General features: G+C 68.8%; 52 protein-coding genes and 1 pseudogene (1 of these 53 running past the window's edge). 14 read left to right on the forward strand and 39 right to left on the reverse strand.

The window, feature by feature from the left end:
• Positions 1-150 precede the first annotated feature (150 nt).
• A complete protein-coding gene (locus FVE25_RS50145) occupies positions 151-735 on the reverse strand; it encodes a class IV adenylate cyclase (RefSeq protein WP_246268724.1) in 585 nt (194 codons plus the stop codon).
• 208 nt (positions 736-943) lie between these two features.
• Here FVE25_RS50145 and FVE25_RS50150 point away from each other — a divergent pair, with 208 nt between their 5' ends.
• From FVE25_RS50150 to FVE25_RS50180, 7 genes are all read left to right on the forward strand, one after another.
• Positions 944-1,279 (forward strand): ArsR/SmtB family transcription factor, encoded by a 336-nt coding sequence (locus FVE25_RS50150; RefSeq protein WP_157254493.1) that lies wholly within the window; start codon positions 944-946, stop codon positions 1,277-1,279.
• 10 nt (positions 1,280-1,289) lie between these two features.
• Complete coding sequence (locus FVE25_RS50155; RefSeq protein ID WP_157254494.1) at positions 1,290-2,498, forward strand: GNAT family N-acetyltransferase; 1,209 nt, start codon at positions 1,290-1,292, stop codon at positions 2,496-2,498.
• A 90-nt stretch (positions 2,499-2,588) separates the two neighbouring features.
• Entirely contained in the window at positions 2,589-3,239 is a 651-nt protein-coding gene (locus tag FVE25_RS55995) for an arsenate reductase/protein-tyrosine-phosphatase family protein (protein WP_157254495.1), read from the forward strand.
• A gap of 46 nt (positions 3,240-3,285) precedes the next feature.
• Positions 3,286-3,627, forward strand: a complete 342-nt coding sequence (locus FVE25_RS50165) for an ArsR/SmtB family transcription factor (protein ID WP_157254496.1) — start codon at positions 3,286-3,288, stop codon at positions 3,625-3,627.
• A 10-nt stretch (positions 3,628-3,637) separates the two neighbouring features.
• Positions 3,638-4,717 (forward strand): ACR3 family arsenite efflux transporter, encoded by a 1,080-nt coding sequence (arsB, locus tag FVE25_RS50170; protein WP_157254497.1) that lies wholly within the window; start codon positions 3,638-3,640, stop codon positions 4,715-4,717.
• Entirely contained in the window at positions 4,710-5,102 is a 393-nt protein-coding gene (locus FVE25_RS50175) for an arsenate reductase ArsC (RefSeq protein ID WP_157254498.1), read from the forward strand. The genes arsB and FVE25_RS50175 overlap by 8 nt, the downstream gene beginning before the upstream one ends.
• 3 nt (positions 5,103-5,105) lie before the next feature.
• Positions 5,106-6,488 (forward strand): alkaline phosphatase PhoX, encoded by a 1,383-nt coding sequence (locus tag FVE25_RS50180; RefSeq protein ID WP_157254499.1) that lies wholly within the window; start codon positions 5,106-5,108, stop codon positions 6,486-6,488.
• 1 nt (position 6,489) lies between these two features.
• Here the strand turns inward: FVE25_RS50180 and FVE25_RS56000 are convergent, their stop codons facing one another.
• The 13 genes and pseudogenes from FVE25_RS56000 to FVE25_RS50240 all read right to left on the reverse strand — a co-directional run bounded on the left by FVE25_RS56000 (position 6,490) and on the right by FVE25_RS50240 (position 15,831).
• Positions 6,490-6,690 carry an ArsR family transcriptional regulator gene (locus FVE25_RS56000; RefSeq protein ID WP_246268726.1) on the reverse strand — a complete coding sequence of 67 codons (201 nt, stop codon included), beginning with the start codon at positions 6,688-6,690 and terminating at the stop codon, positions 6,490-6,492.
• Between the two features lie 152 nt (positions 6,691-6,842).
• Entirely contained in the window at positions 6,843-7,130 is a 288-nt protein-coding gene (locus FVE25_RS50190; RefSeq protein WP_246268728.1) for an ArsR/SmtB family transcription factor, read from the reverse strand.
• Complete coding sequence (locus tag FVE25_RS50195; RefSeq protein ID WP_181019969.1) at positions 7,079-7,933, reverse strand: response regulator transcription factor; 855 nt, start codon at positions 7,931-7,933, stop codon at positions 7,079-7,081. Before FVE25_RS50195 ends, FVE25_RS50190 begins: the two co-directional genes overlap by 52 nt.
• Before the next feature lie 45 nt (positions 7,934-7,978).
• Positions 7,979-8,379 (reverse strand): annotated as a pseudogene (locus FVE25_RS50200) (phosphate ABC transporter ATP-binding protein); the annotation flags it as partial.
• A gap of 379 nt (positions 8,380-8,758) precedes the next feature.
• On the reverse strand, positions 8,759-9,967 hold the full coding sequence (locus FVE25_RS50205; RefSeq protein ID WP_246268730.1) for a M28 family metallopeptidase: 1,209 nt from the start codon (positions 9,965-9,967) through the stop codon (positions 8,759-8,761).
• A complete protein-coding gene (locus FVE25_RS50210) occupies positions 9,964-10,200 on the reverse strand; it encodes a hypothetical protein (RefSeq protein ID WP_157254502.1) in 237 nt (78 codons plus the stop codon). The genes FVE25_RS50205 and FVE25_RS50210 overlap by 4 nt, the downstream gene beginning before the upstream one ends.
• Positions 10,201-10,290: 90 nt before the next feature.
• Positions 10,291-11,166, reverse strand: coding sequence for an FAD-dependent oxidoreductase (locus FVE25_RS50215; protein WP_157254503.1), 876 nt, complete (start codon positions 11,164-11,166; stop codon positions 10,291-10,293).
• Entirely contained in the window at positions 11,163-11,525 is a 363-nt protein-coding gene (locus FVE25_RS50220) for an ArsR/SmtB family transcription factor (protein ID WP_157254504.1), read from the reverse strand. Before FVE25_RS50220 ends, FVE25_RS50215 begins: the two co-directional genes overlap by 4 nt.
• A 30-nt stretch (positions 11,526-11,555) precedes the next feature.
• Positions 11,556-12,779 (reverse strand): MFS transporter, encoded by a 1,224-nt coding sequence (locus FVE25_RS50225; RefSeq protein WP_157254505.1) that lies wholly within the window; start codon positions 12,777-12,779, stop codon positions 11,556-11,558.
• 268 nt (positions 12,780-13,047) lie between these two features.
• The gene (locus tag FVE25_RS50230; protein ID WP_181019970.1) at positions 13,048-14,442 is read right to left on the reverse strand and encodes an FAD-dependent oxidoreductase; all 1,395 of its coding nucleotides are present in this window, start codon (positions 14,440-14,442) and stop codon (positions 13,048-13,050) included.
• 28 nt (positions 14,443-14,470) lie between these two features.
• Positions 14,471-14,608 (reverse strand): hypothetical protein, encoded by a 138-nt coding sequence (locus tag FVE25_RS54170; protein ID WP_181019431.1) that lies wholly within the window; start codon positions 14,606-14,608, stop codon positions 14,471-14,473.
• A gap of 65 nt (positions 14,609-14,673) precedes the next feature.
• Positions 14,674-14,982, reverse strand: a complete 309-nt coding sequence (locus FVE25_RS50235; RefSeq protein WP_157254506.1) for a hypothetical protein — start codon at positions 14,980-14,982, stop codon at positions 14,674-14,676.
• Between the two features lie 360 nt (positions 14,983-15,342).
• Entirely contained in the window at positions 15,343-15,831 is a 489-nt protein-coding gene (locus tag FVE25_RS50240) for a hypothetical protein (RefSeq protein ID WP_157254507.1), read from the reverse strand.
• 96 nt (positions 15,832-15,927) lie between these two features.
• Between FVE25_RS50240 and FVE25_RS50245 the strand changes: the two genes are divergently transcribed.
• From FVE25_RS50245 to FVE25_RS50255, 3 genes are all read left to right on the forward strand, one after another.
• Positions 15,928-20,097: an AAA family ATPase gene (locus tag FVE25_RS50245; protein ID WP_157254508.1), complete on the forward strand. Its 4,170-nt coding sequence runs from the start codon at positions 15,928-15,930 to the stop codon at positions 20,095-20,097.
• Between the two features lie 25 nt (positions 20,098-20,122).
• On the forward strand, positions 20,123-20,728 hold the full coding sequence (locus FVE25_RS50250) for a helix-turn-helix transcriptional regulator (protein WP_157254509.1): 606 nt from the start codon (positions 20,123-20,125) through the stop codon (positions 20,726-20,728).
• A 109-nt stretch (positions 20,729-20,837) separates the two neighbouring features.
• Entirely contained in the window at positions 20,838-21,152 is a 315-nt protein-coding gene (locus FVE25_RS50255) for a response regulator transcription factor (RefSeq protein WP_157254510.1), read from the forward strand.
• Positions 21,153-21,519: 367 nt separating this feature from the next.
• Here the strand turns inward: FVE25_RS50255 and FVE25_RS50260 are convergent, their stop codons facing one another.
• The 19 genes from FVE25_RS50260 to FVE25_RS50350 form a co-directional block, all read right to left on the reverse strand.
• On the reverse strand, positions 21,520-23,124 hold the full coding sequence (locus FVE25_RS50260) for a helix-turn-helix domain-containing protein (RefSeq protein WP_157254511.1): 1,605 nt from the start codon (positions 23,122-23,124) through the stop codon (positions 21,520-21,522).
• Positions 23,125-23,514: 390 nt separating this feature from the next.
• Complete coding sequence (locus FVE25_RS50265) at positions 23,515-24,702, reverse strand: MFS transporter (RefSeq protein ID WP_157254512.1); 1,188 nt, start codon at positions 24,700-24,702, stop codon at positions 23,515-23,517.
• Positions 24,703-25,101: a MerR family transcriptional regulator gene (locus FVE25_RS50270; RefSeq protein ID WP_343046193.1), complete on the reverse strand. Its 399-nt coding sequence runs from the start codon at positions 25,099-25,101 to the stop codon at positions 24,703-24,705. It abuts the gene before it with no gap.
• A 35-nt stretch (positions 25,102-25,136) separates the two neighbouring features.
• Positions 25,137-25,958 carry an SAM-dependent methyltransferase gene (locus FVE25_RS50275; RefSeq protein WP_181019971.1) on the reverse strand — a complete coding sequence of 274 codons (822 nt, stop codon included), beginning with the start codon at positions 25,956-25,958 and terminating at the stop codon, positions 25,137-25,139.
• Between the two features lie 25 nt (positions 25,959-25,983).
• Entirely contained in the window at positions 25,984-26,388 is a 405-nt protein-coding gene (locus FVE25_RS50280) for a PPOX class F420-dependent oxidoreductase (RefSeq protein WP_157254514.1), read from the reverse strand.
• A 15-nt stretch (positions 26,389-26,403) separates the two neighbouring features.
• Entirely contained in the window at positions 26,404-27,861 is a 1,458-nt protein-coding gene (locus FVE25_RS50285; RefSeq protein WP_157254515.1) for an AMP-binding protein, read from the reverse strand.
• A complete protein-coding gene (locus tag FVE25_RS50290; RefSeq protein WP_219826006.1) occupies positions 27,858-29,066 on the reverse strand; it encodes an MFS transporter in 1,209 nt (402 codons plus the stop codon). Before FVE25_RS50290 ends, FVE25_RS50285 begins: the two co-directional genes overlap by 4 nt.
• Before the next feature lie 79 nt (positions 29,067-29,145).
• The gene (locus FVE25_RS50295; RefSeq protein WP_157254516.1) at positions 29,146-30,180 is read right to left on the reverse strand and encodes an FAD-dependent oxidoreductase; all 1,035 of its coding nucleotides are present in this window, start codon (positions 30,178-30,180) and stop codon (positions 29,146-29,148) included.
• A 9-nt stretch (positions 30,181-30,189) separates the two neighbouring features.
• Positions 30,190-31,293: a 3-dehydroquinate synthase II family protein gene (locus FVE25_RS50300; RefSeq protein WP_157254517.1), complete on the reverse strand. Its 1,104-nt coding sequence runs from the start codon at positions 31,291-31,293 to the stop codon at positions 30,190-30,192.
• Between the two features lies 1 nt (position 31,294).
• Positions 31,295-32,113 (reverse strand): class I fructose-bisphosphate aldolase, encoded by an 819-nt coding sequence (locus FVE25_RS50305; RefSeq protein ID WP_157254518.1) that lies wholly within the window; start codon positions 32,111-32,113, stop codon positions 31,295-31,297.
• Positions 32,113-33,360 carry an aspartate kinase gene (locus FVE25_RS50310; RefSeq protein WP_157254519.1) on the reverse strand — a complete coding sequence of 416 codons (1,248 nt, stop codon included), beginning with the start codon at positions 33,358-33,360 and terminating at the stop codon, positions 32,113-32,115. Before FVE25_RS50310 ends, FVE25_RS50305 begins: the two co-directional genes overlap by 1 nt.
• Entirely contained in the window at positions 33,357-34,136 is a 780-nt protein-coding gene (locus FVE25_RS50315; RefSeq protein WP_157254634.1) for an arylamine N-acetyltransferase family protein, read from the reverse strand. The genes FVE25_RS50310 and FVE25_RS50315 overlap by 4 nt, the downstream gene beginning before the upstream one ends.
• 5 nt (positions 34,137-34,141) lie before the next feature.
• A complete protein-coding gene (locus tag FVE25_RS50320) occupies positions 34,142-35,308 on the reverse strand; it encodes an FAD-dependent oxidoreductase (RefSeq protein ID WP_157254520.1) in 1,167 nt (388 codons plus the stop codon).
• The gene (locus tag FVE25_RS50325; RefSeq protein WP_157254521.1) at positions 35,305-35,850 is read right to left on the reverse strand and encodes a flavin reductase family protein; all 546 of its coding nucleotides are present in this window, start codon (positions 35,848-35,850) and stop codon (positions 35,305-35,307) included. Before FVE25_RS50325 ends, FVE25_RS50320 begins: the two co-directional genes overlap by 4 nt.
• The gene (locus tag FVE25_RS50330) at positions 35,847-37,148 is read right to left on the reverse strand and encodes a phenylacetate--CoA ligase family protein (protein ID WP_157254522.1); all 1,302 of its coding nucleotides are present in this window, start codon (positions 37,146-37,148) and stop codon (positions 35,847-35,849) included. Before FVE25_RS50330 ends, FVE25_RS50325 begins: the two co-directional genes overlap by 4 nt.
• Complete coding sequence (locus FVE25_RS50335; protein WP_157254635.1) at positions 37,145-37,903, reverse strand: amidohydrolase family protein; 759 nt, start codon at positions 37,901-37,903, stop codon at positions 37,145-37,147. Before FVE25_RS50335 ends, FVE25_RS50330 begins: the two co-directional genes overlap by 4 nt.
• 155 nt (positions 37,904-38,058) lie before the next feature.
• Positions 38,059-38,271, reverse strand: coding sequence for a hypothetical protein (locus tag FVE25_RS50340; protein ID WP_157254523.1), 213 nt, complete (start codon positions 38,269-38,271; stop codon positions 38,059-38,061).
• A gap of 112 nt (positions 38,272-38,383) precedes the next feature.
• Complete coding sequence (locus FVE25_RS50345; RefSeq protein ID WP_246268734.1) at positions 38,384-38,677, reverse strand: site-specific integrase; 294 nt, start codon at positions 38,675-38,677, stop codon at positions 38,384-38,386.
• Complete coding sequence (locus FVE25_RS50350) at positions 38,614-39,039, reverse strand: hypothetical protein (protein ID WP_181019972.1); 426 nt, start codon at positions 39,037-39,039, stop codon at positions 38,614-38,616. Before FVE25_RS50350 ends, FVE25_RS50345 begins: the two co-directional genes overlap by 64 nt.
• 1,038 nt (positions 39,040-40,077) lie before the next feature.
• Between FVE25_RS50350 and FVE25_RS50355 the strand changes: the two genes are divergently transcribed.
• Together FVE25_RS50355 and FVE25_RS50360 are read left to right on the forward strand one after the other, a co-directional pair.
• Entirely contained in the window at positions 40,078-40,890 is an 813-nt protein-coding gene (locus tag FVE25_RS50355) for a hypothetical protein (RefSeq protein ID WP_157254524.1), read from the forward strand.
• Positions 40,891-40,971: 81 nt separating this feature from the next.
• Positions 40,972-41,154, forward strand: coding sequence for a hypothetical protein (locus FVE25_RS50360; RefSeq protein ID WP_157254525.1), 183 nt, complete (start codon positions 40,972-40,974; stop codon positions 41,152-41,154).
• 689 nt (positions 41,155-41,843) lie between these two features.
• Here the strand turns inward: FVE25_RS50360 and FVE25_RS50370 are convergent.
• The 4 genes from FVE25_RS50370 to FVE25_RS50380 all read right to left on the reverse strand — a co-directional run bounded on the left by FVE25_RS50370 (position 41,844) and on the right by FVE25_RS50380 (position 47,925).
• Entirely contained in the window at positions 41,844-45,503 is a 3,660-nt protein-coding gene (locus FVE25_RS50370) for a CHAT domain-containing protein (RefSeq protein WP_157254526.1), read from the reverse strand.
• Position 45,504: 1 nt separating this feature from the next.
• A complete protein-coding gene (locus FVE25_RS50375) occupies positions 45,505-46,407 on the reverse strand; it encodes a hypothetical protein (protein ID WP_157254527.1) in 903 nt (300 codons plus the stop codon).
• Between the two features lie 661 nt (positions 46,408-47,068).
• Positions 47,069-47,203, reverse strand: coding sequence for a hypothetical protein (locus FVE25_RS56710; RefSeq protein WP_281367989.1), 135 nt, complete (start codon positions 47,201-47,203; stop codon positions 47,069-47,071).
• A 128-nt stretch (positions 47,204-47,331) separates the two neighbouring features.
• Positions 47,332-47,925 (reverse strand): LGFP repeat-containing protein, encoded by a 594-nt coding sequence (locus FVE25_RS50380; RefSeq protein WP_157254528.1) that lies wholly within the window; start codon positions 47,923-47,925, stop codon positions 47,332-47,334.
• Between the two features lie 480 nt (positions 47,926-48,405).
• Here FVE25_RS50380 and FVE25_RS50385 point away from each other — a divergent pair, with 480 nt between their 5' ends.
• Positions 48,406-49,545, forward strand: coding sequence for a serine hydrolase domain-containing protein (locus FVE25_RS50385; protein WP_157254529.1), 1,140 nt, complete (start codon positions 48,406-48,408; stop codon positions 49,543-49,545).
• A 75-nt stretch (positions 49,546-49,620) separates the two neighbouring features.
• Positions 49,621-52,767, forward strand: a complete 3,147-nt coding sequence (locus FVE25_RS50390) for an AfsR/SARP family transcriptional regulator (RefSeq protein ID WP_157254530.1) — start codon at positions 49,621-49,623, stop codon at positions 52,765-52,767.
• 92 nt (positions 52,768-52,859) lie between these two features.
• On the opposite strand, the gene FVE25_RS50395 is transcribed toward FVE25_RS50390, so the two are convergent.
• Together FVE25_RS50395 and FVE25_RS50400 are read right to left on the reverse strand one after the other, a co-directional pair.
• On the reverse strand, positions 52,860-54,212 hold the full coding sequence (locus tag FVE25_RS50395) for a bifunctional folylpolyglutamate synthase/dihydrofolate synthase (protein WP_219826007.1): 1,353 nt from the start codon (positions 54,210-54,212) through the stop codon (positions 52,860-52,862).
• A 428-nt stretch (positions 54,213-54,640) separates the two neighbouring features.
• A protein-coding gene (locus FVE25_RS50400) for a glycoside hydrolase family 18 protein (RefSeq protein ID WP_157254531.1) crosses the window boundary here: on the reverse strand, positions 54,641-57,347 show its 3' portion. Its footprint extends 197 nt past the window's final position; 2,707 of the gene's 2,904 nt are visible here — the last part of the coding sequence; the start codon falls outside the window, past its right edge; its stop codon occupies positions 54,641-54,643.

Consider the following 57,347-nt stretch of genomic DNA (forward strand, 5'->3'; position numbering starts at 1 on the left):
GCACCCACATCGCTCCCGCGCGCACCCCACCCGGCGCCTTACGCCTTCTGCACGCACGCGTCCTCGCCGAAGATGCCAAAGCCGCAGACAAGATCAAACCCGCGTGTTAATAATCTGCAGACCCTTAAGCGCGGGAACTCGCAAACGGGTCTATGTGCTCGCCGGCGCCGCCCGAACCAGGGAGTCGTAGGTGTCGCTGACTTGGCGCAGTTGCACCCCTAGGGAGCGGGCAAGCTGGTCGAGTTCGCGCTGCGCCGCCGTACCGGAAGCGCCGTCGGCCACGAGCCGCTCGAACTCCACGAACAAGCCCGCGTGCTCGACCTCGTCCACGCACAATGCCACCCCGTCCAAGATGGCGGTCCGGCGCCGCTTCACGATCCGCACGGTGGGATAGAAGCCCATCATGATGATGGCCTGGTGCATCTGAGTGCGGTCGGCCACCTCTGTCTCGTGCTCCAGGCAGGCCATCGCGTTGTCGATCGGCGTCTTCACCGTGAACAGGTGCCGTTCATCCTCGGTGCGCAGACGAGCAAACGTCACGCCGATCTTGCTCTGCCCGTACGTCCAGCCATCCTGTGCAAACGCTTGATCGTCCTGCTTGACAGGTGGCGACAAGACTGCCCCTCGGGCGGCGAGCGCGTGCTCAAGGTCGGCCAGGCTGTCCACCTGGTACTTGACCTCGACCTCTTGCACCCCGCCAGCCACGCTGAACTCCCCTGCCGCGTCCCCAGTCACCCAGCGGATGGTAGCGGCTCCCCCAACGCCCTACCGGCCATACCGCGGAACGTCGAGCGCCTCCATCCGAGAACTGGCCACACCAGGCAACCAGCGAACGGGGTTGGGCCGCCAGGGCGGTCTCGCAGCTTGTCCCCCGCCCTGAGTGGGCTCCGTTTCGGTGCCTAGGCTGGCGCGATCTTCATGAATCGACTATCGTCGATTGACGATGAATGAGAACGCCGAGCCACTGGCGCGAGCCGAAGCCGAGGAGTACGCGAGCTGGTTCAAGGCCCTCGCGGACGCGACTCGCATCCAGATCGTGTCCCTGCTGGCCAGACACCGAAAGCCGATGACGGTGGGCGAGATCGTCGAGAGGTCCGGGGTGGGCCAGTCCACGGTCTCCCACCATCTGAAGATCCTCGCCGACGTCCGCTTCGTCCTCGTCGAGCGCCAGGGCACCTCCAGCCTGTACCGGATCAACGACAACTGCGTGAGCTGCTTCCCCACCGCGGCCGACGTGGTGATGGGCAATCCGGTACCCAACCCGCCCGTCTGTGATTGAGGAGCCCGCGATGGCACATGACGAGATCGTTGACCGCTACTCCGGCCTGGCCCGCGCCGCCATGTCCGGCGAGAAGGCCATCGACTGCGGCGCCGATGAGTTCGATAGGGGCCGCTTCGGGACCGCAGCCTACGACGACATCTCCGGCCTGCCTGACGGCGCACTGCGCGCGAGCCTGGGCTGCGGCAACCCGGTCGCCGTCGCCGAGCTGCGCGCCGGCGAGACGGTCTTGGACCTGGGCTCGGGCGGCGGCATCGACGTGCTGCTGTCGGCGCGCAGAGTCGGCCCGTACGGCAAGGCGTATGGACTGGACGCCAGTCCGGACATGATCCGGCTGGCCCGCCAGAACGCCGCCGGCACACCCAACGCCGAATTCCTGCTCGGCACCATCGAAGCCATCCCCCTGCCCGACCATGCCCTGGACGTCGTCATCTCCAACTGCGTGATCAACCTGTCCGACGACAAGGGCGCGGTCTTGGCCGAGGTCTTCCGGGTGTTGCGGCCAGGCGGGCGGATGGGGATCAGCGACATCGTGACCGATGAGGACGTTGACGCCGCAAGGCGTGCCGCGGCCGAGCAGCGTATCGGCTGTGCGGCCGGCGCTCTCAGCGTCACCGGCTATCGCGACGTACTCGCCCGTTCCGGATTCGTCGGCCTGACCATCACCCTCACCGCCGATCACGGGGACGGCGTGCACTCGGCCATCGTCCAGGCGATCAAACCTGCCGTCACTCCCGGCCTGGAGATCCGCCCGATGCGGGAGAGCGACGCCGTCCAGGTGCTGGCCATCTACCAGGCCGGGCTGGACACCGGTCAGGCGAGCTTCGAGACCCTGGCCCCCAGCTGGGAGGGGTTCACCGCGAGCAGGCTGCAGCGCCTGCGTTATGTCGCCGCCGACACCGAGACCGGCGAGGTGGTCGGCTGGATCGCCGCCTCCCCGGTTTCCACGAGGCCCGTGTATGCGGGTGTCGTCGAGCACAGCGTCTACGTGCACCCGGGCTGCCAGGCCCACGGCATCGGCCGCGCTCTTCTGACCGCGTTCATCGCCGCAGCCGAGGACGCCGGTGTGTGGACCATCCAGTCGGGCATCTTTCCCGAGAACGCGGCCAGCCTCTCACTCCACCAGGCCCTCGGCTTCCGCGTAGTGGGCACCCGGGAGCGCATCGCTCGCCATCACGGCACGTGGCGGGACGTGCTGCTGGTCGAGCGGCGAAGCTGAGACGGCACCGGGAGTTCACCTGCCGTTCGCTCACCCATACATCGATGGATGTCAATATCGAGGTCCGTCGATACCTCATGGAGCGAACCGATGCCCGACACCTACAGGCGCGACGACCTCACCATCGACCAGCACCTCGCGCTGACCACGGCCGCGCGCAGGCTGGGTGACGAGTTCACCGGCACCTTCGGCACCGAGACGATCGAGCGGTTCCTGCACACCAGCTACGACCAGTTCGCCGACAAGGCGGCCATCGTCACCTTCCTGCCGCTGCTCGCGGAGCGGTTCGCCCGCCAGCGCCTGCACGCCCTGGCCCGCGTCGAAGGCCATGGCGACGACCGCCCGATCGTGCTGTTCCTGTGCGTGCACAACGCCGGGCGCTCGCAGATGGCCCTCGGGTTCTTCCGGGAACTGGCCGGTGAGCACGCGGTCGCCTGGTCGGGCGGCTCCGAATTCGCCACCGAGATCAACCCGGCCGCGGTCGCGAGCATGGCCGAGCGCGGCATCGACATCTCCAAGGAGTTCCCGAAGCCGTGGACGGAGGAGATCGTCCGCGCCGCCGACGTGGTGGTGACCATGGGTTGCGGCGACGCCTGCCCCGTCTACCCCGGCAAGCGCTACCTGGACTGGGAGCTCGACGACCCGGCCGGGCTCGCGGCCGAGGACGTGCGCCCGATCCGCGATGAGATCGAGCGCCGGGTCCGCACCCTGCTGACGAAGCTGGAGGTCCCTCTCTCATAGACATATGTCAATATAGATAGAGACCGATGTCTATGGAGGAGGATTTATGGAGCTGCTGCAGCTCCTGGAGTGCAGCCCGCCGCTGGCGCGCGAGCCGCTGGACGCTGAGCAGGCAGCGGGTGTCGCCCGCGTCTTCAAGGCGCTCGGCGATCCGGTACGGCTGCGCATCCTGTCGATCGTCGCCAGCAGGGAAGGCGGCGAGGTGTGCGTGTGCGACATCACCGATGCCTTCGAGCTGTCCCAGCCGACCATCAGCCATCACCTCAAAGTGCTCAAGGACGTCGGCCTGCTCACCTCCGAGCGGCGCGCCTCCTGGGTGTACTACCGCCTCGTCCCCGACACGCTCAACGAGCTGTCGGCGCTGCTCAACACACCCGCCACGGTCTGAGGGAAGCTCGATGTCCTCTACGCACGTCTCGACCAAGAATCCGGCCGTGATCGCCGGGCTGTCCACGCTGGATAGGTTTCTGCCGGTGTGGATCGGCGCCGCGATGGTCGCCGGATTGCTGCTCGGCCGCTGGGTACCCGGGCTGAATACTGCGCTGGAAGCGGTGAAGATCGGGGAGATCTCGCTGCCGATCGCGCTTGGCCTGCTGTTGATGATGTATCCCGTGCTGGCCAAGGTCCGCTACGACCGCCTCGACACCGTCACCGGCGACCGCCGCCTGCTCCTCTCCTCACTGGTCCTGAACTGGGTCGTCGGACCCGCCCTGATGTTCGCCCTGGCCTGGGCGCTGCTGCCGGACCTGCCCGAGTACCGCACCGGCCTGATCATCGTCGGCCTGGCCCGCTGCATCGCCATGGTCCTCATCTGGAACGACCTGGCCTGCGGAAACCGTGAAGCCGCCGCCGTCCTGGTCGCCCTCAACTCGATCTTCCAGGTGATCGCCTTCGGCCTGCTCGGCTGGTTCTACCTGGAACTGCTGCCCGGATGGCTCGGGCTGTCGCAGTCGACCCTGGACGTCTCGGCCTGGGACATCGCCCAGTACGTGCTCATCTTCCTCGGCATCCCGCTGGCCGCTGGCTACCTGTCCCGCAAGCTGGGCGAGCGAGCCAGGGGACGGGAATGGTACGAGACGCGGTTCCTGCCGAAGATCGGCCCCATCGCGCTGTACGGCCTGCTGTTCACCATCGTCATCCTGTTCGCCCTCCAGGGCCACACCATCAGCGAACGCCCGCTGGATGTGGCCCGCATCGCACTGCCCCTGCTGGCCTACTTCTTCCTCATGTGGGGCGGCTCGTTCCTGGCCGGGCGAGCGATCGGCCTGCCGTACGACAGGACCACGACCCTCGCCTTCACCGCCGCCGGCAACAACTTCGAGCTGGCCATCGCCGTAGCCGTCGGCGTCTTCGGCGTCACCTCCGGACAGGCGCTGGCCGGCGTGGTCGGCCCGCTCATCGAAGTGCCCGTCCTGGTGGCTCTCGTCTACGTCAGCCTCTGGGGCCGCAAGATGTTCAAGGAGCCTGTTGATGCCTAGCGTTCTCTTCGTCTGCGTGCACAACGCCGGACGTTCCCAGATGGCCGCCGGATGGCTGAAGCACCTGGCCGGGGACCAGATCGAGGTGCGCTCCGCAGGGTCCGCGCCGGCCGATCAGATCAACCCGGTCGCCGTCGAGGCCATGCGCGAGGCAGGCATCGACATCACCGAGGAGCAGCCCAAGGTGCTCACCGCGGACGCGGTGCAAGCCTCCGACGTGGTGATCACCATGGGCTGCGGCGACGCCTGCCCGATCTTTCCCGGCAAGCGGTATGAGGACTGGAAGCTCGACGACCCCGCCGGGCAGGGAATCGAGGCCGTGCGCCCGATCAGGGATGAGATTCGCACGCGTATCGAGAAGCTGATTCACGAGCTCACCGACTGACGAATGGGCCCTCTCAGGGATGATCAGGGCGCTTACGCTGTCGAAAACCCCCGTTCATCATGCGTTCAGACCAGGGAGGAACTGCTGGCCCTGCCCGCAGGCTTCTCCTACCTCGTGCTCGGCCAGACCGGCACCCCGATGACCGACGGGATCGCGACTCCCATCGCCCACGACGGCATGGCGGCCTTCCCCGGCAAGCGGCGGCACACGGTCCGGCTGATCCGCAACCACGAGGTCCGCACGACTCCGGGATCACCGACCGGCCGGGTGCACGTGCCCGGCTCGCGCCGCTACGACGAACTCGGCGTGGCCGGCACCACCACCCTGGAAGTGGACCTGCGCAGCGGCGAGGTGCTGGAGCACTTCATCAGCTTCAACGGCACCATCGTCAACTGCGCCGGCGGCAAGATGCTCCACGACCGCGGCTGGCTGACCTGCGAAGAGACCACCGCCGGGCCCAGCCAGGGCTGGCAGCGCAAGCACGGCTACATCTTCGAGGTGCCACTGGACGGGCCCAGGCCGGGCAAACCCGCACCGTCGATGCCGCTCACCGCGATGGGCCGCTTCTCTCACGAGGCCGTCGCGGTCGACCCGCGTACCGGATACGTCTACGAGACCGAGGACGACTCCGGCAAGCCCGACGGCTTCTACCGCTTCCGCCCGAACGACCCACGCCATCTGGCCAAGGGCGGCGTACTGGAAATGCTCAAGGTCAGGGGCACCGACAACTACGACTGCCGCGAAGGCCAGACGATGGGCGCCCGCCTGACGGTGGACTGGGTCGTCATCAACCAGCCCGACCCCAACCTGGAGAACGGCACCCCCACCTGCACCCAGCAAGGCCTGGCCAAGGGCGGCGCGAAGTTCAACCGGCTCGAAGGCTGCTGGTACGGCGGCGGCAGCATCTTCTTCAGCTCCACCAGCGGCGGCGACGCCAAGAACGGCGACGCCCCCAACGCCGACGGCTACCGCGAGGGCTACGGCCAGATCTGGCAGCTCATCCCCGGCCGCCGCCACCGCGACGACGTCCTCGTCCTGGTCTATGAGTCACCCGGCCGCAAAGAACTCGACTCCCCCGACAACCTCACCTTCACCCCGCGCGGCGGCATCGTCTTGTGCGAGGACGACGCCTCCGCCGTCGACGCCGACCCACACCCGCTGGCCCCGGGACTGGACAACGTCAACCGGCTCATCGGCCTCGACCCCCGCGGCGGACAGCCGTTCGAGTTCGCCGTGAACATCACCGACGACAGCGAGTTCGCCGGAGCCTGCTTCAGCCCCGACGGGTCGGTCATGTTCGTCAACACCCTCGGCCACACCGCCGCACTGGACCCGCCCGGGCGCACCTACGCCATCCGCGGGCCGTGGCGGCGCGGCCCGCTGTAGGTCACAATCGCAGCCCGGCGGCGCCTCTTGCGGCCGGGCTGCGGGACAGCGGTAGCCGTTCGAAAGGCGGGTTCCACCGCGCCCCTATCTCGTTGCGGGCATCCTCGAAGTCGAAGGCCGCGCTGATGTCGCAGACGCACGCCTCGCCGTCGGCGTGGGCCAGCACGAGGCTGAGGATCTGCAGACGTACAGGGTCGGCCACGGCCTTCAGTCTCCTGGCCGGCTCCGCAGCGGCATGCGAGGGCATCGGCGGGCCGGGGGCGGGGCCGAGGCAGCTGTTGTCAGAGGACAGGAGAGGAAGCCGCTGTCCACGCATAGACACGCATCTATTTTTATGGATGTCGATGTGAAAAGCTAGGGAAGCAGGCCCCGTAGCTCGTCGAGGCGTTCCGGCACGAGTGAGTACCACGCCCACTTCCCTCGTCGTTCGCGGGTCAGCAGGCCGACGTCGACAAGGATCTTGAGGTGGTGGCTGACGGTCGGCTGTGTGAGCCCTAGCGGCGCGGTCAGATCGCACACGCACGCCTCGCCTGCCGCGCTTCCGATGATCATGCTCAGCAGCTGGAGCCGGGTGGGATCGGCGACCGCTTTCAAAGCGCCGGCGAGATGCTCGGCCTGGGATCGCGACAGCGGCTCGGCCACGACGAGAGTGTGGCAGTCGCCGTCTCCGTTGACCACTTTCTGGGCGATCGACGGCATCTCGTCATGGTCCACGGCATCAGTGTACGGAGCACGAGAGTCCGGCGAGATCTCGGTGGGCCCCTGCGCCAGTCGCTGCCGGGGGCGGCGATCCGATAGCCGAGTCCTCTCACGGTGCGGATGATCGCCGGGATCTTGTCGTCGTCGCCGATCCTGGTGCGCAGCCGCTTGATGTGCACGGAGATCGTGTTGTGCGGTGGCGCGATGCGGCTGTTCCAGACGTGGCGGGCGATCTCCTGCTTGGTGACCACCCGGCCGACGTTGCGCATCAGGTAGTGCAGGAGCTCGAGCTCGCGCAGTGGAACGTGGACGACCTCCCCCCGGACCCGGACGGTGTGCGCGACGTTGTTGAGTTCGATGTCGCCGACCGTCAGCGGGCCGTGCGCGGTGCCGTGGGTGGCCTGGATCAGCGGGAGCAGTTCCTGGCTCCGGTACGGCTTGGCCACGCAGGCCGTGGCCCCGGCTTCCAGCCCTTGCAGCATGATCTCGGCGTCCTCGGGACCCGCGCCGAGGATGATGGGCAGGTCGCACAGGGCCCGCCGGACCGTCCTGATCACGGTGGCGGCATCGATGCCGGGCAGGCGGGCGCTGACCAGGAGCAGATCGGGGCGTGTGGAGCCGACACGGATCAGCGCGTCGGCGCCGTCGCTGGCCTTGATGACGAAGATGCCGTCGAGCCCGATCAGATCGGCTTCGGGGTCGGCGACTCCCGGTGCCACCTGGTCCTCTGCCGGCTGATCAGGCATCGGCGCCGGCGTCGCGTCGCTCACCTTCGGCCGCCCCATCGGTGATCAGCCGAACCGGCCGGTGATGTAGTCCTCGGTGCGCTTGTCCGAGGGGTTGCTGAAGATGCGCGCCGTGGATCGAACTCCACGAGGCGGCCGTGCCGTACTCCCCGATCGTCGACGTCGGCGGTGAAGAAGGCGGTGCGCTCGGAGACGCGGGCGGCCTGCTGCATGTTGTGGGTGACGATCACGATGGTGTGGTCGCGCGACAGCTCCTGCGTCAGGTCTTCGATCTTGGTGATGGCAATCGGGTCCAGCGCCAAGCACGGTTCGTCCATCAAGATGACATCGGGTTTGACGGCGATGGCGCGGGCGATGCACAGGCGCTGCTGCTGTCCGCCGGACAGGGCCAGGGCGTTCTGCTTGAGCTTGTCCTTGACCTCGTCCCACAGTGCCGCCCGGTGCAGGACGTACATCCCGCTCGGCACCACGGTGCACAAGCAGGGCCGCGTGGCCGGGGAGAATACCGCGGGAGGCGATCGGCACCCGCCGGGGTGCTCGGGACGCAGGTGGTCAAGGTCTTCGACCTGGTCGCCGCCGCGACCGGCCTGCGCGACGGCGAAGCGGCCGAGGCCGGGCACGCACCGCCGACCGGGCCACACAACGGCTGCTGGGCGCACAGCTGGTCGGGAGCCGGGGCGCCGAGATCGCCAAACGCATCGACGTGCTGGCCGCCGGCATTCACCATGGCATCACCGTGCGCGAGATCCTCGACCTGGACCTTTCCTACACCCCGCCTCTCGGCGGTCCCCTGGGACGCACTTCAGCACGCGACCCGCAGGTGGCTCACGGCCTAGCGTGAGCCAGCCGCCACACCGTGGCAATGATCAGCCGGGCGGCGGCCAGAAGCGTGTCCTGCTCGACGCGGTCCGGGGTTTCGGCGGGTGTCTGGTAGCCAGGCATGCCCATTCCGATGCCGATCGCGGCCAGTCCCGCCGCGGCGTAGCGGCGGTTGTCGGAGGCCATGGCTCCGGCTCGCAGGGGTACGCCTGTTTCGCGGGCGGCTTGGTCCAGGGTGGCCAGGAGAGCATGGGCGGGGCCGCCCGCTTCCACGGAGGCGGCCTGGTGGAGCTGGGCGGCTCCGTCGAGGTTGATCACCATGGTGTCCGGCGGCACGGTCGGGGCGTGGTGGGCTGAGCCCCAGGCTCCGGCCTCCTCGGCGTCCAGGAAGGCCACCGCCAGGTCGATCGGTACGGCACGCGCGGCGAGCACGCGGGCGGCTTCCAGGATCGCGGCCACGCCGGAGGCGTTGTCGGCGGCGGCGGGCAGGCGGCGTTCCGGGTCGTCGCCGACGCCGTCGTAGTGGGCGGTCAGCAGCACCCGCACGGAGCCATGGGTGAGGTGGGCGTGCACGTTGCGGCCTTCGACGGTGACCGATCGCAGCGGCATCGAAGCCGTCACCCGCACGTCTCCGTGGGCCAGCGCAGCGGAGAGCTCGCGGTGAAGTTCCGTGCGCAGGGCGACCACAGGGACCGCCCGGATGCCGGGTCCGGCGATCATCTTGGGCATCCAGCCCTCGGCGTCGGTGCCGCGGGCGGTCAGCACACCTGCCGCTCCATCTTGCTCGGCCGCGTCGCAGGCTTTGGCCCAGTCACCCTCTTGGGCCAGGATCCATCGGCCGCGGATATCGCCGCCGTCAGCGATCAGTGGTGCGGTGAGCGGATGGGGTAGCTCGGCGGAGGCCAGGTGCTCGACGAAGTCCCGCCGGTGCTCCAGCCTCCGTGGCTGCCCGGCGATGGTCCATTCCAGGACCGGCGTGGCATACAGCTCGCGCACGCCGGTGACAGGGAAGGAAACCACGTCGACCTGGCCGCCAAGCTCCCGTAGCTGGGCGGCGAGCCAGTCGGCGGCGGACCGCCCACCGGCGCTGCCCACGCGGCGACCGGTGAAGCGGTCGCCGGCGAGCTCGCGCACGGTGGCGGTCATCCGCTGGATCGACACCGGCTCCAGGACCGTGGCCAGCTCGGGCGCCTGAGTGGGTGAAGAGGAGGTCATCCGCAGCATCCGGCCGCGTCGTTGCTCGCGGCGCCGGCGGCCGGCGCCTGTCCGCAGCAGCCAGCGGCGGCAGCCTCGGTCGCGGCGGCCTCGCTGCCACAACAGGAGGTCGCCGTCTGCGCTGCCGCGACGCCTGATGCCGGGGCGGGCGCGCCGCAGCAACCGCCCGCCGCAGGAGGTGCGAAAGCGTCCTGCAGGTCGCCGATGAAGCCGCCGGAGGTCTCGGTCGCCATGACAGAATCCTTCCTAGATTCGATGTCTGTCTAAACAAAGATGATTCTAGCCGCTTACTTAGAAGGGAATCAATATAGAAGAGCTTCTAATCAAGATGCGATGGCGGCGACCATGTCGCGTGCCGTACGGCTGGCGCCGATGAGGGTGGCGGAGGCGTGGCCAGTCCAGTCGCCGTAACCGAGCAGGTGCAGGCGGGGCTCGCCGATCGCCTGGGTGCCGCGGACGGGGATGACGCCGTCAGGGCCGCGCAGCTTGAGCGGGGCGAGGTGGCTGAGGACGGGGCGGAAGCCGGTGCACCAGATGATCGCGTCGCAGTCCAGTGTGGTGCCGTCCGCCCAGGCGATGCCGGTCCGGGTGAGGTGGGTGAACATGGGTTCGGCCTTCAGCACGCCCCGATCGCGGGCCTTGCGGACCGATGGCACCGCGACGATGTCGCCCAGGTTGGCGCCGGAGTTGGCGCCGCCCACGATCACCACGCGCCTGCCCGCGAAGGGCTCGGGCCCGCGATAGGCGGCGGTGTGGAGCTGCTGGCCGTGGAAATCGCGCATGCCGGGATAGTGCGGGACGAAGGGGCGCCACCAGGTGCCGGTGGCGCTGATCACCACACGCGCACGCCACGTGCCCCGGTCGGTTTCGGCCAAGAGGCGCTCGCCGGCCGGCCGTACCGCGTGCGCGGTCACCGGGCGGTGGACCGGCAGGTCGTAGCGGTGCTCGTAATCGGTGAGGTAGGAGACGGTGTCGGCGGCGCTCGGGTAGCCGCCGTCCGGCGGGATGGGCATTCTGCGGCCGGGCAGCGAACTGTACTGGGCGGGCGAGAACAGGCTCAGCGATGGCCAGACGTGCCGCCATGCTCCGCCGGGATGCGGCTGGGCGTCGAGGATGATGAAGTCGGCTCCTGTGCGGCGTAGGTAGTAGCCCGCCGCGAGTCCTGCCTGGCCGCCGCCGATGACGACGACGTCACTCACGCGGGGACGAGGCCCACATCGGCTCGGGCAGGCTCGGTCAGCGGGGCGAACAGGGCGCCCAGCGTGTTCACGGCTTCGGGGATGATGCGGTAGTAGACCCAGGTGCCGCGGCGTTCGCCGTCGATCAGGCCTGCCGTACGCAGGATCTTCAGGTGATGGGAGATGGTGGGCGCGGTCAGGTCGAAGGCGCCGGTCAGGTCGCACACGCAGGCTTCGCCGCCCGCGTGGGAGCCGATCATCGACAGCAGGCGCAGGCGGACGGGGTCGGCGACGGCCTTGAGCATGACCGCCAGGTCCGCGGCGTCACTCTCCGACAGCGGCTCACGCGCGATCGGGGCGCAGCACTGGATCGTGGTCATACCCGCTCCTTACTTTGAAATCTGTCGAAATTATACGCGATGGTAGGCGACCAGCGCCAAGGCGGCGCTCACACCCGCCAGTGCGATGGCGGCCATCACCCAGGTGTAGCCGACGGCCTGGGCCAGGGCGAACGCGCCGAGGGGAGCCAGAGCCTTGTCGGCGACCGAGAAGATCGCGATCCGGCCGGACAGGGTGGCGTAGGCGGCGGTGCCGTACCGCTGGACGAGCAGGTGCGGCAGCGTGATGGAGGCGATACCGAAGCCCAGGCCGAACAGCAGCACGCAGCCGATCGCGCCGGGCAACGACCGACCGAGGAACGGCAGCAGCATTGCCGCCACGCCCTGCAGAGCGAAGATCACCGCCGCGATGAGAGCGGCGGGCAGGCGCGCCTGCAGGCCGGTCGTGATCAGGCGGCCGGTCACCGACAACACGCCCAGCAGGCCGGTCAAGGTGGCGGCCAGGACCGGGCTGTGGCCGAGGTGGATCAGGTAGGTAACCATCAGGACCGACATCGCGGCCACCGCGCCGCCGTTGGCGGTGAAGGCGACCACGAGCAGCCAGAACGGGCGGCGGCGCACGGCCGACCGGACGATCTCGGCGCGTTCCTCGACCGCCTCCCGGCTGCGGGCTGACGCCGGACGGCTGCGGAGCACGAGGGCGTGCAGAGGGATGGCCGCCACGCCGTAGATGAGAGCGAGCACGACGAGCGCGTGGCGCCAGCCGTAGGAGGCCACCAGCAGGCCGGTGAGCGGGATGAAGATGGCCGAAGCGAAACCGGCGACGATGGTGAGCGCCAGAATGGCCCTGACCCGGCCGCGTTCGTTGCCCTCATGCCAGGCGGTGATGACCGCGAAGGCAGCCTCGTAGAGGACCATCGAACTGGCGATGCCGGCGACGGCGAAGACCGCGTACAGCTGCGGCAGGGTACTCACCTGCGACCAGGCGAGCACCGCGGCCGTGCCGAGTATCGAACCCGCCGTCATGAGGCCGCGTCCGCCGCGGGCGTCCAGCCACCGGCCCGCGGCCGGTGCGCACAGGGCGGCGATCAGCACGGACAGGGTGAGCGCGGCGGCGATCTGAGCGTGGGAGGCACGCAACTCGCGGGCCATGGGCACGAGGAAGACCGAGAAGGCGTAATAGAGCACGCCGTAGCCGGTGGTCTGGGTGACGGCCAGGGCGGCGACGATCCACCGGCCATGCGAGAGACCGCCATCCCGCAGATCGGGGGTGGCGGTCTCGGCGGCATGGCTCATTCGCGCTCGCTCGAACAGGAGATCAGGTCCCTTCCGCTGGCCGTGGTGGCCCAGGTGCCCTCGGCTTGGGCCATGAAGCCCTGCGCTTCCAGGCGCCAGGTCAACGTGCCCGCCATGCGGGCGATCGCCCGGCCATAACCAGGATTGGTGCTCGGGCGCCGCGCCTCGACCAGGCGCTCGGTGTCCAGCCGGTCGTGGTCGCAGATGAGGCGCAGGGCTTCCTTCTGCGCGGCGGTGGGGTATCCGTCGGACGCGTCGATCTCCTTGATCAGCCGCAGCAGCCGGCGCCGTCAGCGGCCGAGACGGTGACGAGCGGGAGCGGGGTGGCCAGCAGGCCGCCGCTGAGGCCGGTGGTCAGGCCGACCCGCTGTTCCTGGGCTTGGGCGAGGTTGGAGGAGCAGACGCCGGTCTCCGGGAGGTCGAGTTGGACGTCGCGGGCGCTCCCCCAGTCCCCGGCCACGGCTGCGACGACGGAGCGGACCTGCTCGTAGCCGGTGGCCATGAGGAAGGTGGGGGCGCGGCCGTAGCTCTTGACGCCGACGGCGTAGTAGCCGGGCTCGGGATGGGTCAGTTCGTCTACGCCGTGTGCGGGGACGGTGCCGCAGGAGTGCTGGTTGGGGTCGATCAGCGGAGCCAGCGCGCGGGTGCTGCCGAGGATCGGGTCCAGGTCCAGGCGTAGCTCGGAGGCGATGGAGTGATCGGGCTGGTAGCCGGTCGCCGACACGATCTGGTCGACCGTGACGGACTGCTCACGGCCGGACGGGTCACGGCTGACCACCTCGACCCCGTGCCCGGTGGCGTTGACGCGGTGGGTGAAGAACCCGGTGAGCAACCGAATGCGGCCGGCATCCACGTGAGCGCGCAGCCGGGTGCCGAGAGCACCACGAGCCGGTAGCGCGTCGGCCTCGCCGCCGCCATAGGTACGGCTGGCGCCACCTGACCGGATGGCCCAGGTGATCGTGGCGTCCGGCAGTTCGGCCAGGGCCAGCAGGGTGGTGGCGGCCGAGTGACCGGCGCCGACCACGAGAGTGTGCTTGCCCTCGTAGCGGCCGCGGTCAGCGCCGAGGACGTCGGGCAGGGCGTGGTCGACGTCGGCAGCCTCTTCGCCGTGGGCGGGCAGGCCGCTGGCGCCCAGCACGTTCGGGCTCTGGTAGGTGCCGGAGGCGTCGATGATCGCGCGGGCCTGCAGTTCCTCGCCGCTCTCCAGGCGGATGAGGAACGGCGCGTCTTCGCGGCCGTTGGTGCGCACCCGGTCGTAGCCCAGGCGGCTGATCGCTGTGACGCGGGCGCCCAGCCGTACCTTGTCGCCGAAGAGCTTGGCCAGCGGGGCCAGGTAGTCCTCGATCAGTTCGCCGCCGGTGGGCAGCCGGCCGGGGTCCGGCCCCGTCCAGCCGTCGGCTTCCAGCAGGCGGCGGGCGGCGGCGTCGATGTTGTACTTCCACGGGCTGAAGACCCGCACATGCCCCCACCGGGCGACCGAGGCGGCAACCTGCTCGCCCGCCTCCAGGACCAGGAAGTCCTGTCCGCGCTCGGCCAGATGCGCGGCGGCGGCAAGCCCGACCGGCCCGGCGCCGATCACTACGACCGGCAGCCCGCTGTCGCCGGCGTTCACGTTCTGCTCAAGCTCGAGGGAGGCGGTGGTGCCGCAGCAACTTGCGCTCATGATGGCTTCTCCTGGGTCTCGGTACGGCTTAGCGGAAGAGCAGGACCTGCGTGCGGAGGCGATCCACGGCGGCGTCGGCGCGGCAGGCGGTGTCGCAGACCTCACCGGTGGCCTCGTTGAAGGAGAGGGCCGGGGCCCGGCGGACACGGCGGAACAGAGTGCGCATCGCGCACCTCCTGTTTAGAAGTTCGTCTAAGTTGCCTGCAGCATGCACGACTGCTTAGAGATCTGTCAAATTAGGGCGTTGACGATGAAGGTCCGATCGAGGAGTTCTCGGCGCAGGCCGCCGATCCAGCGTTCGGCGAAAGCGTTGGCCCGCGGAGCCCGAGCTGGCGTCTTGAGGATGCGGATGCCCGCGGCCGTGAAGACGTCGTCGAACATGGTGGTGAACTTCGTATCCCGATCGCGGATGAGGAATTTGAACCCCTCCGCTCTGTCCCCCAGCTCGATCATCAGGTTCCTGGCCTGCTGCGCAACCCAGGGCTCGGTCGGATGCTCGGTGACGCCGAGGACGTGCACCCGGCGGGTCCTGATTTCCATGGCGACCAGGCAATACAGGCGTGTTGAACAGCACAGTGCCACAGTGGAGGAAGTCGCACGCCAAGATCCCCGTAGCGCCAAACCCCAGCTCGGCCCCAACGCCCGAGTATCGGGCACCCACAGGGTCACCTGATCAAGGCCATCTCCGTCCTACGGACCCACCGGACAGCTCAAGCCACCTGAGGCTGCAATGAGTTCACTGAAACGCGACGCGGCATTGAATCTGTCGTCTGCGGATCCCGCTGAACCCGGACGACCTACTGGCCGCGGTCTGCCGCCGCGCCGGCAGGGTGATCACCGGCGACGAGTGGCGCCGCTACGCGCCGGGGGTGCCGCCGCGCGACTGCGGCGGCCGACCACTCAGGCGGCCACGAACACGAGCGCGATTCCGGTGACAACGACGAGCGAGGGCACCACGAGCCAGAACCGCTGGGTGCTGCCGGTCAGCCGCCGCGTCCAGCGGTAGAACCCGCTGTCTTGGTGGAGCTGGTCCGAGGCGGTGAGCACCTCCTTGATCGCGGGGTCGCCGGCCGAGAAGTACCGCTCGTCCAGGACGGCGCGCAGGCGCTCGGCCCGGTACCGGTTGCGCTGGTACAGCTCGGTGTAGGCGGCGGCGAAGGCCAGACCGATGGCGCCGACGAAGACGAGCAACAGGCTGACGGGCAGCTCGTCGCGCGAGACCCGGCCATCGGAGGCGATCACGGCAATCAGTGCCGACGACACCACCAGGACGATGTTGACGGCGTTCGCCCGTAAAGTCTCGGCGTGCCGTGCATGTGCCCGTATATCCGTGGACATCCCCCAGAGCAGGTCCTTCTGCGCCTGCTGCCTGCTGGAGTCGTCGCCCACATGCTCTCCAAAGGGATCCTGCTGTGTTGGGATACTTCACATTGATCCTTCTCCGGCGGACTCTGTAAAGCAGTGCCACGACGACGGGATTCCGCCATGACACGGCGTAACGATGTCCCCGAATGGGCGGAGTTACCGCCCCCGGTCCTAGCTGCCCTCGATGCCTGGCTGGAGCACGAGGGCATCGAGCACCTCGCGCTCAGGGGCTGGTTCCCGGCCGGGCGCGGGCACGACCCGGTCGGCCTGGTGGAGCGCTCCAGCGACGGGGGCACAGTCAACCTGGTCGCGAAGTTCTACCAACCTCCGCTCGAGCTCAAGGTGGACCGGGTCGCCGCGGCCGGCCGTACCGCGAGCACCTTCCCGCACCTGGCCGAGCCGTACGGCGAGCCCGTCACCCTGGGCACCTGGCGGCTGATCCTCCAGGACGTCGCCCTCGGCGACCTCGGAGCCGTGCGGCCCTTGCTGGTGCCGGTCCTCGGCGGAGACCCGGGGGCGGCGGCGTACTGCGAGGAGATCGTCGCCTCGATCGTCGAGGACTGGAACTCCGGCGACGGCGTGCCGACGCCGCGGTGGCGCACGGCGACCGTCGAGGACTTCATGTGGGCGATCCTCGGCAAGCGCATGGCCCCGGACGGTCCCATCCGGAGCTGGGCGGACTTGGCCGGCGTGCCCAGCCGCGGCCACCCGGAGACCATGACCCGCCGGGGCTGGGGCAGGACCCTGCCCAATCCGTTCATGTTGCTGAACAACCCCGCCCACTCCCGGCTGAGTCTGGAGTCGATAGCAACCGGGCGCGCGCACGGCGACCTGAGCGGGCGTAACATCATGCTGCGGATGCATCCGGAACCCCTGCCCGGCGCTTACAAGCTCATCGACCTCGACCGCTTCGACACCGACGCCCCGCTGGCCCGCGACCCGATGCACCTGCTGGTCGCCCTCGCCATGGACCTGCTGGCCGAGGATTCCCTCCACGAGGCGGCCCGCCACGACCTTGTCGGGGCCATCGTCGATCCGCAGGCGGGAACCAGCACCGGGATCGTGCGGCGCTTCGGCGAGATCAGCGCGGCCATCCACGAGGGCCCGATGCGGTGGGCGCGCCGCTCCGGTCACGGCCAGGACTGGCGGGTCCAGTCCATGCTCGCGCTGGCGGCCGCCGCCCTCATGCACCTCGGCCGCCCATTCTTCCCCGACCGGGACAAGGAGTGGTGCCTTCACCTGGCGGCAGCGGCCACCGAACGGCATCAGGTCCTGACCACGTCGGACGACCCCTACGCACCCCGGCGACAGGCCGCGCGGGTGCCGACTTCCCCGGGCGAGGGGGGGCGGATGGACACGATACGGCTGGCCGTACTGCGCGCACCCGGAGGCGACGCGTTCGCGGACACCCTGACCGAGCGCCTGGCCGGCCTGCCGGTGGAGATCGGTCAGGACGTGGCGCAGGCCGACGCCGTGGCGGTCGTGCTCACCGGTGACCTCCAGGTGACGGATCCGGCTGGAAGCCGCGACCTGCCGGTGGTGTGGTTACGGGTCCATCCGGTGGACGTGCCACCAGGCTGCCGCTGCTACGACTTCACCGGACCGGAGCAGTGGGAGGAGCTGATCGGCCACCTGCGCTGGATCGGCTCGCCCGCCTGCCTGATCGACCGATACGAGCAGCGCCTGCGCACGCTCGACGAGCGGTTCCCCGACGCGGAGCGCCGCGCGCGGGACCGCATCGAGCAGGAACGTCAACTCCTGAAAAGCCGCATAAACTCCCAAAAGGTTCGCCAGGCTGATCGCGGACGTCCCGCCACCCATGCGCCACCGGTGACCGGCCGTGGCCCGGCGGCCGGCAGCCACGCCGGCGGATTACGGTATTACGGCCAGCCCCTGCCGCTGGACGAACCACTGGACCGGCTGGAGGAGACGCAGGCGCTGATCGACCTCCTGGCCTCCGGGCATGGGGCGATCGCGCTGATCGGCCCCGACGGCAACGGCAAGACCGCAATGATCTCACGACTGTTCCACCGGCTCCCCGAGGTCCGCGACGTCCTGCCCATCGACGGCTTCGTCTACCTGCCCGCGCGCGGGCCGTACCCGATCAACACGGTGACGGTGCTCAGCGCGATCGCGGCGGTCACCCCGGACCGCGACCGGGCCAGACGGGTGCACGCCACGGTCCGGAGCTCCGCGGTGCCGCTGGGGCAGAACGTCAGCGACGTGGCCAGGGCGATCGGCGAGACCCGCGTGCTGCTCGTGCTCGACGATGTGCAGGACCTCGTCGACGACGAAGGCGCCTTCGCCGACCGGCAGCTCGCCAACACGCTGACCATGGCCCTGCAGCAGGCGGTACGCCATCTTCAGCTCGTCATGGTGCTTACCGGGCGCGAGGTGGCCGAGCCCCGGCCGGTCACCCGGCTCTCGCTCGAGCACGGCCTCGAGCACGGAGCCGACTGGGCGTTTCTGGCCGCGATGGTCCCGGATGACCTGCTCGGCCTGGACGCGCACCGCGGCGTGGCCGCCGACCTGACGACGCTCACCGCCGGGCACCCACGCGTGCTGGAGCTGATGATCACCCTGCTGCACGGCGAGCCGGACCTCACCCTCACCGGCCTGGTCTTGCAGCTCAAGCGCGAGGGCCTGACGGGGCCGGCGCTGGTGCCACCGCTGCTGAGGCGGGTGCTGGCCGCGCTGGACCGCACCGAACAGCGCGTCCTGCAGGCCCTCGCCGTGCTCGGCCGTCCCGAGGAGCCCGCCGCCGTGGACGCGATGCTCGCCCCCTACCTCCCCGGCCAGCTCAACGCGCCCACCCTCGACGAGCTGGTACGGCGCCGCCTCATCCGCAAGGACGGGCACCGGTACGCCCTTCCCCGCGAACCCGACGCGGCCTGCTTGCTGGATGGCCTGGACCTCGGCTTCGCCGCCGACCGCACCCGCGAGCCCCGTCCCCTGACCCGGAGAGCCCTGTATGCCCTGGCCGCCGACTACTTCGCGGCGTCCGCACCCCAGGTGCTCGGCGAGGAAGACATGATCCGCCGCCTGGCCGAAGTGGAGATGCGGCTGGCCGGCGGCGAACGGGACAAAGCCGGCGAGGTCATGGCCTGGCTGGACACCATATGGTCCCACGAGCAGAGAGCGAACCCCTGGCTGGTGCAGTTACGCGCCCGCGTGCCGATGGAGGACGACTACCTTGACGTGCAGAACCTCTCCTCCCGAGCCATGACGCTCCTCAACCAGGACGACCCGGACACGGCGATCGACGATCTGGAGGAGGCGATCGAGATCTGCCTGCGCCCGGACCTGCTGTTGCACCTGAGTGCCTGCGACCTTGCCATCCAGCTCGGGGGCGCGCATCTCCAACGCGGCGACTGTGCCACGGCAGAAGAGTGGTACGCCTATGCGCTCGACGAGGCCGAAGAAGGTGACCTGCATCTGCTGGCAGGACAGGCGAGGGGCGGGCTCATGCGCTGCCTCTACGAGCACGGGAAGTTCAAGGAGGCGCTACGTGAGTACAAGCGCGCCAAGGCACACCTCGACCGCGGCGACGAACCCGGCGCGATGGGCTCCAGCCTCGTCCTGGACCTGGCACACGCCGCGGTTCTGGCCGCGACCGGCAGGCTGAGACCCGCCGAAGAGGTTCTCGACCAGGGGCGGCGCGAGGCCGAGGAACTCGGGCAGCGCCACCTGACGGGCGCCTTCATCGGCCAGCGTGCCACGCTCTGCCTCGACATGGGCCGGCCCGACAGAGCCCGCGAACTCGCCACGCACGTGCTCGACCTGGGGATGCAGATGAACAACGTGCCCCTGCGCCGGGAGGCGGCCATCGTCCTGGCCCAGGCGTACCTCGGCATGGACGGGAGCGCCGACAGCCTCCGGGCCGCCCAGGCGGCCGCCAACCACGCCGTGCTGCTCAGCCGGTCGAACCGGACCGGGGTCGCCTTCCTGGTGCAGGGCATCGTCCAGCTGCGCCTGGGCGAGAACCCGAGCGCGCAGGCCGCGTTCCGCCTCGGGCACGACCAGGCCGAGGAGCTGCTGCGTCGCGACCCCGGCAGCTTCGAGGCGGAGGACCTGCTGGGGCTGACGAGCTGCGGGCTCGGTATCTGCGGCGGGAAGCGTGAGCGCTTCCGCGAGGCCGAGGAGGCGTTCACCCGGGCCCGGACGATCGCGCCGACGCAGGTCGTCGCCCTGCGAGCGGGGCGCCTGTTCGACCATCTGGTTCCAGATCCGGACGCGTGGACGAGACCGGTGTACGCGGCCGCGACCGCGTGCTCCGGCGGCTGGCTGTGACGGACCTCTGACAGACTTACCCGCGATGTTCGTTCGGATAGCCGTCTTCGACCCCCTGCCCGTCTACCGGCACGGCATCATGACCATCCTGCGAGAGGCCGGGCTGAGCGGAGACGCGCCGGATGACGTCTTCGCCTGGATGGACGGCGATCACCCGCGCCTCGTGGTGCTGTCCTTGCTGGGCGGCGACGACTGGGAGCGGCTGGGGCGGCTGTGCCGTACCTATGACGACGTGCTCGTCGTCGCGCTGCTGCCCGACGACGCCGTCACCACGCACGTGCGCGCGCTGGCCGCCGGAGCAGTCGCCGCGGTGCCCCGCGACGTGCAGCCCTCGGCGGTGCGGGCGGCGGTGGAGGCCGTCATCGCCGGGCGCACCCTGCTGCCCATCGACGTGCTGCGGGGCCTGACCACGCCGGGCGCAGTGACGCCACCGGAGGCGGTGCCGCCCTCGCCGCGGGAACTGGGGTGGCTGCGCGAGCTGTCCACCGGGGCGACCGTCGCGGACGTGGCCGATCGCGCGGGGTATTCGGAGCGGATGATGTTCCGGCTGCTGCGCGAGCTCTACACGAGGATGCGGGCGGGCAACCGTACCGAGGCGCTGCTGCTGGCCCGCGAGCGCGGATGGTTGTGAGTGCGGAGAGTGCAGAGGGCGGACGCACGGATTGCGTCGTGGACCCGTACGACGATCGCTTTCTAGCGTCGAAGGATGCGAGCCTGCCGACTTGGGGGAGGCGAGAGCGATGATGACGCGCTGGGGGGACCGCTTCGGGAGGCTTCTGCCGTTCAAGGTACGGCCCGACGACGCGAAACCGACGTGGCGGCCCCGGCCGACGCCGAGTCAGCGCGCCCAGGAATCCGGTACGGCGAAGCCGTCCGGGCCAGAGCTGGACTGGTTACGCCGCCTCGCCCGCGGCGACACGGTCGCGGATGTTGCCCGCTCGGCCGGGGTGTCGGAGCGCACGATGTTCCGCAGGCTCCGTAGCCTCTACAAGAAGATGAAGGTGCGTGACCGCGCCGCGGCGCTGCGGCTGGCCAAGCGACGCGGCTGGTTGTGACCCTCCCTTCACAGCCGTTCGTCGCCCCTGCGGGTGCCGAAAATTCTTCCACCAAACCTGACCTGGAGCTATTCAACGTCGATCGCTCTTGTCTGAGCGACGCTCAGCCTGATTTGAGCGGATGCTCAGCTTCTATATTTGGACGTCACGTAGTGCAATTCATGCGTTATGAGCGCGAATTACCGCGTGTACGCGGCACAGGCCGATAAGCAGCGGCACGCCCCGGCATCCCGCTAATGACAATCACGTAAATGGTGGTACGAATCGCCACCACGCGACACTGGCCGACATCGATCAAGGAAACTCATGAGCCGTGAGTCGTGGGTTCAAGTCCCAGCCGCCCTACTCTCCTATACCGGTCAAGCACCTAGGATTCCCCAGTCGGAACATTAGCCGGCTTCGCACAATTGAGCACTAGCTGGCGCACGTCAATACACAGAAAAGGATGCCACCGCAGCTCGAGATAATTCTTGAGGGTCACTGCGAGCTGCCAGCCCAGGACGGGATATCCATGGTCTGCCGCGCACCTTATGAGCAGCGGAAAGTTCTCGCGTTCGGTGTCGAACCAGGCCAGGGCGGCAGTGGAGTCGAGGAATCTGGATGGCGTCGCACCCACCACGGCCGGGTTCATCTCGATGGGCCCCGGCCGGTTCGGCGCAAATGCCGTGCTCGCATGCCGGGACTTGTGCAGGTAGTAGGTAAGAAGCCTATGGACGGCCGTCCGGCGTTCGACCTTACTGTCGACGGCGAGAGTTCTCTCGGTTGCATATTCTCGGAGCAGCCTGTGGAATGTGAATTTGTCGTCCCGCGAGGGTTCGAGTAAGTGCACCTCCGCCAGGTGGTCCATGAGCTGGCGGGCGATGCTCGGATGCAGCCCGCCCATGGCCGCCGCGCTCTCGACGCTTACCTGCGCTCCGGGATGCATGCTCAGCAGGCGCCACAATCTCATGGCATTGCAGTCGACGCCCTTGAACGACCAGGAGAACACGGTCCGCACCGCCAGGGACTCCCCCACATCGAGCGCCCTGATGAAGTCTCCGCTGGACGCGAGCTCGTCGACGAAGGTGCCCACTGATGTGTAGGGGTGGTTCACGATCTGCTCCGCGGCGATCCTCATCGCGAGTGGCAGATATCCGCACCGAGCCGCGAGCGCGTCCACCGCGCCGGCCTGCCCCTGCGTCCTTTCGCCGCCGATGATGCCGGTGATCAACGCTGCCGACTCGGCCGCCGAGAGCGACGAGAGGGTGATGCGCCTGGCACCCGTCGTGATGGCTATCTTCGACAACCGCCGCCTGCTGGTGACCACGACGAGAGAACTCGCCGAGCCGGGAAGAAGGGACTCGATCTGCGGCGATTCGGCGGCGTTGTCCAACACGATCAACACCGCACGCTTGGACAGCATCGTCCGATACAGCGCCGCTCTCTGCGTCAGGCCCTCCGGGAGGGCCTCGGCGGGCACACCCAACGCGATGAGGAATTCTCCCAGAGCGTCCTTCGGCGTCACCGGGGGGCCGTTCTCCGAATAGCCCCGCAGGTCGATGTAGAGCTGGCCGTCGGGGAACCGTCTGCTCACGCGGTGGGCCCATCGAAGGGCCAGCATGGTCTTGCCGATGCCCGGGGGGCCGTCGACCAAGATGATCGACGGCGCGGGGCGGGCGAGGAACTGGTCCAGGTGTGCGAGCTCGGCATTTCTGCCGACGAAACTCGGGATGGCCACGGGTAGCTGAGCGGGTTGGTGCATGGCTCGCATGACGAGCATCGCCGCCAGCCGGCCTTCTGCGCCGAGCGCGGAGTCCCAGGCTCCCGCGGAGTCGTGCGAGGGTGTCCGGTGGCCATGCTCGACTTTGGAGATGTAGCTGGTATCCGTGGGGATCATCGCCGCGAGCTGTGATTGCGACAGGCCGCGGGCTTTCCGCAGTCGACGTACTTCGTGACCGAATTGCAAACCCAGGTCGTCGTGCTTGACTGACATCCGAACGTCCCCCGACTTCGCTGATTGCGTAGTGCTTCGTACTTAATGGCGAAACACGCCCCGATGGAGATTGCGGCTCGGAATAAGAAGCCTCGTACACGCCGGCCGCGAAACCACTGCGGCGGCTCGAGCAGGTCGTCGCCCGCGCGCCCCGGCGCGGGCCGGCTCAAGAGTCGTTGGTCTTGATTCCAGTCTGATGCGGAGATCGCAGGGCAGTCGTTAATCACGCCAATGGGCGGCGAGTTCCCCGTCCGCTGCCCGGCGAGACAGCTCCGAACCCTTCAGTGAAACGAATGTCCGGCCCTTCACAGTACAAGATCATAACTGGCTTCTGCCGGCAATAAAAGCCCTCCTGAGTCCGTGAATCAGTGAACGGCATTACCGATGTCGTCAGCTTTTCCCGCGGTTGGCGCGTGGCAGGATCGGCGCGGCGGCGATCACCAGCAGGCCGCCCGCCAAGGGGATGGCCGCGGCGCCCACGGTGGCCAGCAGCACCCCGCCCAGCACCCCGCCCAGCGAGGCGCCGATGAACATCGCGCACGTGGCCAGCGCCATCGCCTGCGCGGCGGCCCCGGGCGCGAGCATGTACATCAGCGACTGCAGCGGCGGGTTGACCGCCCATCCGGCCAGTGCCAGGAGAATCGCCGCCGCGATGAGCACCGCGATCGGCATGCCGCCGGCCAAGGTCACGGCCGCCGTCGCCCAGAGGAAGACCGCGTAGCCCGAGAACGCCAGCAGCAGGGTGCGGTGGGGACCGATCCGGTCGGATGCGCGCCCCCCGAGCCAGGCGGCAGCCGTACCTGCGATGCCGTGGACCGTGAACAGGAGTGACATCGCCTGATAGTCGACCCCGCCCGCCGTACGGAAGATCGGGAACATGTACGTCAGCAACATCAACCCGCCGGTGCCACTGATGATCAGCGCCACGAACACGCGGACCACGGAACCCTGCGTGAGCGGGGCGAGTTGAGCGCGCAGCCCGTCCCACGGCGGCGCCGCGACCTTGGGCACGGCGAAGGTCCCCAGCAGCGCGAGGACCGCGAGGACCGCGACGAAGACCATCGTCGCGCGCCAGCCGTACTGGCCGCCGATCCAGGTCCCGATGGGCACGCCGAGCACGAGAGCGGCGGTGATGCCGGTCGTGACCAGGCTCAGGTAGCGTCCGCGCCGGTCCTCCGGAGCGATCATCGCGGCGGCCGCCATCGCCGCGGGAGTGCTCGCGGCTGCGGCGAGCCCGCCGACGACCCGGAGCACGATCAGGATGGTGTACGAGGGGGCGACGGCGGCGAGCACATTCGCGACGGCGAACACGGCGAGCCCGCCGAACAACACGGGACGCCGCGGGAGCCGCGCCGTGATCACCGCCATCAGCAGCGAGCCGAGACCGAAGGCGATGGCGTAGGCCGTGACGAGTTGCCCGGCGAGCGGCTCGCCGACGCGGAGGTCGGTGGCGATGTCCGGCAGGACGCCGGCGATCACCATGTCGCCGGTGGCGCCCGCGAACGCGGCCAAGGCCAGGGGGAAGGCGCGGCTGATCGACGCGGTACCGGAACCGGTCCGCGTGGCGGCAACGGTCATTCAGACCGCCTGTCCGATGCCGAGCGCGCGCTCAATCTCCCCGCCGTGCGCGGCGAGCCGCGCTCGCAGACGGCTCAGCCGTTCGATGCGCTCGTCCAGGCTCTCCAGCCGCGCGTGCACCGTCGACAGAGCCGAGGCGCAGTACGGCCCGTCGCTTAGCGGCCTGTCCAGGCAGCCTCGCTCCATGAACTCGCGGATGTCGTCCACCGTCAGCGCGAGGTCCAGGAGGTCCTTGATGTTCACCGCGCGGACCGCGGCGAGCTCGTCATACTCCCGGTAGCCGTTGTCGGCACGGGTGGGCGACAACAGTCCCTGCTGCTCGTAGTACCGCAGAGAGCGGGCGCTGACGCCGGTACGGCGGGCGAGCTCGCCGATCCTCATCTCCAACTCCATGGGCATGAGACGACGCTACGACCTTGACACTAGCGTCAAGGTCAAGCAGCCGCGCGCCCCAAAAGTCGTCGATGTGCATGAATCAGGAACACGTGCGGGCTGCCGGGGGTCTCGCGCGGGACGTCCGGTCCAGGCCAGCGGCCCAGTGCCTTGCCGACGCTGCTGAGGGTGGTGACCGTGGCAGCCCACTCGGGTTCGAGCAGGTCCTCCGGCCGGTCGGTGCCGAAGTGCCACGGAGTTCCCCGCTCGATGAGCCGGTCCAGCCAGGCGCGGCGCTCCGGTTCGTCGCTGTCCAGCAGCGATTGGCCGATGAAGTCGATGAGCAGTTCGCTTCCCGGCGCAGAGAGTTCGGTGATCCGCTCGATCAGGCCGGTGACGTCGGCCGCGTCCAGATACTGGGTCAGGCCCTCGGCCGACCAGAGCGTGGGGCGGTTCGGGTCGAACCCGGCCTCCGCCAGGGTAACGTCCCAGTCGCCGGTCAGGTCGGTACCGACCGAGCGCCGGGCGCACGTGGGGACGGCCCCCGCGTCGTGGAGCAGGCCGTCCTTGAGCCGCAGCAGTTCGGGGCGGTCCAGCTCGTAGACCGTTGTGGCCGGGGGCAGGCCGAGCCGGTAGGCGCGGGTATCCATCCCCGCCGCGATCAGGACGAACTGGGGCGGGGTGCTCTTGGCGATCACGTCGTCGAAGAAGCGGGTCCTGATCGTGATGGCGGGGGTCGAACCGTCCTGCGAAAGCCTGGCACGCCCGTCCTCACCGGCGAGCAGCGTGGCGAACGGGTCGTCGAAGAGCCGGTCAGGGCGGGCGGACTCCTCGGCGCGCATCGCCGCGGTCCAGCGGGCCGTTCCGGCAACCGGGTCGATCATGATGGCTCCTCGAGGGTGAGAGGCGCTAGCCGAAGCATCGGACATATTCGGGTGCTATCCGAACCACCAGGCGATTGCCGTCCGCGGGAATGTCCGAGAACTTCTGCTGGTTCAGATATTTTCTCGCCAGGAGGTCGATGAACCGGTGATCCACGTCGGCTTGGATGCTCTCCACTCTCCCGCGCAATTCGATGTAACGATAGGGATCGACCGGATCGGGAATGCACACGGCGATCTCCGGGTTCCGCCGGAGGTTGCGATATTTCTGGCGCACGTCCGTGAGACTGATGAGCAGGTGCTGCCGGTCGCCGTCCCACAGATACCAGGTGGGGCTGACGTGCGGCCGCCGGCTTTTGGTCACCGTTGCGACGGAGGCGAATCCTTTCGACTCGAGTATGTCGGCATGACTTCTCGGCACGAGGTCACTCATCTGCGTTTCTCTCGGTCAGTGCGGAAGACGGGCGGCACGCAATGCGGAGCGGCGTACCTTGCCCGCGTCGTCGCGCAGGGCGGCGGCGGATCGCTCAAACGTGAGGGGAACCTTGTAGGGGGCTAGCCGCTCACGGACGTGGGCGGCGAGTTCCTCGTCGGTGACCGCTTCGGCGGTGAAGACGATCGCGTGCACCCGGTTGCCCAGATCCGCGTCGGGCAGCCCGATCACCACGGCCGACTCCACCGACGAGTGGGCCTCAAGGACGGCCTCGATCTCCGCTGGGTACACGTTGGCGCCGCCGACGAGGATCATGTCGCTGCGCCGGTCCGCCAGGTACAGATATCCGTCGAGGTCGAAGCTGCCCATGTCGCCCAGTGACTCCCAGCCCTGCCGTTTCCGCGGAACAGCCCCCAGATAGCGATATGTCGGCTTACCGGCGGGCGGCCGCATCCACACCTCGCCCACCTCGCCGGCGGGGAGCTCTCTGAACTCCTCATCGGTGATCATGATTTCGCCCGACACGACCCGGCCGACGGAGCCGGGATGCCGCAACCAGTCTGCGCCGTCGATGGCCGTCACGGCGATCGCCTCGGTGCCCGAATAGTGCTCCAGGAGCGCCTCCGGCCTTCCCAGCCAGTCCAGCCAGCCGCGTTTGACATGGTCGGGGCAGGGAGCGCCGATGTGGAACAGGGTGCGTACGCTCGCCAGGTCGGCACCCGCGCGCACCGCCTCGGGGAGCCTCAGTATCCGTCCCATCAACGTGGGCACCATGTAGACCCAACTGGGCCGATGCCTCCGGATGTGGGACAGCACGTCGGCCGGGTCGAACCTCGGCATCACCACCACGTGCCCCGCGTTGACCAGCGCGATGGAAGCGAAGGTGAACGGGGCGTTGTGGTAGAGCGGCGCGGTCAGCAGGAAGGTGCTGCGGCGCTCGATGCGCAGGAATCCCGCCCGTGACAGCAGCGCGTTGGTCGTTCCCGAGCCCGCGGAGAGGATCACCTTGGGAAGCCCGGTGCTTCCGCCGGACGTCGGCGCCTTCCAGTGCGGCGGGGTGACAGGGAGCAGCGGCGCGTCCGACAGCGCGGGATCGGGGACGAACCCCGCGGGCAGGCTCGGCCTGCCGTCCGGGCTGGGCAGCCCGATCACCGCGGCGGAATCGGCCACCTTGATGACCGAGGCGAGCTCCGCCGGGGGCAGCCGTCCCGACACCGGCTGGGGCGTGCCACCGATCTTCCAGACGGCCACGGTGGCCACGAAGAACTCGATCCCGTTCGGCAGCCCGATCGTGACCAGGTCGCCCGCGGTCACGCCGAGGCCGGCGAGCGCGCGGGCGTACCGGTTGCTCGCCCTGGCCAGTTCGGCCCGGGTGAGCGTAACCCCCGAGCAGGTGACCGCCGGGGCTCCCGGGTCCTCGGCTGCCAGCCGGTCCAGCCCGACGCCGAGCGGATAGCTCGCTTCCTGTGTCACACCGCCAACCTTTCCGGCTCGGCTTCCGGGTTCCGGGTGGGATAGCGGCGTACGGCGATGGCCATGATCACGATCGTGACCAGGCCGATGGCGGCGCCGGCGACGAGCACTCCTGCGCCACCACCGGTGGTGAGCGCGCCACCGCCGATCGCCCCCGCCAGCCCCACGCCGACGTAGAGCGCGCTGGTGTTCAGCGCCACCGCCTCGATGCCCGCGCCGCCCGCCAGGTGCATGATGCGGGCGGTCATCGGCGGGTTGTTGCCCCACGCCGACAACCCCCAGAGGACCATGAAGACGGCAGGGAGCCAGCCGGGCGCGCCGCCGTCGTAGACCTGCCCGACCACGGCCAGGCCCACCGTCGCCAGGAGCACCCCGCCGAAGGAGGCCATGAGCGTCCGGTCGACGCCCCACCTGTCGGTGAGACGCCCGCCCAGGACCGTCCCGAGCGCGCCCGAGATGCCCATGATCGCGATGAAGACGGGCACGGAGGCGCTGCCCGCGCCGGTCAGATCGTGCATGATCGGGGCGATGTAGGTGTAGGTGATGAGCCCGGCGCAGGCGCCGATGACGGTCCCGACGACGCACAGCAGCACGCTGGGCTGCCTCAGCAGGACCAGGCGTGCCCGCACGCCGGCGACCGGCATCCTCGGGATGGCAGGCAGCGTGATCGAGGTGATCAGCACCACGAGGCAGGTGAAGGCGCCGACGGCGACGAAGGTCGAGCGCCATCCGAACGTGCCGCCCAACCACGAGCCGATCGGCACGCCCACCACCAGGGAGACGGTGAGGCCGGCTGCCACGGTTCCGATCGCCCGGCCGATGCGCTCGGGCGCGGCCAGGGTTCCGGCGATGCCGAACGCCACCGGGCTGACGGTCGAGGCCACCAGCGCCGCCAGCACGCGCAAGGCCATCAGCAGGGGGTAGTTCGGGGCCAGCGCGGTGATGAAGTTGACCACCGCGAAGACCGAGAGCCCGCCGACGATGAGGACTTTCCTCGGCAGCCGCGCGGTCGCCACCGCCATGATCGGCGCGGCGACGGCATAGGTGATGGAGAATACCGTCACCAATTGGCCGGCTGCCGCCTCGGTGACCTGAAAATGCGTGGATATCATCGGGAGAATGCCAGCGATAATGAAATCATCGGTGCCGATGACAAAGGTTGCCAGCAGCAGACCGAATAGCCAGCCGGAGCCTCTGGGGTTCACGTTTCACCTCTCCTCTCGGCTGCCGACCGTAAAACCCTCACGCTAGTGTCAAGGTCAATGGCGGCCGATGTGATCCGCATCACAGACGCTGATAGCACGCCCACGCCTCCGGCTGCCCGTGAAGCATTGCGTCAGAAATGCCGGCATATGTCAGCGATGCCATCTGGCGGTCCTGAAAACGTTCGACGAACGGCCTGCGCAACTGCTCGTAATAGGCGAACGGCCGCCGGGTCCTCACCAGGGCGTAGGCGAGGACCATCGCGTCCTGAACACCCAGGCTCAATCCCTGGCCGCCGAAGGAGTGAACCCCGTGCGCGGCGTCGCCCAGCAGCCCGGCGCGCCCGCGCGACCAGCTTTTCGGCCGGACCACATGGTGCCGGACGGCCATCACCCGATCCCCCTCGGTCAGGGAAACCTCGGGCATGGCGCTCGCCACCTGCGATCGGAACTCCCGCTCGTCCTCCCGGTCGGCGATCCATTGCACGATCATCCGGCTTTCCGCCAGGGGAATGGCCGTCACCGGGCCCCGATCGGTGTGATGGACCGTGATGCGGTCCGGCCACCCGGGTATCGCCGGAACGTGCGTCATCATCAGGGGCCGATCGAACGCGACGACCTCGACCTCGATGCCCGACATTCTGCGAAACTTCGAGAATTTCCCGTCGCAGCCCACCAAGAACCGGCAGCCGACCGTCTCACCGCTGTCCAGCGTCACCACGCCTTCTGCGGCATCGAGCTCGACCGGAACCCCGGACGACACGGACACCCGGCCCGCCAGCGCGTTCCGGAGGATGCCCGTCAGGGTCGGCAACGGGACGCTCAGCGTGTATCCGAAGCGGCCCGCCGTATGCCTGCCGTAATCCACCACGTGGGACCTGCCGTCCGGGAAGTGCTCCACCACCTCCCGGACCGGCCGGCCGGCCTCGGCGACCTCGTCGAACAGGCCCAGGTCGTCCAGCAACTCCAGGCTCTGCGGCGACAAGAAGGGGCTGATTCCGGCCGGCCGTGGATCGGGGACCCGGTCCACCACCGTCACATTCCAGCCGGACCGGGCAAGCAGAATGGCGAGCACCAGCCCCGCGGGATCCATCCCCACCACGCCGCAATCCATCATGGCACCGATCTACTTCTCGAGGCAGAACTCGTTGATGGGATAGCCCACGTGCCTGTCCTCGACCGGCAGGTAGCCGAGCACCACGTCACCGGGCTTGAGCTCGGTGCTGTTCAGCACCGCCCCGCCCGGACCGAGCACGCGGACATGCCAGTCGTCCTGCAGGATCAGATTGACCTCGCGGCCGTCCGGCGCGGTCGCGAAGATGGCGATCAACGGCCGGGTCTCGATCTTCACCCGGCCCACGGTGACCACCCGGGTCTGCCCCCTCACATCGACGGCCAGCACCTTGCTGCCGGCCTGCAACTCGCTCAGATAGTGCGTCCTGCCGCCGGTCGAGAGCGTGTAGGAGTGGATGGCGCCCGCGTTGACCCGGAAGGGACGGGTGGGCATGTAGGGCAGCGGATGCGTTTCGCTGACGCAGAGGATCGAGCCCTTGGAATGCGAGCCGACCAGGATGCCCTCGTCCTGCCTGAAGTACGTGCAGGTGTCCACGCAGGCCCGCTCGCCCATGCCCACATGCTCGGTACGCTGCACCACCAGCTCGACCAGCCGCAGGTTCTCCGGTTGCGCCGTGGCCGCCGTCTGCAGAGCGGTGGCGTCGCCGACGTTCCTCGCAGTCAGCATCACCCCGTCCGAGCCGTGCTCAAGCACGCCGAACACGATGGTGGCCTCCTCGACGTCGGCCACCTGGGTGATGATGCTGCCCTTGGCTCCGGCCGCCGCCGCGAGCACGATCTCAAGCGGGATCTTGGTGGGGTCGCGGAAGCAGAGCAGGCTCCACTGCTGCGTCCTGGCGGCCTCACAGGCCAGTTCCAGGCTCTTCGCGTCGACGATCTCGACGAACGTGCCGAACTCCACACCGTCGTGCGCGGCTGCCAGCACGGCCGGATCGCCGTGGCGCGACGGCTCCACGATAACGAGGTCGGCCTCGCCGAACTCCTCGGGCAACGTCCTGCCCTGCGGAAAGAAGACCTTCCGCGCGGTGGGCGGAAGGTCGTCGAAGTCCGCCAGATCATCGCTCACGATCGCGTCCACGCGCTGATGCAGGGCTTCCTCGACAGCCGCCGTCCTGGCCGCGCCGAGGCCGCGCACGTCGAACCAACTGATCTTCATGTCAACTCCTGGTGATGTCGAGAAGCTCGCGCTGCTCCGAGTGCGTCTGGCCGCCGGATCGACCGTGGATGAGGTCCGACAGCAGTCGTGCCATCGTCATGGGGTCGTCGGCCTGGAAGACGTTGCGTCCTATCGCGACGCCGGCCGCGCCGTACCTCAGGGAAGTGCGGACGTGGCTCAGGACCTCGCCCGTATCGTCCGCCGGGGCCCCGCCCGCGACGATGAGCGGCACGGGGCAGGCGGCGGCGATGTCGGCGAGCGCGGACGCCGGATCGGGCAGCACGCTCTTGACGACGTCCGCGCCCAGGTCAGCGGCGAGGGTGACGGCATGCGCGATCAGGTCGGGGTCGCGAGGATTGGCGATCTTCGGGCCGCGGGCGTACATCATGGCGAGAAGCGGCACGTTCCACCGGTCGCAGGCGTCCGCCACGGCGGCCATGTCCGAGATCTGGCGTCGTTCCTCGATCGAGCCCATGTTCACATGCATGCTGACCGCGTCCGCGCCCATGCGGAGCGCCTCCTCCACGCTGGCGACGAGGTACTTCGCGTCCGGGTCGACGGCGTGCTGAGTGCTCGCGGACAGGTGCACGATCAGCGAGGTGTTCGTGAACATCCGCGGATCGATGTGGCGCAGCGAGCCCTTGTGCAGCACGACCGCGTCCACACGGCCCGCGACGAGCTGTTCGATCAGCCCGTCGATCGTACGGCCGGCCGCGAGCGGGCCATTGGTGATCGAGTGGTCCAACGGCACGACAAGCAACCGCGCGTCGTCATTGCGGTACAGGCGCCCCAACCGGAGCCTGCGGGCGAACGATTCCATCAATGCTCCCGTTCCAAGCTGTACACGTAGTCGTCCTGGCCGAGCTGGAATGCCCCGTGAAGGGCGTTGACCGATTCGGCGAGCCGGGAACTCGGCACCAGCACGGAGGCGCGCGCCTGTGCGGCGTGGACCGACGTGCTGGGGATCCCGGCCTCGGCCAGCGCACGGAGCATCCGCGCGGGATGGGCGGGATGCGCGGCGGGGCCGGAGCCGACCAGGGAGACCTTGCCGAGTGTCTCGTCGATCTTCAGGGTGTCCGCCGAGGCCAGCCCGGTGACACCCAGCGTCGCCCGCACGTCGTCGACCCTGCTGCGCGACACCGTGAACCGCACCAGGTGACGATCCTTTTCGGCCAGATAGGTGAACAGATCCATTTCCACGCCGACCTTGCCCAGCGTGTCCAATATCTCGGGCAGCGACGCCTGTTCCACAGGATCGAACGAGATGGAGATCTCGGCCGTGTCCGCGTCATGGGTGACGGCGACGACGGCGCCCATGTCTTCCACCGAATCGTGTCCCTTCTTCACCAAAACACTTCCAGGTTCACCGGTCGAAGCGTTGCGCACATGAACTTCAATATTTCTGGAGAAGGCGAGATCCACCGACCTGGGATGCAATACCCTGGCGCCCGACCTGGTCATTTCCGCGATGATGTGGAAATGGACTCGCGGTAACATCCTCGCCTTCCTCACCACGCGCGGATCGGCGGTGAACACCCCGTCCACGTCGGTGTAGATTTCGCAACGTTCCGCCCTCAGCTCCGCGGCCAGGGCCACCGCCGTGGTGTCCGAGCCGCCCCGGCCCAGGGTGATCACGTCGCCGTCCTGGTCGACGCCCTGGAATCCGGAGACCACCGGGACGAACCCGCGCCGGAGCAGCGTGCGGATGCGGCCGGTGTCGATTCCGGCGATGCGGCCTTCGCCGTACGGGCCGGAGACTCTGATGCCCGCCTGCCAGCCGGTCAGTGAGGTGGCGGGTAGGCCGATCCCGTCCAGAACCATCGCCATCTGGGCGGCTGACGAGGTCTCCCCCGTGGACACAAGCTGGTCGATCTCCCTCGCCGACGCGCGCTCGTTCAGGCTGCCGCCGAGTCCGAGCAGCGCGTCGGTGCTGCTGCCGCGGGCCGACACCACGACCACGACCGGGCGTTCCACCCGGTGACTCATCGCGACCCGTTCGGCCATGGCGCGCAGCTGTTCAGCGGTCGCGAGCGAACTGCCCCCGTATTTCTGGACCAGAATCTTCATGCCCCTCTCCCGGGGATCGGCGGGAGGCGGTCCAGCGTGATACCGAAATGTTCCTTGTATGCCTGCTCGATCTCTATATCGCCCTTCATAACCGTCTTTTCCTGGTGCGCGCCCTCCGTTCGGGTCAGCAGATCACCGCGAAGGGTGATACGCCCGTTCTCCGTGGCACGCGTGCAGAAGAGGTTCGTTCTGAACGGGGATCGGGGCGAGCTTTCGAACCACCACAACACCGGACGGAAATCGTCGATGGGCCGTGGTCGCCGCTCGATCCTGAGCACGGGCTTCCCGTCCCGTAGCAAGTCCAGATCTCCGTCCGCGGCCTCGGTGAACACGAACGTGCCGTGCGGATCGGGTTGCGGCTCCAGGGTGTCCAGCCGCAGGGGGTGGCGGGCTCCGTCACGGCCGAAGCCGACGTCGACGAGCCACGGGCGCGGGCAGTCGGCTCTGATGACGGTGTGCGCGAGCGCGAAGCTCGGGCGGCCGTCGATGAACACCCGGCAGCCGAGCAGGCTCACCCCGTAGCCCAGCGCGGACAGGAGTTCGGGGAAGGCGGAGCCGTTCAGCTCCCGGCACGTGCCGCCGCGCCGGCGCCTGACGACCTTGTCGATCGCGTCGGCGCCCAGCAGAATGGGCTGGCCGAGGTGCACGTCGATGTTCTCGAACGGCACCGCCATGAGGTGACTCCGCTGCAGTTCCTTCAGGAATTCCGCGTCCGGGGTGCGAACCCGGGCGATGCCGATCCGCCGCAGGTAGTCGTGGACCAGCGAAGAGTCCATCCCGGTCACAGTGTCGCCAGCCGCTGGTAGCAGGTCTCGGCCTCCGGCTGCCCGCGGGTCACCACGTCGGCGATGCCCTGGTAGATCGCCCTCTGACCAGCGGCGTCGCCGGGCTGGGATCTCAGTTGCGGGACACCCAACTGGTAGCGCTGGTAGCGCTCGACGAACGGCCTGCGCAGTTGTTCGTACACGGAGAAGGGCGTGTCGGTCGCGATCAGCGAGTACGCGAGGACCATCGCGTCCTGGATCCCCATGTTGAGCCCCTGGCCGCCGAGCGAGTGCACCCCGTGGGCGCTGTCGCCCAGCAGCACGATCGCACCCCGGGACCACGACGCCGGCCGGACCACGTGATGGCGGACGACTAGCACCTGCTCCCACCGGGTCACTCCGGCCGCCAGCGGCGCCTCCAGTTCGGGCAGCGCGCGGATCACCCGCGAGCGCAGGGCGTCCACCCCCGCCGCCCGCACGGCCTCGAACTCCCCGGGGTCGGCGAGCCATTGCACCACCAGGATGTCCTCTGCCACGGGCATGACCGCCACGAGCGAATCCCGCTCGCCGTGATGAAGCGCCAAGCGCGCGGGCCACCCGGCAGGTGCCGGCATCACCATCATCACCAGCGGCCGGTCGAACTCGACGACCTCGGCCTCAATACCCGCCATTTCGCGAACTTTCGAGAATTTTCCGTCGCTGGAGACCACGTGGCGGCAGGTGAGCGTCCGGGTACCCTGCTCGTCGGCCAGGTCCAGGTGGACCCCGGCGGCCGACTCGGTCACGCCCAGCACCGACACGCCCGTCGACACCGTCGCGGTCGCCTCACGAACCAACGCCTCGCGCAACACCCTCGTCAGATCCCGCAAGGGAACACTCAGCGCGTACCCGAAATCCCCGCCGGCCCGCTCCTCGTAATCCAGCACGTAGGGGTCGTCATCGGGGAAGAACTCCACCACCTCCCGCACAGGCCGGCCGATCCGGTTCAGCTCGCCCAGCAAACCGAGATCCTCGAACAGCCGCAGGCTCGGCGGCGACAGGAACGGGCTGATCTTCGCCTGATCCTCGCCGCGCTCGAGCACCGTGACGTGCCGTCCCCGCCGGGCGAGCAGCAGGGCGAGCACCAGCCCGGAAGGACCACCGCCGACTACGCCGCAGTCCACCGGTGCACCGTCATCACTCATCGTTCGACACCCGCCTCCAGGTGAGAGCTCTCGGCGACCGTGACCAGGTCGCCCCGGTAGAAGACCTGTGGCGGACGTGCCTCCGCCCGGACCACCACATGGACGATCAACCCGATCAGCAGGACGTGGTCGCCGACCGGGATGACCTGTTCCAGCACGCATTCCACGACGCCGGGCGAAGCCGCCGGCGCCGGAACGCCGTTGATCCCTGCCTTCCCCGCCATGGCCGACACCGCCGCCGCGCCCACCGGCCGGGACCTGGAGGCGAACCGCCTCGACAGTGCCGTCTGGTCCGCGCCGAGGAAGCCGACGGTGAATGCGGTCCCGGGGCCGACGGAGGCCATGATGCGAGCGCGTTCGTGCACCGACACCAGGAGCAGCGGCGGTTCCAGCGACACACTGACGACGGAGTTGACCGTCATACTCATGACGTCGTCGCCCTCGCCGACCGTGAACAGAGCCACGCCGGTGGGGAACAGGCGCATGCAGGCACGCAGGTCGTCCCCGCGGATGTGGTGGCGGCGAAGCTCGCGGGAGGTCACCAGTAGGTCACCGCCCGGTCCCAGTCCTCGGCCGCGTCGAAGAGATTGCGCGGTTTGACGAACTCGGGCAACTTGGTGAGCACCTCGGACGACACGATCGTGCCCGCGGCGACGGAGCGTACGCGCGCCTCGACGCCGATGCGGCTTTTCAGCGAAGCGGCCAGCTCCACCGCCGCGTCGGGGCCCGACTCGAGCTCCAACTCCAGAAACCCGTCGCGGCCGCGTGCGCGCCAGAACATGACCTCGAAGCGCTCAGGCAGGGAGAACACCGCCTCCTCCATCTGCTGCTGAGAGATCCGCACACCCGACACGACGCAACTGCTCTCGTTCCGCCCGAGAACCTCGATGGCCGGCAGGGCGAGATCGCAGGGGCAACCCTCGTCGGTGACGCGGACGCGGTCCTCCAGGTTGTAGCGCACCAATGGCATCGCCTCGCGGTAGAGCGTCGTGATGACCAGTTCTCCTGTGCCGGACATCGCGCTGCGTCCGGTCGCCGGGTCGTAGACCTGAGGCACGAACCGGTCCGCCCACAGGTGCAGGCGCCCGGCGGAACACTCCCCGGCGAGGCTCCCGGTCTCCGTCGACCCGTAATCCTGCAGGACCGGAACCCCGCCCCAGATCCGTGAGATGCGGCTGCGGCGGGCCTCGCTCAGCGGTTCACCGGCGACCACGAACCCGCGCAGCGCGGGGAAGTCCCGCTCGGGCCGCAGCCCCGCGGCTCGGGCGCTCGCCGCCCACAGCAGGCATTCGGTCGGCAGGCACCAGGCGACCGTCACGTCCAGATCGCGCAGCAGGCGCACTACCCGGGCATGGGTGACGACCGAGCTGCGATTGTCGGCCGGCACCACGGTGGCACCGCAATATCGGCCCGCCAGGTGGGCCTGGTGCCCGGTGGTCAACATGGCGTAAGGAGTGCGGACGAGCAACGTGTCACGCGGCGTGAGGTCGATCGCGTTCCGGGTGAATCGGTCGACGACGTCTAGCCAGTCGTCATCGGTGAAGAACGACGACGTCGGCGACCCTGACGTGCCGCTGGACTCGTGGTACGTCGCGACACGCTCCTTCTCGACCGCCAAGAGGCCGAACGGGTAGGCGGCGCGCAGATCACGCTTGTCGATGACTGCTATCCGGTCCAGGTCGGAGACCGTACGCACGGTCCCCGCCGCGTCGAGCCGCTCGCAGTTGAAGGCGGAACGGGAGGCCAGCCGCATCGCCTCGGGCAACCGCTCCTCCTGGACGTGCCGCAGCCCCTCCGTCCCTTTCCAGTCGCCCGTCCGCGGCAGCTCCCGGTGCGTCATCGTGGCGCTCCGAGGAATCGGTGCGCATTGTCCCAGGCGACCGCCTGCCATTCCTCGGCGGTCAGGTTCAGCACTTCCAGCTTGGTCAATTCAACGCGCGGTGACTGCATCGGATATTCACTGCCGAAGACCACCCGCTGCGCGCCGAGCCGGGACAGGGCTGTGCGAACAGTCGCGGTGAGGCCACAGGAAGTTTCCAAGAGAATATTGTCCTCCGGCTTGATCAGATCGATTCCATAGAAGTCCAGATCGCCCACTCCGGCGTGACCGAGTATGAAAGTGGTGTCGGGGAAACGCGCCGCCAGGCAAATGAGGTCCCGTACTCCGAAATCGGCTCTGTGCAGGCAATGCGCGTACACGTTGTGCCCGAGTTCCACCGCGACCTCGATGAGCGCGACCGTGCGCTCGTCCTCGAACGGCACCCCGTGCACGGACGGCGCCAGCTTGAGCCCCTGGAAATCGGGCCCCTGCTCTCGGTACACCGACGCCGGTCGGTGGGGGTTGGCGAAGAACAAGGGCGCCAGGCGGCCACCGGACCGGGCACAGCCGGCTCGCACCGCATCGTTGTCGGCGTCGTCTTTCACGAAGCCGCCTTCTATGATCTGCCGGGAGAGCACATCCGCCGAGACGACCGCACCGGCCACCACGATCGCGCGGTCGATGCCACAATTGTCCATCTCTTTCAATAGACGCGACAGGGATTCTTCGCCGGGTGCGAGATGTGCGTGCGCGTCGAATATCCGCCGATTACTCATCGCCACCAGAACTCTTAGTTGCGTCAACAATTCATGGCCACACTATGCACCTCATCGCACGGCTGAACAGGTTGACAGGTTGACAGATCTGTCAACATCGGGAAACACGCATTATCCGCATGGCGGAGGATCGGCTTGCCGGTGAACGTCCGGCTTCATGCCAGGGTGCTCCGGGTCCGGCGCGCATAGGACAACCGCAGCCGGGCGATCACCGTGGCCGCCTGGTCCAGAGCCAGCGGGAGATGCCCCGGTTCCTTGGCCAATTCGGCAGCACCGGCGGCGTCGCCCAGGCCGGTGCGCCGGTGCGGGAAGGTGGTCGGCGGCGCGGCGCTCACCGAGCCGCCGAGCCAGGCCGTCCAGCCCGGCATAGATCTACTCGGCGCTCTCGGCGGCGACCCAGGCCACCGCGGACCCTGCGCCTGCTGAAACTACCTCCATACAGAGCAACACAAAGCGGCTCATAATCCGTGGGTCGTGGGTTCAAGTCCCGCCCGCCCTACCACACCGACCTGCGGCTTTACCCGGTCCTGTAGTCGCGTCATCTGATCGTGAGTCACGGTGAGCCACACGTGAGTCACACCCCTCCCGGACCTTGCTGATCTTCCGGTCGGTCGCGCGGGCGCTGTTGTGGTACAGCTGCGGCAGCACCGAGACGTAGGTGTTGGCGGCCAGCACGATGCTGGCATGCCCCAGCGTGCCCTGCACCACCTTCAGCTCGGTGCCCGACGCCAGCGCCAACGTCGCAGCTCCATGGCGCAGGTCATGCAATCGCACCGGCGGCAGCCCACTAGATGATCGATGCCAAGGGGTCTGGCTACGGTTAACCAGCTCACGCGATCATCCGGTGTCAGCGGACGCCCGGTCGCGTTCGGGTAGGTCCAGCGTCGGCTGACCGGCCGGCGGTGCCAGGCCAGCAAGGTGCCCGGCGTCACGAGCCGATGGAGGCGAAGCCGCGTGGGCAGCAGTCGCGCCCGGTTGGCCCAGTCTGGTCGTGGCCGGGAGAGCTGATGACGCAGGACGGTGACCTCGTGACGCAGCACCAAGATCTCCACCTCTTTGGAGGTGTCGCCCCGCGCGAGAAGCGTCAACCAGCCGAACAACCGGGCCATCGGCAGACACAGCAGGCGTAGAAGCACGAGTGCCGAGGATAGAAGGCCAGGCAAGATTCCATGGACGAGATTTGGCACCGCACAGGGGGCGCCGGAGCACAGCTCTCCCGCCGCGCGGCCCGGCAGCCGACACCCGCCCGGGCGGGAGGCTGACGAGGATGCCTGAGACGGCGGAATGTGGAGAACATCATCAAGTTCGGCGACACCTGCCCCGTCATCTTGGACCATGACCCCCGCCTCGCACCCGGCTGGGCGTGGTCCGCCGGATGGCCTGACCCACCCGCGGTGGATCAGGCCATCTTCGCTGCGTTAGGAGCGGTGGCAGGCGCCCCTCAGCCACAGATCCTTACGGCGCATCAGCCCTTCACCTCCCACGCCCATGTAGACCCGGACCCAGTTTTTCCGGCCCTCCGGGACGTGCCCCGAGGGGCCCCTGACGTCCGTCGATCTTGGCACCGTGTGGTGGTGGTACCACTGACCGTGGCCGTTCTTGGCGTAGACGGCTGCCGGGCGCCTGGTCACCCACAAGCAGTCGGATGCAGTCGCAACCGCGGCTGCCGTTACCGTGCTCCGGATCGCTTGGCCGGCGTGCGCGGTGCCCAGCGTCGCGCCGAGCAAGCTGACGCCGATGACGGTGACCGCCCCCGCCCGGCTCGCCCATGTTCGCGCCGTCGCCAGGGCACCGGTCTGTTTGATCGTATTCCGCATGGAAGTCTCGATTCCTTTCATGCCCGTCTTGCAGCGGCCCGGTGGCCGACTGTGTTCTCGGGCGCTTCACGATCAACCGTGGTGAGGCCGACGCCGCGGCGACAGGCCAGCGCGGCAAAACCCCGGCTGGGCTGCGGCCAGATGGGGCCACCTATGGCCATATACGGGAACTGGCCGCGTCCGGCATGCCGGTGACGGCCGGTTCCGGCCATGTCGGGCAAGCACGTCTCAAAGCGGCAGCCAGAGACTGCGAATCCGGCTTTACTTCCCCCTGTGGAAGCACCAGCGAGCCCAAAGGCTGCACTCGCACACGCGTTCAAGGAGGCAGTCTCACCGCAGCGGCTGTCCCCTCAGGAGGTGGAGCGATGGAGCCGACGGCGCCGCAAAGAGTGGGAGGAACTCAACCGGCAAACCCCGGGCAAGGCGGGACCCGAGATCACAGAACTGAAGCGGAGCACCGTCAAGAACTGGCTGGCGGGCATCAGCACACCCCAGACGAAGACGGGCCTCATCACACTGCTGATGTACATCCAGGAGGACGGCCCACCGCGCAACGACAGCCGCAATCTCTGGGACGACCCGCTGTGGTGGGAACTATGGCGGGCAACCAAGGGCAAGTCCCCAAACGCGACCTCAGACGCCAGCGGGCCAGCTGCAGATGACCAAGGCCCTGACCTCGAAGGCGCTGCTTCGGCACCAGAACCGGACGGAGACGATCCGCCCACCGTGAACGCGGCGTGCACGTCACTCCCGCACGTCCCGGCACCTGCTATACAGGGGACGGCGGGACCGCCCGCCGAGCAGATGACGTTCCACCTGGCACCGCCGATGCCGGACCAGCGACTGCCGCCCAAGCGCAGGCGATCCATGACGTGGCTACTCGCCATACCCACCGCGATTGTCTTGATCGGTGCGGGCGGCCTGGGCGGGATCCACCTGTTTGCGCTAACCCAGCCACTGCGCTACGCCGCCCCCCTATCGTCGACGGCCACCCCCTCCAGCCCCAGCACATCATCAGATGAACCGGAACCCGCCGCGACCACCACATCCGCCCTCGGCACCCATGCCCCACGGCCCCGAAAGCAGAGCCAACCGCCGTCGACGGCCACCGCTTCACCCACCCCGCCGGACGCCCGCACGCCCGCCGAAGACCCCTCCAGGCAACCGTGAAGCACAGCGCTCAAGCAATGCGCCCACGTTGTCTCCACCAAACCCGCGCCGGTCTACACCGCACCCAGCGTCTACGCCCACGTGCTCAAGCACAAAGAGCCCGAAGCGCCCATCAAGGTCCTCCCCCAACTCGGCGTCGAACTGCGCGCGCCCCCGGGCTGGCTGGTCGTCTCCACCCCCGCAGACACCCCGCCGTACCACTGGATGCGAGCCCAGCACCTCAGCACGCCCGGCCCATGCCCACGCACCGCCGCCCATCCCTGACACCGCTCCCCCCGGAGAGCCGCCGGCTCCGGGGATCCGATCGGACAGATCAGCAGCCCCCCGCGGATTCCGGCGCGCTCGCCTACTGGCAGCTGCGCTGGTACGAGATCAGCGCAGAATACCTCGATCATCATCGGGCAGCGCACGAGCTCCTCTCCCACCCCACCGCGCCGATGGGGGTAGGTCCAGGCCCGGCGCAGCAGACGTCGATGCCACGCCGGCGGCGTCGCCGGAGTGACCAGCCGATGAGCACGGAGCACCGCCGGCAACCACTGGGCCAGCAGCGCGAGAACGGCCCGGTCAGCCCAGTCCGGCCGCGGGCGTCCGACCTGGCGCCGCAGCACCGCCACCTCATGACGTAACACCATGATCTCCGCGCCCTTCGACGCCTGGCAGCAGCCCAGCAACATCAGCCAGCCGAACACCCGAAACACAGCTCAGAGCCGTCGTGGGAGTATTTCGACGCGGTACACCCCTTCATCATTTCTGGCACCGGACAGCCGCCGGCAGGTCATGACTGAGCCATAGCCCGGCTCCTGCTCCCAAGCCATCCCGGTGTTCAGCACGAATGAGACGCCCTGCAACGCCAGCCGGTCATCCAGCCGCTTGCGCCCCGGATACCGAGGCGACGTGAGGAGGCACCGAGAGGGCAGTGGTCTGCCGCAGCCCGACCATCCACAGGGCCCCGTTCAGGGGCCGATGTGCACATAGGCAGCCCACGCCCCCGGCATCTGGGGAAACCTCTCTCTGGCTCGGCCCACTGCGTCGTGCAAGGCGTGCGCAGACCCCTCGGGTGCGAGTAAGCCTGCGGCTCCCACGGCCAGCGCGCGGTAGAAGCTCTGCGCCACGTCGAGGGCGAGGCCGTCACCGATGGGCCAGAGTGTGCCCACGACGTGGGTGAACCCGGCCAGTTGGAAACCCGTGGCGAGGTGAATCGCCTCGTCGGTAAGCCGCAGGTTGCTTTGCGAGGTGCTGCAGGCCGACAGGAACGCGAGGTCAGCGTCGCTGAGGTCGAGACGCGACAACGCGGCAACGGTCAGCGGGTGAGCGAGGTAATCGTGCAGGACGAGGTGGCTGGTGGACGGGTCATTCCAATCTGTGACGCCGTGGCACGAGAAATGCGCGACGCGGTGCTGCGGCAGCGCATCAACGACGGCCCGATGGTTGGCGCCAGAACCGGTGAGGACGATGGACGATGGCACGATCTCGGCAAGGGCCGCAGCCTCACGGGCGACGGCGTCGAGGCGCAGGTGCCTTTCTCCGGGGACTTCGGGAACGGTCACGATCAGAGCCGAGGAGACCGGCCGGGTCGCCGCCCGGCGCGCATGCCCGAGCGCCTGGACGGTCGGGGTGTAGGAGGAGATGGCCCGATCGAGCACGTTGGCCGCCGGTTCACCGGTCCCTGCCGAGTGGAGCGGCAGGAAAGACGCCTCACCTGTGGGGCACCACCAGATCCTCGGCAAGTCGCCTTCCCCTGCGAAGCCAACCTTGGCGAGCACTGGTTGGGTGATCTTGATCCACGTCCAGGCGAGTACTGCGGAGATCTCGAGATGAGCATCCCTCTTGGTGCCGAGCCGTACGGCCGGGTCGAAGGTAGCCTCGATGGCCTCGTGGAGTTTGGCGATCTGCGTCAGGACGTCCTGCCTGCGCAGCCCGTTCAGCTCCACCGCGTGAACCGGCCGGTCAGCGTCGGGGGTGAGGACCAGCGCGTCGCCGCGAAAGTCGCTGATGGCGACGAGCACGATCGGCCCAGCGAGCGCCTCCGGTTGCAGATCTGCGATGGACGGCGGATTCAGGAAGTCACCGAAGCCGGGAACAGCGCGGATGCGGGTGAGGAGCTCCCGCCACTGGCGGGCCAGGCGCTGATGGACCTGAACGGGATCCTGGCTCGCAGGCGGCTGATCCAGCTCGGCTCTGAGCTCCGCGATCTGTTCGGCCAGCTCCGGTTCCTGCCGCCGCAGATCGGCCAGACCTCCGCGAATGCCCAGGGCCTCCGACAATAGGACGCCCCGAGCGGCCTCCAGCAGCTCGACCGCGCGTTCCGGCGCCCCTGCCGCAACGGCGGCAGACGCGGCCTCCGCGGCCAATCCCGACAGACTGCCCAGGCCGCGTTCTCTATCGGAGCGGCGCAGGTGCGGTGAGACAAGTTGTGGCAGCAGGAGGACTGCTTCTTCGTAGGCGCGCAGCGCGGCAGGAAAGTCCCCTTGCAACATCGCCGTCGCGCCGAGGCCGCGGACCGCGTTCAGCCGCTCCCCTACCGGGGCCGCGGCCACGCCTGCGGCATGGGTGAAGACCTCCCTAGCCTCTGACAGTGCACTCGTGCTTCCGGTCGTCTCGTTCAATGCGCGCAGGGCGAGGCCGAGGTGATATCCGTAGGCGCATCGATGGGGGTGATCAGCTGGCGTGAGGTCCAGTGCCCGACGGGCCAGTCGTACACACTCTTCGAGGTTGCCGCCGCCACGCCGTAAGAGCACGAGAGCCAGATGCGAGCAGTACGTTGCCAAGGCCGGCCCCGCAGGGGGTGTCAGTGCGATGGCCTGCCGCAGGTACCGCTCCGCCTCGGCCAGGTGAGGCGAGCGCTTTGCGGTGTCGTTGGCCGTGCTGTCCGCTGCTTCTTCGGTCGTATCGTGCATCAGCATCAGCGTGAGCGCGTGGTTACTCATTAGTTCAGGGCGGCCCGGGTGGCCCTCCGGGAGGGCTTCGATCGCGGTTCTGCCGGTGGCCAGTGCCTCGGCGGCCGTGCTGGGTTGCGGCACCCGCTCGTAGAGCATGGACAGCGCGTTCGCGAGGTTACCGAGCGCTCCTGCTCTGTCCGGCCCGCGGGCGATCGCGACGGCGACGCGGCGGGCTTCGACCGACTCGGAAAGGAAGTGGAGCTCGCCGGTGGACACACATAGGTCGCTTAGAGCTGATGCCAGCGCGGCCGCGGCGGGCATGATCACGTCCGGATGGTTTACGCCTCGCTGCAGTGCGCTTCTGGCCGCCCGGACGGCCTCAGTGAGCGCGTCCTGGTTTCCTGTCCGCTCGGCCAGGAGTTGCAGGGAGTTGCTGAGGTTCACTGTCGTCGTGAGCCGCAGCACCTCACTGGTGAGGGGTGTGGCAAGGACCTCGCGCTGAACCTCGATCGCCTCCCGCAGGTACGCCGTTTCCCCCAGTACCTCGAAGCTGCGGGTAAGCGTCGCCCCCAGGCTGGACAGGTGCCGAGGGCGCTCAGAGTGAGCGGGAGACAGCGCGGCGAGCGCGTCGCGGTGCGCTTGGTTGGCCCTCACGAGAAGTGACGGCTTGCCCGTCCGCTCGTAGATGAGAGTGAGGACATTGCCGAAGGTGGAGTGGAAGGCGGGCAGTTCTGGGTCGGCAGAGCTGATCACCGCGCTGGTCTCGGTCATCACCCGCAGGGCCAGCACGAGCAGGTACTCCTCGCCAGTCACCTGGAATCGTTCGAGAGACTCCGTGGACAGGTTGACCGCATGCATAGTCTGATCGGGATCGCCCGCCGGCGCCCAAGCCCAGGCTTGGGTTAGCAGGTCGATGACTTCCTCCTGGACGCTCAGGTTGCCGCTCTCACGAAAGAGTTCGCCCAAGGCGCGGGCGAGGTTCGCCAGCCGGTCAGGACGGTAGGCGCTCTGCTCGGGCGTCGCCTCCAGTGCCTGCCTGAACAGGCCGATCGCGCGGTGCAGCGTGGCCACTTTCCCGCCGTTCATGTACCTGTCCGCCAGCGCGACCGCCTTCCTCGTCAGTTTCTCCGGATCGCCGGGCGGCCGGGGCGCATGCCTGGGCTTCGACTGTTCGTCGGCGGAGGAGTCGTGCATCGTGGAGCTCGCGGGAAAGGCCCATGTCACCAAGGTGGCGTCACCTACAGGCGGCATGGTGTCGAAGCCCCCGCGCTGGTAGCGGTGCAGGGTTTCCTCGTCGGCGGCGGAGATGACGGGACGGCTGGCGACCAGGCTCAGTCGGTGTCCCGCGATCAGTGCGGAGAACCATCGGATAAAGGAGTCGCCGGTGACTTGCGCGCCGGTGAGGGTCACCGTCACCAGCGCGTTCGCTTCCGCCACGCTTATATCAAGGTAGGCGTGGGCTTGCCCGCCTGTGGTGTGCACCCGTCGGGTCAGCCGGGTGATCCACTCGTGCCGCAGCAGCCCCACCGCCAGTTCGTCCCGGCCCCCTTGGCGCGCGTCCAGCAAGACGGTCCGGCGGTCGGTAATGTGGATCACCGTTCCGACGGGCAGCAGTGCCTCGACCGCGCACCGGCCGGAGAACAGAATCGTCTCTTCCCGTTCCAGCCAGACTCCGACGCCGTCCGGGGAGATCTCCCCAAGAGGGCTCAGGCGAATGAGATTCGGCGATAGCACGTCACGTATCTCGCTTCTCCGCCATGGGAGAGTTGGGGTCCCACCGACCTTTGCGCATCTGGCTGGTGACCCGCATGCCGAGCTCCCGTGTGACCGGTGTCCCGTCGACCGCCAGACCGAGCTTGACGGCGAGCTCAGCGGAGTGGAGGTCGATCACCGATTCGGCCAGTCCCGTGTAGACCACGACGGCCTGGCGGGAGCGGATGATCGACACGGCTCCGGTGACTGCCGCGATGATCGTGGCCGGCCACCACCACCAGGCCAGTAACAGGTAGACAACCGCCCAGCCGCCCAGCCGCGCGGCACTGGTGAGGGCGTCGGCCGCCCTGGTCATCTCCGTCCGCGTGCTCTCGGACAGCAGGAGCCATATCCTCGGCCAGACGGCATCCAGGTCAAGCCCGTAGGTGAGCAGCACACGTAGCCGGCACGCTCTGAATCGATCGCCGATCCAGCTTGGCAGCTCGGCCTCAACGGGGCAGATCCGCTCGGCCCGCGCGATGGCGTCGCGCGCCTCTTGAGCCGTGCGTGCTCGCTCCGCGTCCCGTAGGGCCGCCCTGGACCGGCTGCGTCGCCAGCTGGCAATCCATTTGCCTGGCACCTTGCTGCCTGGCACGCTCCACAGCCGCTCCGCCAGCCACCCCAGCACCGCGGCCGCCAAGCCAACGCCAACGGAGCCGGCGATCGCCGCGAGCGCGGCCAGCGCGAGACCACCAGGGGTGCGCAGCGCCGGCGCGCTCGCCCAGTCGCTGATTCGCGTGCTCAGCATCACATAGTCGAAGGAGTGCTGCTGTCCCAGCGTGCCTGCCGCGGCGGCGACAGCGAGGTATAACAGGCCGGGGAGCGCAAGCAGCGCAACCCATCGCTCTGCCAGACGCTTGCCTACTTCGCCAAGGAACCCGGTCACAGCGGGGTCGCCTTCAATGAGCGACGCCCGATGCCGCACCACGGTGCCTTCTGCTGTGGCCCCACCAATCCTCGTCCTGCGCACAAGGTGACCGGGCAGCTCCACCAGGCGGCACCCGCTGAAGACCGCCCGCCCGGAATGGGCCGATAGGCGCGGCTGCCGGAAAACAGGCCGCCTGGCTGGACCTGAGCCACCATAGCGTCCAGAACGTCGAGATCCTTTTCCACACCAGCGGTACGGCCCGCCCGTAGGGCGTCGCTGACTCGGTGCCAGATGTCTTCCATTCCACGGCCGCGAGCCAGTTCCAAGAGATCACTGTGATCATATTCGAGGCAGAACGCTGCGATTTTCCCACTCAAGTCCATCGGTGGCCTCGATTCTGTGGGGGCGCGAGGTATCGGTGCACACATTTCAAAGTCCTGCCGATGTGCTCAATCTGCAAGTCATTCCCATGCAGGCGGCTGAGCTGTGCGGCGGGAGGAGCGTGCGGTGGTGCGACTGTGGCTGGCCGCCGTTTAGGGGGTGAGCAGCCCATGGGTTCGGGCTGTGACGCTGCGCCGGCAGGACCTCCGTCATGCTTTGCCCTCGCCCAGCCCGGCGGCCAGCACAGCGAGCGCCTGGGGGGCGGCACACACGCTAGGTGCGATGTCGGGGTGGCGCGTCATGGCTCGTCGGCCGGGCACGCGATGGTCGGTTCAGCGAGCTCCAGCAGGGGTTTCAGACCGGTGGGCAGCGGGGGGCCTTCGACCTTGACCTCGACGTCGATGCTGGTGGCCTGCCGGCTCTCGGTGGTCATGCGCCGAGGGGGGGACGACGCCGTGCAGGACCACCGGGCACGGCAGCAGAGGCGAAGCCTTCACAGGCCATGACCTGGGCGGATGTAGTAATCGGCAGGCGCAGAGGCGGCCGGCATCACACCGGAGTTCAGTAGGGGACCTTGACCGAGGTGGCGATGCTCCACGGGCCGCAGTCGGAGCTGAAGGTGCCGCGGTCGCAGCCCTGGACGATGAAGGCGGCTTTGACTTGTCCTCCGTGACCGTTGGAGGTCATGCAGACGCCGTCCTGGCAGGTGGGGTCCACCGAGTACGCGCCGCTCCACGGGGTCAGCCTGCCGACCTTCACCTGGGTGGTCTTGCCGCCGGCGCTCCAGCGGACGTTGAAGAAGTCCCAGTCGCGTCCGAGGCCGCTCCAGCGGAAGACAGCCTTGCCCTTGGCGTAGTAGGCGCGGACCAGAGTTCCGCCGCCGAGATTGGGAGACCACACGATCTTGCCGTTACGGAACTGCTGGTAGGAGCCCTGCTGGTTGGCGTAGCCGTATTCTTTGGTGATCGGGCAGCCGTAGGTGCTGTTCTCGCCGCCGTTGGAGCGCCACAGATCACCGATGAGGCTGCCGGCGGGGGCCACGAGGGAAGGGTCGCAGGCTGAGGCGTTGGCGGGCGGGGCGCTGATCGCGATGGCCGTCGCGGCCGCTCCCAGAGCGGTGGTCAGGCTGAGAAGAGTGCGAGCGGTGTGCGGCATCGGAGAGGTCCTTTCCGGGAGTGGCTGGCGCTCTATGTGTAAGCCGGATTGCTTTCACAGTGGCGACAGAAAGTTGCGAACCCCTTGCAGTGCGCTATGAGGAGGCTCGGCGCGCTGTCGGTCAGGTGGTGGCCGGTGCGTCACCGCTGCAGCAGTCCATGCCGGCGCCACGGTGCGAGACGTGGGCCTGCGGCGCTGCCCATTGACACCCGAGGGGGAAGCCGCGTCCCGCCCTTCGCCTGCTCCTCGAACCGCCACCGTGACTCGGGGCAGCTCGGTGCGGGCCCGGCGCTGTCGGATCGATGCCCGCCGGTATGAGCCCAGGCTCGCTCTCGGCCTCGTTCGGGATCGCCCAGCGAGTCCTCCTCTGTCCGGCAAGGACCGCGCCGAGCCGTACGGCCTGTGAGTGCCGCGTCAGAGGCTCGTCATCGGGGCCGGTCATCGTTGCCGGCATCAGCGATCCGCAGAAGGGACTGCATCATGACCGGCATCAGGGACAAGGTCCAGGAGGCACTCGACCGGTCGGTGGCCGAGCTGGGTGTCACCGGCATCGTCGCCCACGTCCAGGACGAGGACGGCAACTGGTTCGGATCGGCGGGGGTGGCCGACCTGGAGACGGGCCGCCGCCGTGACCCGGCCGACCGGTTCCACATCGGCAGCTGCGGCAAGGCGTACACCTCCGCCGCCGTCCTGCAACTGGCCGCCGAGGGCACCTTGAGCCTGGACGACACGGTGGAGCAATGGCTGCCCGGCGTCGTCAGCGGCAACGGCAACGACGGCAGCAAGATCACCATCAGGCACCTGATCACCCACACCAGCGGCCTGTGGGTGACCGGCTGGGACCCCGACATGTGGCGCAAGTTCCTGTCCCGAGCCGGTTGGACGGAGAACAGGCACTATGTCTGGACGGTCGAGGAACTGCTGGAACACCAGGGGTCCCGGCCGCCGATCTTCGAGCCGGGCACCAGCTTCGCCTACACCAACGGCGGCTACCACATCGCCGGCGCGATCATCGAGAAGGCGACCGGCCGCACGTACGAGCAGGAGGTCGAGCGGACGGTCATCCAGCCGCTCGGCCTCACCGGCACCTACGCGCGCCCCCTGCCCGAAGCGGGACTCCGGGGTCAGCACGCCAGGTTGTACTCGAGGATGTTCATCAAGGACGGCGTCGATCCGGCCATCCTGACCACGCAGAACTACGAGTCGTATCTGCAGGGACCCGAGACCGACCCGCTTGACGTCACGGATTCGACCTCCCACGGCTGGGCCGCCGGAGGCGTCATGTCGACCACCGGCGACATGCTCCGCTTCACCCAGGCGATAATCAAGGGCACGCTGCTGCCCCCGGCCCAGCACCGCGAGATGTGGGCCACGGTCCCCACCACGGACTGGATCCCCAACACCCGCTACGGCACCGGAGTGTCGCAGTGGACCCTGGCCGACGGCAGCATGCTGCACGCCGTGGCCGGCATGGCCAACGGATCCGCCGCCATCACCATGGGCACCCCCGACGGCCGGCGCCTGGTCTCCATGAACACCAACTGCGACTGGAGCTGGCTCCCGGCCTTCAACCGCATCATCGAGGCGGCGTTCGGCTCGCCCCTTCCCCAGTTGCCGTAGCACCATCAGGCCCCGCCTGCGGGCGCCGGCCGTACCAGCAACACGGTGGCACCGCAATGGTGCCATAATGGCGTCATGCGAGTAGCGTTGCTAGGACCGGTTCGGGCCTATGCGGACGACGGCTCCCCGATCGACATCGGCGGAGTCCGGCAGCGCGCCTTCCTCGCCCGGCTGGCGTTGTCGGCCGGGCAGGTGGTGCCGGTCGGCATGGTGGTCGACGCCCTATGGGGCGAGCACCCGCCCGGTAACGCCGCCAAGGCTCTGCACGCACTCGTCTACCGGCTGCGCAAAGCCCTGAACGAACCCGCGATCGTGGAATCGGCGACGACCGGCTACCGGCTGAAGATCGGCCGCGCGGACGTGGACGCCAACCGGTTCGAAGAACTGACCGCGCGCGGCCGCCGGGAGCTGGCCGCGGGGTCCGCGCCCCAGGCCGCCGCGTCGCTGGGGCGGGCGCTGGCGCTGTGGCGGGGCGCCGCACTCGCCGACATCCCCGATGCGCCCTTCGCCGGTACGGCGGGCGCCCGCTTGACGGAGCTGCGCCTGGCGGCCGTCGAAGACCGGTTCGAAGCCGAGCTCGAACTCGGCCACCACGCCGAGATCCTCGCCGACCTGGAGGCCGAGGCCACCGGCCATCCCCTGCGCGAACGGCTCACCGCCCTGCGCATGCGCGCCCTGCACGGCGCCGGGCGCCAGGCCGAGGCGCTCGAGGTGTTCGACCAGGCCCGCCGTACCCTCGCCGACCAGCTCGGCGTCGGCCCCTCGCGCGAGGTGCACGAGGCATATCTCGCCGTGCTCCGCAGGACACCGCCCGCCCCATCCACCCCCGCCCCTGCTCAGGCTGCCGCGGGGCGCCTGCCCGCTGCGCTCACCAGCTTCGTCGGCCGCGACGGCGAACTGCAGTTGCTGGCCGAACTGCTGGAGACGGCCCGGCTGATCACCATCACCGGGCCCGGCGGGGTGGGCAAGACCCGGCTGGCCCTCGAGGCGGCCGGCCGGCACCGCACGAACCGCCGCGGCCGCGGCTGGCTCGTTTCCCTGGCCGCCGTGACCACGCCGGAGGAGGTGGCGGAGGCCGTCCTCGGCACGCTCGGCGCCGCCGGAGCCCATCCGGCCCGGCCGGGACCGGCCATCGAGCAGATCGCCGAGCTGCTCGGCGGCGGCGAAGCCCTGCTCATCCTGGACAACTGCGAGCAAACCCCGGCGGCGGCCGCCGACCTCGCCGGCCGGTTGCTGGAGCGGCAGCCGTACCTCACCATCCTGGCCACCAGCCGGGAACCGCTTGACGTCATGGGCGAGGCGATCTGCCGGCTCGGTTCGCTGCCCCTGCCGCACGCGCACGCCGGCCCCGTGCGGGCCGGCGACTCGCCCGCGGTGCGGCTCTTCCTCAACCGGGCGGCAGCCGTACGGCCCGGCTTCGTGCTCGACGAGAGCACCGCACCGGCCGTCGTGACCATCGTGCGGCGGCTGGACGGTCTCCCGCTGGCGCTGGAGCTGGCCGCCGCGCGCCTGCGCACGATGAACCCCGGCGAGATCATCCGGCGGCTCGACGACCGGTTCCGGCTGCTGACCTCCGGCAATCGTACGGCTCAGCCACGCCAGCAGACGTTGCACGCGGTCATCGACTGGAGCTGGAACCTGCTCACCGGCCAGGAGCAGACCCTGGCCCGGCGTATCGCGATATTTCCCGCCATGACCGGAGCCGCCGCCATCGAGGCCGTCTGCGCCGACGACACGCTGCCCACCGACGACGTCCGCTACGTGCTCGACTCCCTGGTGGGCAAGTCCATCGTGGAGCACACGGCCGGGTCCTACAGGATGCTGGAGACCATCCGCGCCTACGCGGCCGGCAAGCTGGACCTGGCCGGCGAGCGGGCTCCGACCCGTGATCGATTCACCGGGCATTTCGCCACGCTGGCCGAGGAACTCCAGCCGGTGCAAAGCTCCGCCAGGCAGGCAGAGCTGCTGCAGCTGTTCGTCTCCGAATACGACAACCTCACCGGGGCGCTGCGCCTCGCCCTCGACGCACGCGACGCGACCACGGCGGCGCGGATGCTCGGCTCGCTCTGGTACTGGGACAGCCTGCGCTACGACGGGCGCTCCAAGGCCCTGGTGACCAAGGTGCTGGAGTTCGGCGACGCCCTACCGGCGGACGCGCGGGCCGCCTTCACCGCGATCCACCTGATGGCGGGTCAGGGCGCGCCCGTCACCGACCCCGAGCAGGTCCGCGCGCTCGGCGACGAGTGCCGGCGCACCGGAGCCCTGGAGCGGTATCCGATGCTGCCGGCGCTGATTCTGGCGGCGGCCAACCGCCTTGGCATGGACGACTTCGCCGATCAGGAGCTGGCCCGAATCCGCGCCGGCGCGGACCGCTGGACCATCGCCGCCGCCTTGATCGTTCAAGCCGCGCGGCACCGCGAGCGCGGCGACTGGCACGGCGCCGCGACCCTGTTCGGGGAGGCCCTGCGCATCTTCGAGGAGGCCGGCGACCCATGGTGGACCGCCAGCTTGCTCGCCGGCACGGCACGCATCCACAGCGTCGCCGGCGACCCACACCAGGCTCTGGCCGTATACCGGCGCAGCATCGCCCTGGTCAGCGAGCTCAGCCCGCACGAGACGATCCTCCACCGGCTCGGCCTGGCCGGCGAACGCCTGCGCGCCGGCGACCTGGCCGGAGCTCTGCGTGACCTCGAAACCGCCGAACGGGCGGCCTGGGAGTCCGGCCAGCCTGCGCTGGAGGTGGAGGTCCTGCTCATGTTCGCCGATCTGCATCACCGCCGGGGCGAGGCCGAGCGATCCGGCCAGGTACTCGACCGGGTGGAGCGCCTGGCCCGCGAGATCCCGCTCGAGGCACAGGCGATCGGCTCCCGGCTCGTCCTGGCCAGGATGGCGAGCCTGCTGGCCCGCGGCGACGCCGTAGGCGCCCGTGACCTGCTGCCCCGGTCGGTCGAGGCGGCGAGCGCCCTGCTGGATCCGGCGCTGGCCGCCGAGCTCGCGGCCAGGCTATTTCGCCTGGAGGGCGACCCGCACCGCGCCGCGATCATGCTGGGCATGAGCCGGGTGATTCGCGGCGCCTTCGACCACGGCGACACCCAGCTGCGCGCTCTCGTCACCCAGCTCACGGAGGACCTCGGCCGGGCCGCCTACGACCATGCCTACCGTGCGGGCGCCGAGCTGCCCCGCCTCGAGGCCCTCGAGCGCCTGAGCCAGGCGGCGCCTTGAACGCGTGCACCGACTTCTGAAACAGAGGTGGTCCGGATCCGGGCTTCTCACACCGCGGCCTCCTCCGCAGGGAGCGGAGGGCCGCGCGCCCTTCACACGGGCTGCAGGCCGAGTGCCGTGCGGGATTCCCCTACCAGGCGCAGCGAGCCGAAGACGACGATCAGGCCGCCGGGTCCGGCGAGTTCGGCGGCCCGGTGCAGCGCCGACGGGGTGTCTTCGGCGGTCAGGCAAGGTCCTCGGCGGCTGGGGGCGAGCTGCGTGTGCAGGGCGGCGGGGCTGGCGGCCTGGGGTGCTCGGGTGCGGGTGAGGACCAGGGGCCAGTGGGAGGGGAGCGGGGCGAGCATGCCAGGGGCGTCCTTGTCGTGCATCGAGGCGAAGAGCAGCACAGGTGGTCCCGGGCGTCCGTCGCCATGGGCATGAGCCAGGATTTCGGGGGCGACGGTCGCGACGCCTTGGGGATTGGTGGCGCCTTCCAGCAGGATGCGACCGGTCCAGTTGTCCAGCCGGGTCTGGATCAGTTCGAGGCGTCCGGGCCAGCGTGTGGCGGCCAGTCGTGAGCGGAGCCGTTCCCCGTCCGGCTGGCGGATGTGGCCGCGTTCTGCCATGGCGTCCACTGCGGCGATGGCGAGGGCGAGGTTGTGGTGCTGGTGTGCCCCGGACAGCGGGCAGGGCAGATCGCGGTGCACGGCGCGGGGGGTGGAGACATCGACCAGTGTCGCCGGGCCGTGATCACCGGCGGTGCGGGCGGTGTAGTGGATCTCGTGGTCCATGCGCCACACGGACAGTCCCGCCCGCTGCTTGAGAACTCGCTCGGCGGCGGTGGCCGCCTCGGGGCCCAGGCGTCCGAGAACGACGTGGTCCCCGTCCTGCGCGGCTGCGACCTTGGCCTGCGTGATCTGGGTCAGGGTGGTGCCGAGCAGCCGCGTGTGGTCGAGTCCGATGCCGGTGACGACCTTCACGTCCAGGCCGAGTTCCGCGGCCGCCGCCCGGCTTCCGCCGACGCCCGCCTCGGCCACGGTCAGCGCGACCCCCGCCCGCCGGAAGTGCACGGCCGCGGTCGCCGCGAAGACGCCCTGGGCCAGGACGGGCAGGCCGTACCGCTCGATCGTCTCCCAGACCTCGGAGAATGCCGCAGCGTACTCGGCGCGTGGGATGGGAACGCCGTCGATCCGGATCCGTTCTCTGGGCTCCTGCAGGTGGGGGCTGGGCATGCTGCCCGCCTGTGCGCCGGTCGCGGCCACCGCCGACACCGCCAGCGCGCACGTGGATCCCTTGCCGTTCGTCCCGACCACCAGCATTCCGCGCAGTCCCCGCTCAGGGTGGCCCAGCGCCTCCAGCAGGCGGGAGACGTTCGCCTGCCGTACCCGTCTTGGAAGCCCGTAGGGGTTCTCGTGCACCTTTTCGAGCATGTCGACGCACATCTGGTAGTCCACTCGCCGGATCATGACACTGAGCGCGATGGATCAGCGGCAATGAGTGAGAGCCCCGGCGTTCAAGATCGCACCAACGGTCCTTTGCCCGAGCGAGATCACCGGCGATCCCGCGACATCCCTTCCCAAGACGGCGGTGAACTTGGCATCTCGGTCACGGGACGAGGAACCGGAATGACCTTTCTCCTGCAGCCGTAGAAACGTCCGCCAAGAGGTGTCGGAGTTTCACGGCACCGGGCCGTGTCGACGTGAACGCGGGACTCGTCGCACGGTCGCCTCGCCGACCTGCACGCCGAGCCGAGCCAGTTCGCCGTGGACCCGCCTCGGATTCTCGCGTGCCAGGCGGAGGACCAGCTCTCTGACCTCCTTGCTCATCTCAGGACGGGCGGACACCCCGAAGCGCCGGAACGTGATCTGGGGGCCGGCGCTTCGGGTCACCGGGCTCAGTTCAGGCCGGTCGATGCGTTGAGGAGGCTGGTCTGCGCGTCGTCGCCCTCAAGGGAGTAGATCATCACACCGGCCAGGCCCTTGTTCTTGATGTACTGCCGCCTGGCCGTCATCGACTTCGGGGTTTCGATGCTGAAGAACGTGCCGCCGTCGTACATCCAGGTGGACTTCGTCCTGCTGTCCCAGAAGATCGTCTCGTCGGTCAGCTTGTTCGCCGCCTTGAGCTCCTTGTAGAAGGCGACACCCGGGGCCTGTGAGAAGGGGTACGCCGGTGGGGCGCCGGTCGCCGGTTGGTAGAGGCCGTTCTTGCCGCCGTTCTGCACCCCGGTCCAGCCACGGGCGTAGAAGGGCACACCGAGGGTGATCTTGTTCGCTGGGAATCCTCTGCCGAGGTAGGTGGTGATGGCGTCGTCCGCGGTCATGCCGGTGCCGTCGGCCGGGTCCTGGGCGGAACGGTACAGCGGAGAGTTGAAGTTGGTCGGCCCGGCGCCCTCCCACGCGCCGTGCATGTCGTAGCTCATGATGTTGCCCAAGTCCAGGTACGAGGCGATCTGTCCTACCTCGACCTTGCTGATCTTGCTAGGGCCGGCGGGAAGCGCGGCGGTCAGCAGCTTGCCGCCGCCCAACTGGGCGCGGAACTCAGCCAGCAGCGCGGTGAAATTGGCCGTGTCCTGCGGACTGTGGTGATTGCCAGTGTGGCCGTCGGGGCTGGCCGGGAACTCCCAGTCGACGTCGATACCGTCGAACACGCCCGCTGCGACGCCGGGACCACCGGCGGGATCGTCACCGAGCTTGGGCAGGTCACCCTTGATAAACATGTCGACACACGACTTCACGAACTTCTGGCGGGAGGCGGCGGTCGCGGCCGCGTCCGAGAAGAACTTCGAGTACGTCCACCCGCCGATCGAGACCAGGACCTTCAGGTTGGGGTACTTCAGCTTGAGCTTCTTGATCTGGTTGAAGTTGCCCTTCAGCGTGTCGGTCCATTGGTCGGCCACCCCGTCGACGCTCTCCTGCGCGGTGAAGCCCTTCTGGTAGTCGGCCCACGCGTCACCCGCGCCGTCGTTGCCGTCCGGGTCGCTTTCGTCGCTCGAACCGGGCTTGTTCGCCGCCATGCAGGTCAGGTTCACCGGGTCGATGTTCTGGAAGGCGTAGTTGAGCTTGGTCAGCTTGCCGGCGGTGCCGTTCTGGTCCAGCGTCTTCAGGTAATAGGTGTTGGCGTAGATCGACCAGGAGTTGAAGTACGCCACCCGCTCGCCCGGCACGCCCGCCTCGGCTCCCGACTCGTCCCAGTCAAGATCCTCGATACTGCTGTCACCGGGCAGCCGCCAGGCATCGACACCCCGGCTGGTGCTGTTGAACAGCAGGAAGTCAGAAACGCGGTCGACGTCGAGATCGGAGAAGGCGCCGATGGCGCCGTTGAACGCCTCGCCGGAGCGAATGGTGCCGAGCGAATCCCAGCCGGCCGCCCTGACAGCCTTGGCTGACGCGGCGCCCCAGGGACCGCCGAGGTTCTTCCACGCGACCACATCGCCGGTCATGTACTTGACCACCACCACGTCGGCGCGTCCGTCCCCGGTGATGTCGGTGAAGAAGAGCTGCCCGACCGGCCCCTCGGCCGGGTGTGAGAACCCCTCGATCTCGTCCCAGTCACCAGGACTCGGCAGCCCGCTCGCCTTGTTCTCCCAGGCGGTGACGAAGTTGTTCCTGTCCACGATCAGAGGGTCGTCGTCGGTGTCGCCGTCCAGGTCGGCGAACACCGGATCGCCGACGTAGCCCAGGTCGTTGGCGACGATGACCGCGTTCGCCCAACGGACCTGGCCACCGCCGGACTCGTTGCGCCAGACCCGCATGGCCGCGAAACCGGTCGGCGATTCGCCCGCCGTAAGGAAGTTGACCAGCTCGTCACGGCCATCGCGGTCGAGATCACCGAAGAAGGCCGGCTTCGGCGACCCGGCAGCGCCGGCCGGCGCGGTGTTGCCCAGCGGGAACCACACTCGTTCACCGTCGGACCCGCACCCGCCGTTCAGCCAGGTGTAGAGCCGGCCACCGGAACTGACGGCACGATCGCCGTCACCGTCGCCGTCGAGATCGGGGAAGCGGGTCTGTGCACCGTCGGCACTGCGCACGATCTGGCCAAGCGCGATCCACTCCCCCGGCTGGCCCTCGCCGGCCGGATCGCGGCAGACACCGGTGGCCGTGCCGGCGGAGTTCAGCCATCGCGGGAGGTACCTCTCCAAGGAGGCCAGGTACCCCTCCAGAATGTCGGCAGCTCCGGCACCGCCGAAGTATGCCTCGATGGTGCGAACGATCCTGACGATCGTCAAGCGCATCGAGTGAAAGTAGGCGAGCGCTCCTTCTGTCCCGATCCGGGCGACCAGGTAGGTGGTCAGACCGGCGGCGACGGACTTGGCCATGGTGGTGCCCCACTCGTCGGCGTCGCCCAGCTTGCCATCGGCCCACTGAGTGAGCGCGCCGTTGGCGAACTCCCCGAGGAAACCGCCCACACCGGCGCACAGGGGAACCGAGCCGCCCACTCTCGCACAGCCGATACCTGCGGCGAACCCGACCATGATGGCCGCCGCCGTGATCAGCGCGCCCTGCCACCACGTGACGTCCACCTCGACGTCGGGCTCCTTGATGGTGATGGTCGCGACGGTGCCCTCGACCGTCCACGTGTGCTCGAATTCGACGAACTTCAGG

Source organism: Nonomuraea typhae (genome assembly GCF_009760925.1).
GTDB classification, from domain to species: Bacteria; Actinomycetota; Actinomycetes; order Streptosporangiales; family Streptosporangiaceae; genus Nonomuraea; species Nonomuraea typhae.

What these genes read in the sequence shown, in the direction of transcription:
- FVE25_RS50150 (WP_157254493.1), top strand. Translation starts at nt 944, where the DNA reads ATGAATGAGAACGCCGAGCCACTGGCGCGAGCCGAAGCCGAGGAGTAC.
- FVE25_RS56710 (WP_281367989.1), bottom strand. Translation starts at nt 47,203, where the DNA reads ATGACCACCGAGAGCCGGCAGGCCACCAGCATCGACGTCGAGGTCAAG.
- FVE25_RS50390 (WP_157254530.1), top strand. Translation starts at nt 49,621, where the DNA reads ATGCGAGTAGCGTTGCTAGGACCGGTTCGGGCCTATGCGGACGACGGC.
- FVE25_RS50175 (WP_157254498.1), top strand. Translation starts at nt 4,710, where the DNA reads ATGCCTAGCGTTCTCTTCGTCTGCGTGCACAACGCCGGACGTTCCCAG.
- FVE25_RS50250 (WP_157254509.1), top strand. Translation starts at nt 20,123, where the DNA reads ATGTTCGTTCGGATAGCCGTCTTCGACCCCCTGCCCGTCTACCGGCAC.
- FVE25_RS50335 (WP_157254635.1), bottom strand. Translation starts at nt 37,903, where the DNA reads ATGAGTAATCGGCGGATATTCGACGCGCACGCACATCTCGCACCCGGC.
- FVE25_RS50195 (WP_181019969.1), bottom strand. Translation starts at nt 7,933, where the DNA reads ATGCCTGATCAGCCGGCAGAGGACCAGGTGGCACCGGGAGTCGCCGAC.
- FVE25_RS50245 (WP_157254508.1), top strand. Translation starts at nt 15,928, where the DNA reads ATGACACGGCGTAACGATGTCCCCGAATGGGCGGAGTTACCGCCCCCG.
- FVE25_RS50380 (WP_157254528.1), bottom strand. Translation starts at nt 47,925, where the DNA reads ATGCCGCACACCGCTCGCACTCTTCTCAGCCTGACCACCGCTCTGGGA.
- FVE25_RS50235 (WP_157254506.1), bottom strand. Translation starts at nt 14,982, where the DNA reads ATGGAAATCAGGACCCGCCGGGTGCACGTCCTCGGCGTCACCGAGCAT.
- FVE25_RS50340 (WP_157254523.1), bottom strand. Translation starts at nt 38,271, where the DNA reads ATGCCGGGCTGGACGGCCTGGCTCGGCGGCTCGGTGAGCGCCGCGCCG.
- FVE25_RS50255 (WP_157254510.1), top strand. Translation starts at nt 20,838, where the DNA reads ATGATGACGCGCTGGGGGGACCGCTTCGGGAGGCTTCTGCCGTTCAAG.
- FVE25_RS50280 (WP_157254514.1), bottom strand. Translation starts at nt 26,388, where the DNA reads ATGAGTGACCTCGTGCCGAGAAGTCATGCCGACATACTCGAGTCGAAA.
- FVE25_RS50155 (WP_157254494.1), top strand. Translation starts at nt 1,290, where the DNA reads ATGGCACATGACGAGATCGTTGACCGCTACTCCGGCCTGGCCCGCGCC.
- FVE25_RS50265 (WP_157254512.1), bottom strand. Translation starts at nt 24,702, where the DNA reads ATGACCGTTGCCGCCACGCGGACCGGTTCCGGTACCGCGTCGATCAGC.
- FVE25_RS55995 (WP_157254495.1), top strand. Translation starts at nt 2,589, where the DNA reads ATGCCCGACACCTACAGGCGCGACGACCTCACCATCGACCAGCACCTC.
- FVE25_RS50230 (WP_181019970.1), bottom strand. Translation starts at nt 14,442, where the DNA reads ATGAGCGCAAGTTGCTGCGGCACCACCGCCTCCCTCGAGCTTGAGCAG.
- FVE25_RS54170 (WP_181019431.1), bottom strand. Translation starts at nt 14,608, where the DNA reads ATGCGCACTCTGTTCCGCCGTGTCCGCCGGGCCCCGGCCCTCTCCTTC.
- FVE25_RS50300 (WP_157254517.1), bottom strand. Translation starts at nt 31,293, where the DNA reads ATGAAGATCAGTTGGTTCGACGTGCGCGGCCTCGGCGCGGCCAGGACG.
- FVE25_RS50320 (WP_157254520.1), bottom strand. Translation starts at nt 35,308, where the DNA reads ATGAGTGATGACGGTGCACCGGTGGACTGCGGCGTAGTCGGCGGTGGT.
- FVE25_RS50180 (WP_157254499.1), top strand. Translation starts at nt 5,106, where the DNA reads ATGGGCCCTCTCAGGGATGATCAGGGCGCTTACGCTGTCGAAAACCCC.
- FVE25_RS50270 (WP_343046193.1), bottom strand. Translation starts at nt 25,101, where the DNA reads ATGCCCATGGAGTTGGAGATGAGGATCGGCGAGCTCGCCCGCCGTACC.
- FVE25_RS50395 (WP_219826007.1), bottom strand. Translation starts at nt 54,212, where the DNA reads ATGATCCGGCGAGTGGACTACCAGATGTGCGTCGACATGCTCGAAAAG.
- FVE25_RS50385 (WP_157254529.1), top strand. Translation starts at nt 48,406, where the DNA reads ATGACCGGCATCAGGGACAAGGTCCAGGAGGCACTCGACCGGTCGGTG.
- FVE25_RS50220 (WP_157254504.1), bottom strand. Translation starts at nt 11,525, where the DNA reads ATGACCACGATCCAGTGCTGCGCCCCGATCGCGCGTGAGCCGCTGTCG.
- FVE25_RS50205 (WP_246268730.1), bottom strand. Translation starts at nt 9,967, where the DNA reads ATGACCTCCTCTTCACCCACTCAGGCGCCCGAGCTGGCCACGGTCCTG.
- FVE25_RS50330 (WP_157254522.1), bottom strand. Translation starts at nt 37,148, where the DNA reads ATGACGCACCGGGAGCTGCCGCGGACGGGCGACTGGAAAGGGACGGAG.
- FVE25_RS50315 (WP_157254634.1), bottom strand. Translation starts at nt 34,136, where the DNA reads ATGGACTCTTCGCTGGTCCACGACTACCTGCGGCGGATCGGCATCGCC.
- FVE25_RS50260 (WP_157254511.1), bottom strand. Translation starts at nt 23,124, where the DNA reads ATGTCAGTCAAGCACGACGACCTGGGTTTGCAATTCGGTCACGAAGTA.
- FVE25_RS50275 (WP_181019971.1), bottom strand. Translation starts at nt 25,958, where the DNA reads ATGATCGACCCGGTTGCCGGAACGGCCCGCTGGACCGCGGCGATGCGC.
- FVE25_RS50310 (WP_157254519.1), bottom strand. Translation starts at nt 33,360, where the DNA reads ATGAAGATTCTGGTCCAGAAATACGGGGGCAGTTCGCTCGCGACCGCT.
- FVE25_RS50295 (WP_157254516.1), bottom strand. Translation starts at nt 30,180, where the DNA reads ATGATGGATTGCGGCGTGGTGGGGATGGATCCCGCGGGGCTGGTGCTC.
- FVE25_RS50225 (WP_157254505.1), bottom strand. Translation starts at nt 12,779, where the DNA reads ATGAGCCATGCCGCCGAGACCGCCACCCCCGATCTGCGGGATGGCGGT.
- FVE25_RS50305 (WP_157254518.1), bottom strand. Translation starts at nt 32,113, where the DNA reads ATGGAATCGTTCGCCCGCAGGCTCCGGTTGGGGCGCCTGTACCGCAAT.
- arsB (WP_157254497.1), top strand. Translation starts at nt 3,638, where the DNA reads ATGTCCTCTACGCACGTCTCGACCAAGAATCCGGCCGTGATCGCCGGG.
- FVE25_RS50210 (WP_157254502.1), bottom strand. Translation starts at nt 10,200, where the DNA reads ATGGCGACCGAGACCTCCGGCGGCTTCATCGGCGACCTGCAGGACGCT.
- FVE25_RS50165 (WP_157254496.1), top strand. Translation starts at nt 3,286, where the DNA reads ATGGAGCTGCTGCAGCTCCTGGAGTGCAGCCCGCCGCTGGCGCGCGAG.